At 68.8% G+C, this 57422-nt stretch carries 50 protein-coding genes and 2 tRNA genes (1 of these 52 running past the window's edge); 12 read left to right on the forward strand and 40 right to left on the reverse strand.

Annotated features, from left to right (window positions below; translation table 11 throughout):
• Window positions 1–41: 41 nt before the first annotated feature.
• The 34 genes from infB to prmB form a co-directional block, all read right to left on the reverse strand.
• Window positions 42–2642: a translation initiation factor IF-2 gene (gene infB, locus FXO19_RS03895; protein ID WP_149193712.1), complete on the reverse strand. Its 2601-nt coding sequence runs from the start codon at window positions 2640–2642 to the stop codon at window positions 42–44.
• Window positions 2643–2782: 140 nt separating this feature from the next.
• Complete coding sequence (nusA, locus tag FXO19_RS03900) at window positions 2783–4294, reverse strand: transcription termination factor NusA (RefSeq protein ID WP_149193713.1); 1512 nt, start codon at window positions 4292–4294, stop codon at window positions 2783–2785.
• 7 nt (window positions 4295–4301) lie between these two features.
• Entirely contained in the window at window positions 4302–4937 is a 636-nt protein-coding gene (rimP, locus tag FXO19_RS03905; protein ID WP_149193714.1) for a ribosome maturation factor RimP, read from the reverse strand.
• Between the two features lie 201 nt (window positions 4938–5138).
• Window positions 5139–5215, reverse strand: a tRNA-Met gene (locus tag FXO19_RS03910).
• 194 nt (window positions 5216–5409) lie between these two features.
• Window positions 5410–6885, reverse strand: a complete 1476-nt coding sequence (gene nuoN, locus FXO19_RS03915) for an NADH-quinone oxidoreductase subunit NuoN (protein ID WP_149193715.1) — start codon at window positions 6883–6885, stop codon at window positions 5410–5412.
• Between the two features lie 168 nt (window positions 6886–7053).
• Entirely contained in the window at window positions 7054–8565 is a 1512-nt protein-coding gene (locus tag FXO19_RS03920) for an NADH-quinone oxidoreductase subunit M (protein ID WP_149193716.1), read from the reverse strand.
• A 176-nt stretch (window positions 8566–8741) separates the two neighbouring features.
• Complete coding sequence (gene nuoL / locus FXO19_RS03925; protein ID WP_149193717.1) at window positions 8742–10856, reverse strand: NADH-quinone oxidoreductase subunit L; 2115 nt, start codon at window positions 10854–10856, stop codon at window positions 8742–8744.
• A gap of 425 nt (window positions 10857–11281) precedes the next feature.
• The gene (nuoK, locus tag FXO19_RS03930; protein ID WP_149193718.1) at window positions 11282–11605 is read right to left on the reverse strand and encodes an NADH-quinone oxidoreductase subunit NuoK; all 324 of its coding nucleotides are present in this window, start codon (window positions 11603–11605) and stop codon (window positions 11282–11284) included.
• Window positions 11602–12258: an NADH-quinone oxidoreductase subunit J gene (locus FXO19_RS03935; RefSeq protein ID WP_149193719.1), complete on the reverse strand. Its 657-nt coding sequence runs from the start codon at window positions 12256–12258 to the stop codon at window positions 11602–11604. The genes nuoK and FXO19_RS03935 overlap by 4 nt, the downstream gene beginning before the upstream one ends.
• A 3-nt stretch (window positions 12259–12261) precedes the next feature.
• Window positions 12262–12750: an NADH-quinone oxidoreductase subunit NuoI gene (nuoI, locus tag FXO19_RS03940; protein WP_149193720.1), complete on the reverse strand. Its 489-nt coding sequence runs from the start codon at window positions 12748–12750 to the stop codon at window positions 12262–12264.
• Entirely contained in the window at window positions 12747–13826 is a 1080-nt protein-coding gene (nuoH, locus tag FXO19_RS03945; protein ID WP_149193721.1) for an NADH-quinone oxidoreductase subunit NuoH, read from the reverse strand. The genes nuoI and nuoH overlap by 4 nt, the downstream gene beginning before the upstream one ends.
• Window positions 13823–16096 carry an NADH-quinone oxidoreductase subunit NuoG gene (gene nuoG, locus FXO19_RS03950; protein ID WP_149193722.1) on the reverse strand — a complete coding sequence of 758 codons (2274 nt, stop codon included), beginning with the start codon at window positions 16094–16096 and terminating at the stop codon, window positions 13823–13825. Before nuoG ends, nuoH begins: the two co-directional genes overlap by 4 nt.
• 124 nt (window positions 16097–16220) lie before the next feature.
• On the reverse strand, window positions 16221–17555 hold the full coding sequence (gene nuoF, locus FXO19_RS03955) for an NADH-quinone oxidoreductase subunit NuoF (protein ID WP_149193723.1): 1335 nt from the start codon (window positions 17553–17555) through the stop codon (window positions 16221–16223).
• A 202-nt stretch (window positions 17556–17757) separates the two neighbouring features.
• Complete coding sequence (gene nuoE / locus FXO19_RS03960; protein WP_149193724.1) at window positions 17758–18285, reverse strand: NADH-quinone oxidoreductase subunit NuoE; 528 nt, start codon at window positions 18283–18285, stop codon at window positions 17758–17760.
• 124 nt (window positions 18286–18409) lie between these two features.
• Complete coding sequence (locus FXO19_RS03965; protein WP_255516288.1) at window positions 18410–19639, reverse strand: NADH-quinone oxidoreductase subunit D; 1230 nt, start codon at window positions 19637–19639, stop codon at window positions 18410–18412.
• Window positions 19640–19725: 86 nt separating this feature from the next.
• Window positions 19726–20487: an NADH-quinone oxidoreductase subunit C gene (locus FXO19_RS03970; RefSeq protein ID WP_149193726.1), complete on the reverse strand. Its 762-nt coding sequence runs from the start codon at window positions 20485–20487 to the stop codon at window positions 19726–19728.
• Window positions 20484–21068, reverse strand: a complete 585-nt coding sequence (locus tag FXO19_RS03975; protein WP_149193727.1) for a NuoB/complex I 20 kDa subunit family protein — start codon at window positions 21066–21068, stop codon at window positions 20484–20486. The genes FXO19_RS03970 and FXO19_RS03975 overlap by 4 nt, the downstream gene beginning before the upstream one ends.
• The gene (locus FXO19_RS03980) at window positions 21059–21415 is read right to left on the reverse strand and encodes an NADH-quinone oxidoreductase subunit A (RefSeq protein WP_149193728.1); all 357 of its coding nucleotides are present in this window, start codon (window positions 21413–21415) and stop codon (window positions 21059–21061) included. Before FXO19_RS03980 ends, FXO19_RS03975 begins: the two co-directional genes overlap by 10 nt.
• A gap of 397 nt (window positions 21416–21812) precedes the next feature.
• A tRNA-Leu gene (locus FXO19_RS03985) sits at window positions 21813–21897 on the reverse strand.
• A gap of 47 nt (window positions 21898–21944) precedes the next feature.
• Entirely contained in the window at window positions 21945–22388 is a 444-nt protein-coding gene (gene secG / locus FXO19_RS03990; protein ID WP_149193729.1) for a preprotein translocase subunit SecG, read from the reverse strand.
• A gap of 15 nt (window positions 22389–22403) precedes the next feature.
• Entirely contained in the window at window positions 22404–23156 is a 753-nt protein-coding gene (gene tpiA / locus FXO19_RS03995) for a triose-phosphate isomerase (protein WP_149193730.1), read from the reverse strand.
• 234 nt (window positions 23157–23390) lie between these two features.
• Window positions 23391–24344 (reverse strand): isopenicillin N synthase family dioxygenase, encoded by a 954-nt coding sequence (locus FXO19_RS04000; protein ID WP_149193731.1) that lies wholly within the window; start codon window positions 24342–24344, stop codon window positions 23391–23393.
• A gap of 18 nt (window positions 24345–24362) precedes the next feature.
• Entirely contained in the window at window positions 24363–25754 is a 1392-nt protein-coding gene (gene glmM / locus FXO19_RS04005; protein WP_149193732.1) for a phosphoglucosamine mutase, read from the reverse strand.
• Between the two features lie 81 nt (window positions 25755–25835).
• Window positions 25836–26726 carry an acetyl-CoA carboxylase, carboxyltransferase subunit beta gene (gene accD / locus FXO19_RS04010; RefSeq protein WP_149193841.1) on the reverse strand — a complete coding sequence of 297 codons (891 nt, stop codon included), beginning with the start codon at window positions 26724–26726 and terminating at the stop codon, window positions 25836–25838.
• Between the two features lie 287 nt (window positions 26727–27013).
• Window positions 27014–27844, reverse strand: a complete 831-nt coding sequence (trpA, locus tag FXO19_RS04015) for a tryptophan synthase subunit alpha (protein WP_149193733.1) — start codon at window positions 27842–27844, stop codon at window positions 27014–27016.
• Window positions 27841–28077, reverse strand: a complete 237-nt coding sequence (locus tag FXO19_RS04020) for a hypothetical protein (RefSeq protein WP_149193734.1) — start codon at window positions 28075–28077, stop codon at window positions 27841–27843. Before FXO19_RS04020 ends, trpA begins: the two co-directional genes overlap by 4 nt.
• A 2-nt stretch (window positions 28078–28079) precedes the next feature.
• On the reverse strand, window positions 28080–29294 hold the full coding sequence (gene trpB, locus FXO19_RS04025; protein ID WP_149193735.1) for a tryptophan synthase subunit beta: 1215 nt from the start codon (window positions 29292–29294) through the stop codon (window positions 28080–28082).
• Window positions 29287–29961, reverse strand: a complete 675-nt coding sequence (locus FXO19_RS04030; protein WP_149193736.1) for a phosphoribosylanthranilate isomerase — start codon at window positions 29959–29961, stop codon at window positions 29287–29289. The genes trpB and FXO19_RS04030 overlap by 8 nt, the downstream gene beginning before the upstream one ends.
• Before the next feature lie 76 nt (window positions 29962–30037).
• Window positions 30038–30820 (reverse strand): tRNA pseudouridine(38-40) synthase TruA, encoded by a 783-nt coding sequence (truA, locus tag FXO19_RS04035; RefSeq protein WP_149193737.1) that lies wholly within the window; start codon window positions 30818–30820, stop codon window positions 30038–30040.
• A 197-nt stretch (window positions 30821–31017) separates the two neighbouring features.
• Window positions 31018–32901 carry a type IV pilus assembly protein FimV gene (locus FXO19_RS04040; RefSeq protein WP_149193738.1) on the reverse strand — a complete coding sequence of 628 codons (1884 nt, stop codon included), beginning with the start codon at window positions 32899–32901 and terminating at the stop codon, window positions 31018–31020.
• An 84-nt stretch (window positions 32902–32985) separates the two neighbouring features.
• The gene (locus FXO19_RS04045; protein WP_149193739.1) at window positions 32986–34020 is read right to left on the reverse strand and encodes an aspartate-semialdehyde dehydrogenase; all 1035 of its coding nucleotides are present in this window, start codon (window positions 34018–34020) and stop codon (window positions 32986–32988) included.
• A 197-nt stretch (window positions 34021–34217) separates the two neighbouring features.
• The gene (locus FXO19_RS04050; RefSeq protein ID WP_149193740.1) at window positions 34218–35219 is read right to left on the reverse strand and encodes a 2-hydroxyacid dehydrogenase; all 1002 of its coding nucleotides are present in this window, start codon (window positions 35217–35219) and stop codon (window positions 34218–34220) included.
• Window positions 35212–36336: a chorismate synthase gene (aroC, locus tag FXO19_RS04055; RefSeq protein ID WP_149193741.1), complete on the reverse strand. Its 1125-nt coding sequence runs from the start codon at window positions 36334–36336 to the stop codon at window positions 35212–35214. Before aroC ends, FXO19_RS04050 begins: the two co-directional genes overlap by 8 nt.
• 175 nt (window positions 36337–36511) lie before the next feature.
• Complete coding sequence (gene prmB / locus FXO19_RS04060; RefSeq protein WP_149193742.1) at window positions 36512–37477, reverse strand: 50S ribosomal protein L3 N(5)-glutamine methyltransferase; 966 nt, start codon at window positions 37475–37477, stop codon at window positions 36512–36514.
• Between the two features lie 122 nt (window positions 37478–37599).
• On the opposite strand from prmB, the gene FXO19_RS04065 reads away from it, so the two are divergent.
• The gene (locus FXO19_RS04065; RefSeq protein ID WP_149193842.1) at window positions 37600–38247 is read left to right on the forward strand and encodes an SCO family protein; all 648 of its coding nucleotides are present in this window, start codon (window positions 37600–37602) and stop codon (window positions 38245–38247) included.
• 357 nt (window positions 38248–38604) lie between these two features.
• Window positions 38605–39465 carry an archaetidylserine decarboxylase gene (gene asd / locus FXO19_RS04070; RefSeq protein WP_149193743.1) on the forward strand — a complete coding sequence of 287 codons (861 nt, stop codon included), beginning with the start codon at window positions 38605–38607 and terminating at the stop codon, window positions 39463–39465.
• A gap of 154 nt (window positions 39466–39619) precedes the next feature.
• Here the strand turns inward: asd and FXO19_RS04075 are convergent, their stop codons facing one another.
• Window positions 39620–41155, reverse strand: coding sequence for a transglycosylase SLT domain-containing protein (locus FXO19_RS04075; RefSeq protein WP_149193744.1), 1536 nt, complete (start codon window positions 41153–41155; stop codon window positions 39620–39622).
• 333 nt (window positions 41156–41488) lie between these two features.
• On the opposite strand from FXO19_RS04075, the gene FXO19_RS04080 reads away from it, so the two are divergent.
• The 3 genes from FXO19_RS04080 to greB are packed head-to-tail and all read left to right on the forward strand — an operon-like array spanning window position 41489 to window position 44071.
• Window positions 41489–43009, forward strand: a complete 1521-nt coding sequence (locus tag FXO19_RS04080) for a helicase HerA-like domain-containing protein (RefSeq protein WP_149193745.1) — start codon at window positions 41489–41491, stop codon at window positions 43007–43009.
• A gap of 50 nt (window positions 43010–43059) precedes the next feature.
• Window positions 43060–43533: a copper resistance protein NlpE gene (locus tag FXO19_RS04085; protein WP_149193746.1), complete on the forward strand. Its 474-nt coding sequence runs from the start codon at window positions 43060–43062 to the stop codon at window positions 43531–43533.
• Window positions 43534–43555: 22 nt separating this feature from the next.
• Window positions 43556–44071, forward strand: coding sequence for a transcription elongation factor GreB (gene greB / locus FXO19_RS04090; RefSeq protein WP_149193747.1), 516 nt, complete (start codon window positions 43556–43558; stop codon window positions 44069–44071).
• Here greB and FXO19_RS04095 read toward each other — a convergent pair.
• The 4 genes from FXO19_RS04095 to FXO19_RS04110 all read right to left on the reverse strand — a co-directional run bounded on the left by FXO19_RS04095 (window position 44068) and on the right by FXO19_RS04110 (window position 49788).
• Window positions 44068–44598, reverse strand: a complete 531-nt coding sequence (locus FXO19_RS04095) for a type 1 glutamine amidotransferase domain-containing protein (RefSeq protein WP_149193748.1) — start codon at window positions 44596–44598, stop codon at window positions 44068–44070. The two genes, greB and FXO19_RS04095, sit on opposite strands and share 4 nt — an antisense overlap.
• A 371-nt stretch (window positions 44599–44969) precedes the next feature.
• The gene (locus tag FXO19_RS04100; protein WP_149193749.1) at window positions 44970–45413 is read right to left on the reverse strand and encodes a hypothetical protein; all 444 of its coding nucleotides are present in this window, start codon (window positions 45411–45413) and stop codon (window positions 44970–44972) included.
• Window positions 45410–46765 carry a 30S ribosomal protein S12 methylthiotransferase RimO gene (gene rimO, locus FXO19_RS04105; protein WP_149193750.1) on the reverse strand — a complete coding sequence of 452 codons (1356 nt, stop codon included), beginning with the start codon at window positions 46763–46765 and terminating at the stop codon, window positions 45410–45412. The genes FXO19_RS04100 and rimO overlap by 4 nt, the downstream gene beginning before the upstream one ends.
• Before the next feature lie 164 nt (window positions 46766–46929).
• Entirely contained in the window at window positions 46930–49788 is a 2859-nt protein-coding gene (locus FXO19_RS04110) for a S8 family serine peptidase (protein ID WP_149193751.1), read from the reverse strand.
• A 251-nt stretch (window positions 49789–50039) separates the two neighbouring features.
• On the opposite strand from FXO19_RS04110, the gene FXO19_RS04115 reads away from it, so the two are divergent.
• The 6 genes from FXO19_RS04115 to FXO19_RS04135 all read left to right on the forward strand — a co-directional run bounded on the left by FXO19_RS04115 (window position 50040) and on the right by FXO19_RS04135 (window position 55208).
• Window positions 50040–51215, forward strand: coding sequence for a thiolase family protein (locus tag FXO19_RS04115; protein WP_149193752.1), 1176 nt, complete (start codon window positions 50040–50042; stop codon window positions 51213–51215).
• 125 nt (window positions 51216–51340) lie between these two features.
• Window positions 51341–51700 (forward strand): hypothetical protein, encoded by a 360-nt coding sequence (locus FXO19_RS04120; RefSeq protein WP_149193753.1) that lies wholly within the window; start codon window positions 51341–51343, stop codon window positions 51698–51700.
• Window positions 51701–51880: 180 nt separating this feature from the next.
• The gene (locus FXO19_RS19130) at window positions 51881–52267 is read left to right on the forward strand and encodes a hypothetical protein (protein ID WP_187775616.1); all 387 of its coding nucleotides are present in this window, start codon (window positions 51881–51883) and stop codon (window positions 52265–52267) included.
• A 121-nt stretch (window positions 52268–52388) separates the two neighbouring features.
• Window positions 52389–53996 carry a carboxyl transferase domain-containing protein gene (locus FXO19_RS04125; RefSeq protein WP_149193754.1) on the forward strand — a complete coding sequence of 536 codons (1608 nt, stop codon included), beginning with the start codon at window positions 52389–52391 and terminating at the stop codon, window positions 53994–53996.
• Window positions 53997–54285: 289 nt separating this feature from the next.
• Window positions 54286–54840 (forward strand): bactofilin family protein, encoded by a 555-nt coding sequence (locus FXO19_RS04130; protein ID WP_149193755.1) that lies wholly within the window; start codon window positions 54286–54288, stop codon window positions 54838–54840.
• Window positions 54837–55208 (forward strand): hypothetical protein, encoded by a 372-nt coding sequence (locus FXO19_RS04135; RefSeq protein ID WP_149193756.1) that lies wholly within the window; start codon window positions 54837–54839, stop codon window positions 55206–55208. The genes FXO19_RS04130 and FXO19_RS04135 overlap by 4 nt, the downstream gene beginning before the upstream one ends.
• Window positions 55209–55274: 66 nt before the next feature.
• On the opposite strand, the gene FXO19_RS04140 is transcribed toward FXO19_RS04135, so the two are convergent.
• Window positions 55275–57206 (reverse strand): FTR1 family protein, encoded by a 1932-nt coding sequence (locus FXO19_RS04140; RefSeq protein WP_223115412.1) that lies wholly within the window; start codon window positions 57204–57206, stop codon window positions 55275–55277.
• Window positions 57207–57334: 128 nt separating this feature from the next.
• On the opposite strand from FXO19_RS04140, the gene FXO19_RS04145 reads away from it, so the two are divergent.
• Window positions 57335–57422, forward strand: partial view of an enoyl-CoA hydratase-related protein gene (locus FXO19_RS04145; RefSeq protein WP_149193758.1) — the 5' end (the start) only. It continues 701 nt past the right edge of the window; the window shows 88 of its 789 coding nt (coding positions 1–88); it begins with the start codon at window positions 57335–57337; its stop codon lies off the right edge, out of view.

Below are 57422 nucleotides of genomic sequence, written 5' to 3' on the forward strand. Positions count from 1 at the left end.
CTTGCGAATCACGAATCACCAATCCCGAATCACGCGGACCCTTACAGGGTCCGCTGCACCTCGATCCGCTCGAAGCACTCGATCTTGTCGCCCGGCTTGACGTCGTTGTAGGCCTTCACGCCGATGCCGCACTCGGTGTTCACGCGCACCTCGTCGACGTTCTCCTTGAAGCGGCGCAGTGATTCCAGCTCGCCTTCGAAGATCACCGTGTCGTCGCGCAGCACGCGGATCGGCTTGCTGCGCTTGACCACGCCCTCGACCACCATGCAGCCGGCGACCGCGCCGAACTTGGAGCTGCGGAACACGTCGCGGACCTCGGCGGTGCCGATGATCTCCTCGCGGATCTCCATGCCGAGGATGCCGGAGGCCACCTGCTTCACCTGGTCGATCACGTCGTAGATGATCGAGAAGTAGCGTAGGTCGAGACCGTTGCTCTCGATCACCTTGCGCGCCGAAGCATCGGCACGGACGTTGAAGCCGATGATCGTCGCCTTGGCCGCGGCCGCGGAGTTGGCGTCGGATTCGGTGATGCCGCCGACGCCCGAGACGATGATGTTGATGCGGATCTGCTCGTTCGACAGCGCGGTCAGCGCCTGCCGCAGCGCCTCGGCGGAACCCTGTACGTCGGCCTTGATCACCAGGTTGAGCGACAGCTGCTGCTCGCTCTGGCCCATCTGCGCCATGATGTCTTCCATGCGGTTGCCCGCCGCCTGCACCAGGCGCGTCTCGCGACGCTTGCTTTCGCGCTGCTGCGCGACTTCCTTGGCCAGGCGCTCGTCGTCGACGACCACGAAGTCGTCGCCGGCATCCGGCACGCCCGACAGGCCCAGCACCTGCACCGGAATCGAGGGGCCGGCGCTGTCCACCGGCTTGCTGTTCTCGTCGAACAAGGCGCGCACGCGGCCGAACTGGATCCCGCAGACCAGGTAATCGCCCTTGTTCAGCTTGCCCTGCTGCACCAGCACGGTCGCCACCGGGCCGCGGCCCTTGTCGAGCGAGGACTCGATGACGGTGCCGACGGCGCGGCCTTCCGGCGGCGCACGGAGCTCGAGCACCTCGGACTGCAGCAGGATCGCGTCAAGCAGGTCATCGATGCCGTCGCCGGTCTTGGCCGAGAGCTCGACCATCTGGATGTCGCCACCGAAGTCCTCGGCCACGACGTCGTGCGTGAGCAGCTCGTTCTTGATCCGACCGGGATCGGCGTCGGATTTGTCGACCTTGTTGATCGCGACGATCAACGGCACGTTCGCGGCGCGCGCGTGCTGGATCGCCTCGATCGTCTGCGGCATGACGCCGTCGTCGGCCGCGACCACCAGCACCACGATGTCGGTGAGCTTGGCGCCGCGCGCGCGCATCGAGGTGAACGCGGCATGGCCGGGCGTATCCAGGAAGCTGACCACGCCCTTGTCGGTCTCGACGTGATAGGCGCCGATGTGCTGGGTGATGCCGCCGGCCTCGCCGGAAGCGACCTTGGTGCGGCGAATATGGTCGAGCAGCGAGGTCTTGCCGTGATCGACGTGACCCATGATGGTGACCACCGGCGGGCGTGCCTCGCCCTCGCCCTCGGCCGCGCCGACGTGTGCGATCAGTTCGCTCTCGGCGTCGTCGCTCTCGGCACGGACCGCCTTGTGGCCGAGCTCCTCGATCACCAGCACCGCGGTGTCGTGATCGATGGTCTGGGTGATGGTCGCCATGACGCCCATCTTGAACAGCGCCTTGACCACGTCGCCGCCCTTCATCGCCATCTTCTGCGCGAGCTCGGCCACGGTGATCGCGTCGCCGACCGGCACTTCGCGCACCACCGGCGCGGTCGGCCGCGCGAAGCCGTGCTGGCCGCCGCCGGTGCGTGCCTGTTCCACCTGGCGCCTAGACTTGGGCTTGCGCACGGTCGAACGGCGCGCGCGCTCGGAAGCGCTCAGGTGCAGCTGGCCGGCGAAGCGCGCGGCGGCGCCGTCGTCGTCCTCGACGCCGGCGACCATCACGTGCGAACCGCGATGGTGCTTCTGCTTGTGTCCGCTGCGGTCGTCGCGCGCGGCGGCCGGCTTCGGATGGCCGTGGCCATGGCCGGGCTTGCGTGCAGTGGTGGATTCTTCCTCGATCGGCGCGGCTGCGGCGGCGGCCGCCAGCTCGGCCTCCTTGCGCAGGCGTTCGGCCTCGGCCTCTTCCGCGCGCTTGCGCTGCTCGGCTTCCTCGGCGCGACGCTTGTCGGCCTCGGCCAGGCGCTGCTGCTCGGACAGGTTGCGCTGCCGCGACTCTTCCAGCTTGCGCAGGATCTCGGCGCGCTCGTCGTCGGCCGGCGTGCCGCTGTCGCCGCCCGCTTCCTCGGTCGGCTTGACCAGGGTGACTTTCTTGCGCACCAGGACGTCGACGGTGGTGCGGTTCTTGCCGCCACCGACCGTCAGCTCCTGCTTGCGGCTGCGGTTGAGCGTGATTTTCTTCGGCGCAAGGCTCTCGTCGGCAGCCTTGTCGGCCTTGCCGTGAGTCCGGCGCAGGAAGCCGAGAAGCTTGACCTTCTCGGTACTGGTCACGACCTGGTCAGGATCGCTGAACGGCATGCCGGCCTCGGCCAGCTGCTCCAGCAATTTCTCGACCGGCGTGTTCACCAGTGCGGCCAGCTTGCGAATCGTGGTTTGTTGCGACATTCGGGTTCCGGTTCCTTGGGCGTCGGCGAAGTCGCCGCGCTGTGGATTGAGCCAATTGTACCGTTTGCGGGCGGACGCTTCGGGCCGGGGGCCAGGAGGCGTCGTCGGCCTCCGGCGCTCAACCCGCGTTTAACGCCACCTCAGGCCTCCCGCTCGAGGCGGGCGATCTCCTCGGCGCGAGCGGCGAGGATCAAGGCGGCCGCGCGCTCCTCGTCGATCCCCTCGACGCCGAGCTCCATCAGTTCGTCGGTGCCCAGATCGGACAGGTCCTCGCTGCTGCGCACGCCGTGCGACGCCAGTGCATAGGCGGTGGTGTCGTCCATGCCTTCCAGCGCCAGCAGGTCCTCGGCCGGCGCGTTCTCGTCGAGCTCCTCCTCGACCGCGAGGGCGTCGTTGAGCAGGGCGTCGCGGGCGCGGGCGCGCAGTTCCTCGACGATATCCTCGTCGAAACCCTCCACCGCCAGCAGCTCGCCGACCGGCACGTAGGCGATCTCCTCGACCGTGCTGAAGCCTTCCGACACCAGGATGCCGGCGATTTCCTCGTCGACTTCGAGCTTCTCCTGGAACAGCTCGCGCGCGGCGATCTGCTCGGCCTCGGACTTCGCGGTCACCTGGTCCTGGGTCATCACGTTCAGCTGCCAACCGGTCATGCGGCTGGCCAGGCGCACGTTCTGGCCGCCCTTGCCGATCGCCTTGGCCAGCAGCTCCTCGGCCACCGCCAGGTCCATCGAGTGCTTCTCCTCGTCGACGATGATCGACTGCACTTCGGCCGGCGCCATCGCGTTGATAACGAACTGCGCGGGGTTGTCCGACCACAGCACGATATCGACGCGCTCGCCGTTGAGCTCGTTCGACACCGCCTGCACGCGCGAGCCGCGCATGCCGATGCAGGCGCCGATCGGATCGGTGCGGTTGTCGTAGGCCACCACCGCGATCTTGGCGCGATCGCCCGGGTCGCGCGCGCAGGCCTTGATCTCGACCAGGCCCTGGCCGACTTCCGGCACCTCGAGCTTGAACAGTTCCATCATGAATTCGGGCGCGGCACGGCTGATGAACAGCTGCGGGCCGCGCGGCTCGCTGCGCACGTCGTAGAGGTAGCCGCGGATGCGGTCGCCGGCGCGGACCACGTCGCGCGGGATCGCCTTGTCCTTGGGAATGAACGCTTCCGCGTTCCCGCCCAGGTCGACATAGACGCTGCCGCGTTCGACGCGCTTGACGATGCCGGTGACCAGCTCGCCCACGCGATCCTTCCAGGCGTCGACCACCTGCGCGCGCTCGGCCTCGCGCACGCGCTGCACGATCACCTGCTTGGCGGCCTGCGCGGCGATGCGTCCGAACTCGGCGTTCTCGATCGGCTCTTCGATGTAGTCGCCGACCTCCACGCCCTCGGCCTCGTCGACCGCATCCATCAGCCGGATCTGGCGATGCGGCGACTCCATCACCACGTCGTCGGCCACGACCTCCCAGCGGCGGAAGGTCTGGTAGCTGCCGTCCTTCGGGTCGATCGCGACGCGCGTGATCACGTCCTCGTCGTGGTAGCGCTTCTTGGCGGCGGTGGCCAATGCTGCCTCCATCGCCTCGAGGATCACCGATTCCGGGACGCCCTTCTCGTTGGCGACCGCGTCGACGACCATCAACAGTTCCTTGCTCATTTCTGGATCACTCCGAACTCGACGGCCCATCGGCCGTACGCTTGTTGGCTTGTGGTGGCTTCACCTGCTTGTCGGAACGCGAATCGCGCCCCGACGGCTTCTTCTGCTTGCCCGGGCGGGCGTCGCGACCGGAACGGTCTTTCGCCGGCGCGAGGCCGAGCGCAGACCAGTCCGGGACCAGCCGCGCCTTGTCGATGTTGTCGAACGCCACCGTCAACGGCTGGCCGTCGACCTCGAAGGCGATCGTGTCGCCCTCGACCCCGGCGATCCGGCCCTGCAGCCGGCGGCGCCCGTCCTGCGGCAGCCTCAGCCCGACCTTCGTGGTCTGTCCGGCGAAACGCGCGAACTGCTCCGGCGTGAACAGCGGCCGGTCGATGCCCGGCGACGACACCTCCAGGGTGTAGTGCCCGCTGATTGGATCTTCGACGTCCATCTGCGCCGACACCTCGCGGCTGACGGCCTCGCAATCCTCGATCGTCACGCCCTGCCCTTCAGCCTCGGGATCGGCGCCGGGCCGGTCGATGTACAGGCGCAGCACGGCGCTGCCCGGCGTCGGCAGGTACTCCGCGCCCAGCAATTCCAGCCCCAACGCTTCGACCGTCGGCGCCAGCAGTTCCACGATTGTCGTCGCTTTGTCCGCCATCTCTTCCCGTGAAGCGGCGATGCACCGGTGTGCAGATCCGCCAAGAACTCGTAAAACAAACAAGGGGCCCAACGGGCCCCTTGTCCGATACCACTGGATTTCGGCACCGGTACGCGAGCAGTACGCGTTCCGGCTCAGCCCGATTCGCGGCCGGGAAACAAAAAAGCCTCCAGGAGAGGCTTTTCGTCGACCGCGAAAAGCTGGTAGCGGGGGCAGGATTTGAACCTGCGACCTTCGGGTTATGAGCCCGACGAGCTGCCAGACTGCTCCACCCCGCAGCAGATTCGCAATTATGGGGAACCGGACGGTTCATTGCAAGCCCGGCCGCACTCCGATCCCGGTGCGGCTGTCCGCCGGATGAACCTCGCGACCGTGTCGGGCGCGGCCTCCGTGGTCGGGGCTGAAGCCCCTCCTACAGCAGCGTCGTTTCCCCTGTAGGAGGGGCTTCAGCCCCGACCCGGGAGGCAGATCGTCAGCCCGCGAACGCCTGCTGACACAGCGCCATCAGCGGGCTCCAGAACAGCCCCAGGACCAGCAGCGACAGCGCATTGATCGCGAACATCGTCCGCAGCCCCCCGCCCTGGCGCGCCTGCAGCGGCTCGCCGGCGGGCTCGTCGAAATACATCACCTTGATCACGCGCAGGTAGTAGAACGCGCCGATCACCGCGAACACGATGCCCACGATCGCCAGCCACATCAGGTCGCCTTCGAGCGCGGCGCGCAAGACCGCCAGCTTGGCCCAGAAGCCGAGGAACGGCGGCACGCCGGCCAGCGAGGCCATGATCACCAGCACCAGGCCGGCCATCCACGGGCTGCGCGCATTCAGGCCCTTGAAGTCGTCGATGCGGTCGGCCTCGAAACCCTTGCGCGACAGCATCACGATCGCGCCGAACGCCGCCGCCGACATGATCGCGTAGCTGATGGCATAGAACATCGCCGCGGCGAAACCGCCCTCGCCGCCGCCGGCCAATCCCAGGAACAGGAAGCCGATGTGCGAGATGGTGGAGTACGACAGCATCCGCTTGAGGTTGCTCTGCGCGATCGCGACGATGTTGCCGATCGCCAGCGACAAGGCCGCCAGCAGCGCCAGCAGCAGTTGCCACTGGTCCTGCATCGGCCCCAGGCCGACCTCGAACAGGCGGTAGGCCATGCCGAACGCCGCCAGCTTGGGCACCGAGCTGATGAAGACCGTGATCGCCGTCGGCGCACCGTGATAGGCGTCGGGCAGCCACATGTGGAACGGCGCCGCGCCGAACTTGAATGCGACGCCGGCCACCACGAACACCAGGCCGGTCAGCAGCAGCACGCGGTCGTCGCCGGACGCGGTCGACGCGGCCGCGCTGATCGCGTCCAGGTACAGCGTGCCGGTGGCGCCGTAGACCAGCGACAGGCCGTACAGCAGCAACCCGGAGGCCAGCGAGCCGAGCACGAAGTACTTCATGCCGGCTTCCGAAGCCAGCGGACCGTCGCGGTCGATCGCCACCAGCGCATACGAGCACAGCGCCAGCAGCTCCAGTCCCAGGTAGATCATGGTCAGGTTGCCGGCCGAGACCAGCAGCATCATCCCGACCACGGCGAACAGCACCAGGACCGCCACCTCGCCCTTGTACAGGCCGCGTTCGCGCAGGTACGACCAGCTGTAGCCCAGCGACATCGCCGACACCACCAGGATCACGAACTTCAGCATGTCGGCCGCGGCATCGCGGACGAACAGGCCCTCCATCACCACACCGCGCCCGCCGACGCCAGCGGCGACGAACCCCGCGGCAACCAGCAGCGTGACGATCGCCAACGTGTGGGTGAGGATGCGGCGGCGCTCGTCGAGGAACAGGTCGAGCATCAGCAGCGCGAACGCACCGAAGATCACCGTCAGCTCCGGCAACAGCGGCGCGAACTCGGCGAAGGTGCGAACGGGTGGCGTCATGGCGGTAGTTATCACGTCACGCATTCCTCAGCAATCGTACAGGGCGCTTTTCGCCGTGTCTCACACGAAACCAAGCCATCCATGGCGGCGCATTGCCGGCTCCGGATCGTCCCGCCCAGCCATCCCTGGCCGGGCGTTCGCAGGCGCAGCGAACGCCTGGATGGCGTCCGCTAAGCGCGCGCCCGCTCACCCTCAAATCTTGGTGGCGGACAGCAGTTCCGCCAGGTGCGCGATGGAAGGCTCCATCAGGTCGGTCAGCGGCTTCGGCCAAAGGCCGATCGCGAGCACGCCGGCGGCGAACACGCCCAGCACCAGTACCTCGCGGGCGTTGACGTCCTGCAGCGCGGCGACATGGGCATTGCCGACCTCGCCGTACAGCACGCGCTTGACCAGCCACAGGGTGTAGGCCGCGCCGATCACCAGGGTCATCGCCGCGACGAAGGCGATCAGCGGATGGCTCTGGAACGCCGCCAGGATCACCATGAACTCGCCGACGAAGCCCGAAGTGCCCGGCAGGCCGGCATTGGCCATGGCGAACAGCACCATGAACGCCGCGAACCAGGGCATCACGTTGGCGACGCCGCCGTAGTCGGCGATCTGGCGGCTGTGCATGCGGTCGTAGAGCACACCCACGCAGGAGAACATGGCGCCGGAGATGAAGCCGTGGCTGACCATCTGCACCATCGCGCCCTGCAGGCCCAGGCGCGCGGCGTCGGCGTTGCCGGTGTCGCGCATCAGCGCGAAGGCGATGAAGATGCCCAGGGTGACGAAACCCATGTGCGAGACCGACGAGTAGGCGATCAGCTTCTTCATGTCCGACTGCGCCAGCGCCACCAGGCCGACGTAGACCACCGCGATCAGCGACAGCGCGATCACCAGCCAGGCCCACTCGTGGCCGGCGTCGGGCACGATCGGCAGGCTGAAGCGCAGGAAGCCGTAGCCGCCGATCTTCAGCATGATCGCCGCCAGGATCACCGAGCCGCCGGTCGGTGCCTCGACGTGCGCGTCCGGCAGCCAGGTGTGCACCGGGAACATCGGCACCTTGACCGCGAACGCCGCCAGGAAGGCGAAGAACAGCCACATCTGTTCGGTGGCGGTCAGCGGCAGGGCGTACAGGTCGGGCAGCTGCCAGCTGCCGCCCTTCAGGTACAGGTAGATCAGCCCGACCAGCATGAAGATCGAGCCGAGGAAGGTGTAGAGGAAGAACTTCACCGATGCGTAGACGCGCCGCGGACCGCCCCAGACGCCGATGATGATGAACATCGGGATCAGCATGGCCTCGAAGAAGACGTAGAACAGCATCGCGTCGACCGCCGCGAACACGCCGACCATCGCCCCTTCCAGCACCAGGAATGCGGCGAGGTACTGGCTGACGCGCTTGTCGATCGAGCCCCAGGCGCCGATCAGTACCAGCGCCGTGGTCAGCGTGGTCAGCACGATCAGTGCCACCGAGATGCCGTCGGCGCCGAGGTGGTACTGGATGTCGTAGGCGGGAATCCATTCGCGCCGCTCGACGAACTGCATGCCGGTCGCGGCGAAGTCGAAACCGGTCAGCAGCGGAATACTGACGATGAACACCAGCAGCGCCACCGCCAGCGCCAGCCAGCGCGCCAGCTGCGGTCGCGCCTCGCCGCAGGCGAGCGTCAGGACGCCGCCGAGGATCGGGAGCCAGATCAGGAGGCTGAGAAGTGGCCAGCTATGCATGGAAACATCCGACACTTGAGGATCCCGCTGGTTGCCGCCTTCGTCCGTCATCCCCGCGCAGGCGGGGATCCAGCGACTTCAACCTGCTGAAAGCAAAGGCTCTGGATCCCCGCCTGCGCGGGGATGACGACCCGTTGATTCGTTGATTCTGGATTTCCACGTTCTTCCTTCCCCCGTCAGGTCCAGTAACGGATCAGCACGGCCAGCAGCGCGATCAGACCGATGATCATCGCGAAGGCATAGTGGTAGAGGAAGCCGGACTGGACCCGGCGCGCGAGGCCCGAGACGAGGTCGACCACGCGCGCGGCGCCGTTGACGATCAGGCCGTCGATCAGCTTCTCGTCGCCCTGCCGCGAAACCTTGCCGAGCAGCAGGCCGCCGCCGGCGAAACCGCCGATCCACAGGTCGTCCGCCCAGTACTTCTTCTCCAGCACCCGCGTGATCAGCGAGAACGGGAAGATGCCGCGCAACTTCGCCGGCAGGCCGGGCTTCCACCAGTACAGCACCGTCGCCAGCACGAAGCCGGCCAGCACCAGCCAGAACGCCGGTGCGACCAAGCCATGCAGGGCGAAGGCCACCGGGCCGTGCCACAGCTCGCTCCCGAGCGCGGCCACGGTATCGCGCGCCTCGGCCAGGTCGATCGCGCCGAGGAAGAACGGCGCCTGCGCTTGCTGGCCGCTCCAGTCGGTACCGAACAGCATCGGCCCGGCAGTGAAGAAGCCGATCGCGATCGACGGGATCGCCAGCAGCACCAGCGGCAGGGTCACGACCCACGGCGACTCGTGGGGTTCGTGCGGGCCATGGTGGTCGTGACCACCATGGGCGTTGTCGTCGAGCGGCTCGTGGCGCGTTTCCTGTCCATGCTCGTCATGGGCGGCGACCGGGTGCGACGGTGCCGCGTCGCGGAAGCGCTCGGCGCCGAAGAAGGTCAGGTACAGCAGGCGGAAGCTGTAGAAACTGGTGACGAACGCGCCCAGCAGCACAGCCCAGTAGCCGTAGGTGCCGATCCAGCCCATGCGTTCGGCGGCGTGCCCGGCCGCCTCGATGATCGTGTCCTTGGAATAGAACCCGCTCAGGAACGGCGTGCCGACCAGCGCCAGGGTGCCGATCACGCTGGTCCAGAAGGTGATCGGCATGTACTTGCGCAGGCCGCCCATCTTGCGCATGTCCTGCTCGTGGTGCATGCCGATGATCACCGAGCCTGCGGCCAGGAACAGCAGCGCCTTGAAGAAGGCGTGGGTCATCAGGTGGAAGACCGCGGCCGAGTACGCCGATACGCCGAGCGCGACGGTCATGTAGCCCAGCTGCGACAGCGTGGAATACGCGACCACGCGCTTGATGTCGTTCTGCACGATGCCGATCAGGCCGGTGAAGAACGCGGTGGTGGCGCCGATGAACAGCACGAACGCGAGCGCGGTGTCGCTGAGCTCGAACAGCGGCGACATGCGCGCGACCATGAAGATGCCGGCGGTGACCATGGTCGCGGCGTGGATCAGCGCCGAGATCGGGGTCGGGCCCTCCATCGAGTCCGGCAGCCAGACGTGCAGCGGCACCTGCGCCGACTTGCCCATGGCGCCGATGAACAGGCAGACGCAGATGAGGGTCGCCACCGACCAGGGCCGGCCGTCCAGGATCTCCACCACCTGGCCGCCGCCGATCTTGTCGCTGGCGTTGGCGAATACCGTGGCGTAGTCCAGCGTGCCGAACCAGTACAGCACCGCGGCGACGCCCAGCAGGAAGCCGAAGTCGCCGACGCGGTTGACCAGGAACGCCTTGAGGTTGGCGAAGATCGCGCTCGGCTTCTTGAACCAGAACCCGATCAGCAGGTACGAGACCAGCCCCACCGCCTCCCAGCCGAAGAACAGCTGCAGGAAGTTGTTGCTCATCACCAGCATCAGCATGCTGAAGGTGAACAGCGAGATGTAGCTGAAGAAGCGCTGGTAGCCGGGATCCTCGGCCATGTAGCCGATGGTGTAGACGTGCACCAGCAGCGAAACGAAGGTGACGACCAGCATCATCATCGCCGTGAGTCGGTCGATCATGAAGCCGACGTGGGCCGAATAGCTGCCCACCTCGAAGAAGGTGTAGACGTTCTCGTTGTACGGCGCCGCACCCTGCCCCGTCAGCTGCCACAGCACGTAGCCGGACAGCGCGCAGCTGACCGCCACGCCGAGGATGGTGACCGAGTGCGCGCCCGCACGCCCGACCTGGCGGCCGAACAGGCCGGCCACGATCGAGCCGAGCAGTGGTGCGAGCACGATGATCAGCAGGTGGGTTGTCGAGATCGCCATTTTTGTCAGTTATCCAGAAGCCGCGCCATCGAACATCTCAAGAAAACCTCCAAGCGCCATTTGAAAGCCCCTCTCCCTCCGGGAGAGGGGTTGGGGTGAGGGTACGGCGAAGTCGCGATGGTTCAGACCTCTGCCGCTTCGCCGTACCCTCATCCGGCGCTCCGCGCCACGTGCATTCGCCACATCCATGTGGCTCACCCTTCGGGCGGCTTTCGCCGTGCAAATCGGCAATCCTGCCGATTTGTCTCCCAAAGGGAGAAGGGGTGGGCTGCAGGCATCCGGAAGCATTCTTCCTTCTGCGCCGCGTCCCGATTGTCACCGCCGCCATCCATGGCGGTACTGCGTCTGCTCCGGATGGTCCGGCCCGGCCATCCATGGCCGGGCGTTCGCGAAGGCGCGAGCCAGTGGCTCGCAAGCGCCTTCGCTCACCCCTTCAAAGTATCGATGTCCGCGACATTGATCGTGCGCCGGTTGCGGAACAGCGTGACCAGGATCGCCAGGCCGATCGCCGCCTCGGCCGCGGCCACGGTCAGGATGAAGAACACGAACACCTGCCCGGTGGCGTCGCCGAAATGGCGCGAGAAGGCGATGAAATTGATGTTGACCGCAAGCAGCATCAGCTCGATCGACATCAGCAGCACGATCACGTTCTTGCGGTTGAGGAAGATGCCGGCGACGCTGATGCAGAACAGCGCGGCGCCGAGCGCGAGGTAGTGTCCGAGGGCCAGGCCCTCGCCGAAGAAACTCATGCCTTGCCCTCCCCGTCCGGGGCTTCGCCGTCGGCCGGCGGCGCCTGCGTCGTGCGTGGCGCCTCGGCCTGCATCTTCACCATGCGGAACCGATCCTTCGCCTGCACCCGCGACTGCGCACCCGGGCTCTGGTGCTTGGCGCCTTCGCGCCGGCGCAGGGTCAGCATCACTGCGGCGATCACCGCCACCGTGAGGATCAGCGCCGCGACCTCGAACGGCAGCAGGTAGTCGGTAAACAGGCGGTGCGCGACCCAGGCGGTGTTGGAGACGCCGGCCGCCTCCGCGACGTCCGGCGCGAACGGCGTGATGCGCGAACGGATGCCGATCAGCGCCAGCATCTCGGCCAGCATCACCACCGCCACCAGCAAACCGACCGGCAGGTAGCGCACGTAGCCTTCGCGCAACGGCGCCACGTCGATGTCGAGCATCATCACCACGAACAGGAACAGCACCATCACCGCGCCGACGTACACCAGGATCAACGCCACGCCGAGGAACTCGGCGCCGGCCAGGATCCAGGTGCAGGCGACGGTGAAGAAGGTCAGCACCAGGAACAGCGCGGCATGGACCGGATTACGGACGCTGATCACCGCCACCGCGGACATCACGGTGAGGACGGCGAACACCAGAAAGGCGAGCAGAGTGAGATCCATGGCTTACCTGTAGGCGGCGTCGGCGGCGCGGCGTTCGGCGATCTCCGCCTCCAGGCGGTCGCCGATCGCGAGCAGTTGCTGCTTGTTGACCACGTTCTCGCCGCGGTTCTCGAAGTGGTACTCGTGCACGTGGGTTTCGACGATCGAGTCGACCGGACAGGACTCCTCGCAGAACCCGCAGTAGATGCACTTGAACAGGTCGATGTCGTAGCGCGTGGTGCGGCGGCTGCCGTCGGCGCGCTGCTCGGAGTCGATGGTGATCGCCAGCGCCGGGCACACCGCCTCGCACAGCTTGCAGGCGATGCAGCGCTCCTCGCCGTTGGGATAGCGGCGCAGCGCGTGCAGGCCGCGGAAGCGTGGCGACTGGGGGGTCTTCTCCATCGGGTACATCAGCGTGTACTTGGGCCGCCACAGGTACTTGAAGGTCAGCCACAGGCCGCCGATCAGCTCGAGCAGCAGCAGGCTGCGGAACCAGGACACGACACGGTTCATCGCTGCACCCCCTCTAGCACGCCGTAGTACGCCATCAGCGCGACCACGCAGATCCAGAAGATGCTGATCGGGATGAACACCTTCCAGCCCAGGCGCATGATCTGGTCGTAGCGGTAGCGCGGGAACGAGGCGCGGAACCAGACATAGGTGCTGGCGAAGAAGAACACCTTGACGAACAGCCACCACCAGCCGTCGACCGACAGCAGCGGGATGCCCCAGCCATGGAACGGCGACAGCCAGCCGCCCATGAAGAAGATCGCGGCGAGGAAGCTGATCAGGATCATGTTGGCGTATTCGGCCAGGAAGAACAGCGCGAACGCCGATCCCGAGTACTCCACCATGTGCCCGGCGACGATTTCCGACTCGCCCTCGACCACGTCGAACGGCGCGCGATTGGTCTCGGCCACGCCCGACACGAAATAGACCACGAACAGCGGCAGCAGCGGCAGCCAGAACCAGCTCAGGAAGCCCATGTCGCCGGCCTGCGCCATCACGATGTCGCTGAGATTGAGGCTGCCGGCGGCGATCAGAACGCCGACCAGGGCGAAGCCCATCGCGATCTCGTAGCTGACCACCTGTGCGGCCGAGCGCATCGCGCCGAGGAAGGCGTACTTCGAATTGGACGCCCAGCCGGCGAGGATGATGCCGTACACGCCCAGCGAGGTCATCGCCAGCAGGTACAGCAATCCCGCGTTGGCGTTGGACAGCACCAGCTGCGCATCGAACGGCACCACCGCCCAGGCGGCGAACGCCGGCGCCAGCGTGATCAGCGGCGCCAGGATGTACAGCGCAGGCTGCGCCTTGGCCGGCTGGATGACTTCCTTGAACAGCAGCTTGAAGACGTCGGCGAACGCCTGGAACACGCCGAAGCCGACATACATCGGCCCGCGCCGGACGTGCATCCAGCCGATCAGCTTGCGCTCCCAGACCACGTAGAAGGCCACCGCCAGGATCACCGGCACCGCGATGGCGACGATCTTCAGCACGATCCAGACAATAGTGCCGAGCGGCCCAAGCGCCGTTAGCCAATCCTGCAGCGGACCGGTCAGCTGGGTCAGCAGTTCTGCGGTGGTCATGCCGGCACCACCTGTACGCGGCCGGCCGCCAGCGCGGCGGTCGCACCGTATCCGCTTTCGATCCATGCCGCGCCCTGCGCGACATTCTCGCTGACCGACACCTGCAAGGTCGCGGTGCCGGCGGTATTGGAGATCCTTGCCATGGCGCCTTCGGCGACTCCGATCGTGTTCGCGTCCTGCGGATGCAGGACGATGCGCGGCCCCAGGGTGAGCGGATGCGCCTGCAGCGCTGCGGCGCGACGCACGACGGCATCGCTGCGGTAGATGGCCGGCGATACGGCCAATTCCAGCCCGTTCGCTGCATCGTGGGAGCGACGGGAGTCGCGACTTCCGTCGCTCCCACCCATGGCCGGACCGTTGCGATCACCGGCTTCGTCATCGCGGGACTTCATGCCGGCGCGCAGCTCCGCCAGCTCGGTGAACTCGAAACCGAGCAACTGCAGCTGTCCGCCCAGCGCGCGCAGCACGCGCCAGCCGGAACGCGCCTCGCCCGGCAGCCGGCCGGCGGCAAACGCGCGCTGCGCGATCCCTTCGAGGTTGGTGAGGGTGGCGTCGATCTCGGGCAGCGCGCCGATCGGCAGGATCACGTCGGCCACCGCGCGCGTCGACGCGCAGGCGTAGTGGCTGAACGCCACCACCTGCGCGCCCTTCAGCGCCTTCAGCACCATGGCCTGGTCGGCGAAATCGAGGCCGGGCTCGATGCCGTACAGCACATAGGCCGAGCGCGGATCGGCGAGCATGGCCTGCGCGTCGCGCGAGGCCGGCAGCACGCCCTGGTGCACCAGTCCGAGCGCGTTCGCGCCCTGCGGGATACGGCACAGCGCGGCGCCGTGGCTCCGGGCGCAATCGCCGGCGGCGGCACGGATGGCGGCGGCATGCTCGCCGGATTCGGCAAGCGCGCCGACGATGACCACCGCGCGGTCGGCCTCCTTCAGCGCATCGTTCAGCTCGCCTGCGGCGAGCGCTGCGGCGATCCGCGACGGCGGCACGATGTGCTTGCCGGCGATGTCGAAGGTGAACTCGAAGTCGACCGGGTTGACCACGTGCACCTTCGCGCCCTGGCGCCAGGCCTGGCGCACGCGGTGATGCAGCAGCGGCACTTCATGGCGCAGGTTGGACCCGACGATGACCACGACGTCGGCCTTGGCGATGTCGGCCACCGGCATCGGGAAAGGTTCGGCGACGGCGCCGTCGGACGGGTCGCGCGCGGCGATGCGGTGATCGAGGTTGCCGGTTCCCAGGCCTTCGGCCAGGCGCGCCAGCAGCAGCCCTTCCTCGTTCGAGGTCGCCGGGTGCACCAGCACGCCGAGATCGTCGGCGGCATTGTCGCGCAGGATCTGCGCGACCTTCGCCAGCGCCTCGTCCCAGGTGGCCTCGCGCCAGTCGTCGCCGTCCTTCAGCAGCGGCTGCAGCGCGCGATCTTCCGCGGCCAGGCCCTGGTGCGAGTAGCGGTCACGATCGGACAGCCAGCACTCGTTCACGGCCTCGTTGTCGCGCGGCACCGAACGCAGCACCTCGCCGCGACGCACGTGCAGGAACAGGTTGCTGCCGAGCGGGTCGTGGTAGCCCAGCGATTCCTTGGCGATCAGCTCCCACGGCCGCGCGCGGAAGCGGAACACCTTGTTGGTCAGCGCGCCCACCGGGCAGACGTCGATGACGTTGCCCGACAGTTCGGTGGTCAACGGCTTGCCGTCGTAGGTGCCGATCTGCAGGTTCTCGCCGCGCTGCATGCCGCCCAGCTCGTAGGTGCCGGCGATCTCGCCAGTGAAGCGCACGCAGCGCGTGCACTGGATGCAGCGGGTCATCTCGGTCTCGACCAGCGGCCCCATGTCCTCGTCGGCGACCACGCGCTTGCGCTCGGAGAAGCGGCTGACCGAACGGCCGTAGCCGAGCGACAGGTCCTGCAGCTCGCATTCGCCGCCCTGGTCGCAGATCGGGCAGTCGAGCGGATGGTTGATCAGCAGGAATTCCATCACGTTGCGCTGCGAGGCCAGCGCCTTGTCGCTACGGGTGGACACCTTCATGCCGTCCATCACCGGCGTGGCGCAGGCCGGCGCCGGCTTGCCCATCTTCTCCACCTCGACCAGGCACATGCGACAGTTGGCCGCGATCGCCAGCTTGTCGTGGTAGCAGAAGCGCGGAATCGCGATCCCGGCCTTGTCCGCGGCCTGGATGATCATCGAGCCCTTGGGCGCGGCCAGCTCCACCCCGTCGATGAAGACGGTGACGTGGTCGGGCGGCAGGCTCGGATTGACCGGCTGGGCGCTCATGGGGTGGCTCCTGTCGGAGCCGTGATTGGTGATTGGTGATGGGTGATTCGCAAAAGCAGGTCCACAGGCGCGCTCCTGTTTTCACCAATCACGAATGACGAATCACGAATCACGTGCTTCATCCTCATGCCGCGGCCTCCAGCTGCTGATCGACGATCGAGCGCCCGTTGCGGATGAAGTACTCGAACTCGTCCCAGTAGTGGCGCAGGAAGCCCTGTACCGGCCAGGCCGCGGCCTCGCCGAAGGCGCAGATGGTGTGTCCCTCGATCTGGCCGGCGGCGGCCTTGAGCATGTGCAGGTCGTCGACGGTCGCGTGTCCTTCGACGATGCGGGTCAGCATGCGGTACATCCAGCCGGTGCCCTCGCGGCACGGGGTGCACTGGCCGCAGGACTCGGCGTAGTAGAAACGCGCGATGCGCTGGCAGGCGCGCACCATGCAGGTGGTGTCGTCCATCACGATCACCGCACCCGAGCCGAGGCCGGAGCCGGCCTTCTGGATGCTGTCGTAGTCCATCGTCAGGCCCATCATGGTCTCGCCCGGCAACACCGGCATCGACGAGCCCCCCGGGATCACGCCCTTGATCGTGCGGCCCGGGCGCATGCCGCCGGCCATCTCCAGCAATTCGGCGAACGGCGTGCCGAGGCGGATCTCGTAGTTGCCGGGGCGGGCCACGTGCCCGGAGACCGAGAAGATCTTCGGCCCGCCGTTGTTCGGCTTGCCGAGATTGAGGAACCACTCGGCGCCGTTGCGCACGATCGCCGGCACCGAGGCGAAGGTCTCGGTGTTGTTGATCGTGGTCGGCTTGCCGTACAGGCCGAAGTTGGCCGGGAACGGCGGCTTGTAGCGCGGCTGGCCCTTCTTGCCCTCCAGCGACTCCATCAACGCGGTTTCCTCGCCGCAGATGTAGGCGCCGGCGCCGAGCGCGTTGTACAGGTCGATGTCGATGCCGCTGCCGAGGATGTCCTTGCCGAGCCAGCCGTTGGCATACGCCTCGGCGGTGGCTTCCTCCAGGTGCTCGAAGGGCTCATGGTGGAACTCGCCGCGCAGATAGTTGTAGCCGACCGTGCTGCCGGTGGCATAGCAGGCGATCGCCATGCCCTCGATCACCGCATGCGGGTTGTAGCGCAGGATGTCGCGGTCCTTAGCGGTGCCGGGCTCGGACTCGTCGGAATTGCAGAGGATGTACTTCTGCATGCCCGAGTCCTTCGGCATGAAGCTCCACTTCAGGCCGGTGGGAAAACCCGCGCCGCCGCGGCCGCGCAGGCCGGACTGTTTGACCATCTCGATCACATCGGTCGGCGCGATCTTCTCTTCCAGGATCCTGCGCAGCGCGCTGTAGCCGCCGGTCTTGAGGTAGTTCTCATACGACCACGGCTTGTCGAAATGCAGCGTGGTGTAGACAGCCTGGTGCTCCTTCGGCGCGGGGCCGACGGGACCGGAACCCTGGGAATGCGTCATCGCGCGCCCTCACCTGTAGGAGCGGCTTCAGCCGCGACCGCGCCAGGCAGTCCCGTCGGTGGCGACCATGGTGAACGCGCCGCCGCGCGTTGCGAAGGGAAACAACGGCAGAGAACATCTGTCGTTAAGATTTGCGCGCAGTCGCGGCTGAAGCCGCTCCTACAGTTGCTCATGCGGGTACCGGCTCGACGATGGGTGGCGGTCATTTCAGCGCCTCCAGCAACTCGTCCACCTTCTCCGGCGTGAGCTTCTCGTGGTAGTGGCCGTTGATCACGACGACGGGTGCGCCGCAGCAGGCGGCGACGCACTCCTCCTCGCGCTTGAGGTAGACGCGGCCGTCGGCGGTGGACTCGCCCAGCTTGCAGCCGAGTTTCTTCTCGGCATGCGCGACCAGGCCTTCGGCGCCGTTGAGCCAGCAGCTGATGTTGGTGCAGAACGCGACGTTGTTGCGGCCGACCTTCTGCGTCTCGAACATCGAATAGAACGTGGCGACCTCATAGGCCCAGACCGGTGGGATGCCCAGGTACTTGGCGACGGCGGCGATCAGCTCGTCGCTCAGCCAGCCGCCGTTCTGGTCCTGCGCCGCCTGCAGGCCCTGCAGCACCGCCGAGCGCTTGCGGTCCGGCGGAAACTTGGTCAGCCAGTGGTCGATATGGGCGCGCGTGTCGTCGTTCAACGCGACCATCGGGTCGACGTTGCGCGCGTTCTCGAAATTGCCGGTTGCTCTCATGAGTGCGGTGATTCGTGATTCGTGATTCGTGATTGGAAAAGGCGGGGCGCGGGACCGGATCCGCCGTCGGGCACGCGGCCACGCTCTTGCGAATCACCAATCACCAATCCCGAATCACGGCCCCTCATCGATCGATCTCCCCGAACACGATGTCGTAGGTGCCGATCATCGCCACCACGTCGGCCAGCATGTGGCCCTTCACCACCGCGTCCATCGACGACAGGTGGGCGAAGCCGGGGGCGCGCAGGTGTACGCGGAACGGCTTATTGGCGCCGTCGGAGACCAGGTAGCAGCCGAACTCGCCCTTGGGCGCCTCCACTGCGCAGTAGGTCTCGCCCGCAGGCACGCAATAGCCTTCGGTAAACAGCTTGAAGTGGTGGATCAACGCTTCCATGTCGTCCTTCATCTCCTCGCGGGAGGGGGGCGACACCTTGTAGTTGTCGATCATCACCGGGCCGGGGTTGACCTTCAGCCAGGCCACGCACTGCTCGATGATGCGCACCGACTGGCGCATCTCGGCCACGCGCACCAGGTAGCGGTCGTAGCAGTCGCCCTCGACCCCCACCGGGATGTCGAAGTCGACTTCGGCGTACTTGGCGTAGGGCTGCTTCTTGCGCAAGTCCCAGGCCACGCCCGAGCCGCGCAGCATCGGGCCGGTCATGCCCCAGGCCAGCGCCTTCTCGGGCGGCACCACGCCGATGCCGACCGTGCGCTGCTTCCAGATGCGGTTGTCGGTGAGCAGGGTCTCGTACTCGTCGATGCGCGCCGGGAAGTCCTTGGCGAAGGCTTCCAGGTAGTCCAGCATCGAGCCCTCGCGCCAGGCGTTGAAGCGCTTGAGCTTGGCGCCCTTGCGCCACGGCGACTCGCGGTACCGCGACATGCGCTCCGGCAGGTCGCGGTAGACGCCGCCCGGACGGTAGTACGTCGCATGCATGCGCGCACCGCTGACCGCCTCGTAGACGTCCATCAGCTCCTCGCGCTCGCGGAACGCGTACAGGAACACCGCCATCGCGCCGAGGTCGAGCGCGTTCGAGCCGATCCACATCAGGTGGTTGAGGATGCGGGTCACTTCGTCGAACAACGTGCGGATCCACTGCGCCCGCTCCGGCGCCTCGATCCCCATCAGGGTCTCGATCGCGCGCACGTAGGCGTGCTCGTTGCACATCATCGACACGTAGTCGAGCCGGTCCATGTAGCCGATCGACTGGTTGAACGGCTTCGACTCGGCCAGCTTCTCGGTGCCACGGTGCAGCAGGCCGATGTGCGGGTCGGCGCGCATCACGGTCTCGCCGTCCATCTCCAGGATCAGGCGCAGCACCCCGTGCGCGGCCGGATGCTGCGGGCCGAAGTTCATCGTGTAGTTGCGGATCTCCTGTCGGAGCACCGCGGCGTTGCTGGCGCTGGGCTCGACCGGCGGATGCGCCGGAACGCTCACGTCGCTCATTTCGCGTCCCCCGTCCTGCGCGCCACCTGCTCGCCGGTGGCGGTGGCGTAGCGCGCATCGTCGCGGATCACCCGCGGCACCAGCACGCGCGGCTCGACCGAGGTCACCGGCTCGTAGATCACACGCTTCTTCTCCGCGTCGTAGCGCACCTCGACATTGCCGATCAGCGGGAAGTCCTTGCGGAACGGATGGCCGATGAAGCCGTAGTCGGTGAGGATCCGGCGCAGGTCGGGATGGCCCTGGAAGATGATGCCGAGCAGGTCGAACGTTTCGCGCTCGAACCAGTCGGCCACCGGCCAGATATCGGTCAGCGAGGCGACGATCGGCAGCGCGTCGTCGGGGGCGAAGCAGGTCACGCGCAGGCGCTGGTTGTGCTGCACCGACAGCAGCTGCGCCACCGCCGCGAAGCGCTTGGCCGGCGGCGCGATCGCGCCCTCGCCGTCCGGCTGCTGCAGCTGCCGGCTCGGCGTCTGCCCGAAGCCGAATCGCCCCGGGCCGCGGCCCTCGACGCCGCGGCTGAAGCCTTCGGAGGACACGTCGGTGTCCCACTCGTCGCTGCCGTAGCTCAGGTAGTCGACGCCGCAGACGTCGATCAGCTGCTCGAAGCCGAACTCGTCGCGCAGCGCCAGGCAGCCGTCGTGCCAGGCGGCGGCGTCGAACACGATGCCGACCTCGCCGCGCGGCTCGCTCACCGAGACCTCCGCGCCGTCGAAACGCGCGCGCAGGCGATCCGCGAAAACGTTCACCTTGTCGCTCATTCGCGCAGCCCCGTGCGGTTCTCGCCGAAGTTGGTGGCGCGGCGGATCTTGCGCTGCAGCTGCAGGATGCCGTAGACCAGCGCTTCGGCGGTCGGCGGGCAGCCCGGCACGTAGATGTCGACCGGCACGATGCGGTCGCAGCCGCGCACCACCGCGTACGAGTAGTGGTAGTAGCCGCCGCCGTTGGCGCAGCTGCCCATCGAGATCACCCACTTCGGGTCGGGCATCTGGTCGTAGACCTTGCGCAGCGCCGGGGCCATCTTGTTGACCAGGGTGCCGGCGACGATCATCACGTCGGACTGGCGCGGCGACGGGCGGAACACCACGCCATAGCGGTCCAGGTCCAGGCGCGCGGCGCCGGCGTGCATCATCTCCACCGCGCAGCAGGCCAGGCCGAACGTCATCGGCCACATCGAGCCGGTGCGCGCCCAGTTGAGCAGGATGTCGGAACTGGTGGTGACGAAGCCGCGCTCGAGCAGGGGGTTCTCGCCCTGCGGGCGCAGGATGTCGTCGAGCTGCCCCTCCGGCAGCGGATTGCTGGCGAAGTCGGCAGCCTTCTGGATCGTCTGGATCACTCCCATTCCAGTGCTCCCTTTTTCCAGACGTAGATGAAGCCGAGCAGCAGCATGCCGGCGAAGATGCCCATCTCGACCAGGCCGACCACGCCGAGGTCGCGGAACACGGTGGCCCACGGCACGATGAAGATGATCTCCAGGTCGAAGATGATGAACTGGATCGCGATCAGGTAATAACGCACGTCGAACTGCATGCGCGCGTCCTCGAACGCGGCGAAGCCGCACTCGTACGGCGCCAGCTTCTCCGCCGACGGACGCTTGGGTCCGAGCAGGTTGCCGATGATCAGCAGGGCGATGCCGATGCCGGTGGCAACGATCAGGAACAGCAGGGTCGGCAGGTATTCGGCCAGCACGCGTTGTTCTCTCGGCTACTTGCCGCACTCGGCGGCCGTTGCTCGACGCTTTCGCGCCAGCCGCGCCACATTGACTGCGTCGCGGCGTTGAAGACTCCGGACCTTCGACAGAAGGTCCGCACGGACTTGCACCATCCCTGGCATCTCGACGCGGCATGCACTCCGCCCCGGTCGCCCGGGACCGCGCTCGAACCCGTGAATTGTAGCGGTTCGTGAACTCGCGAGTAAACGATTACGCGGCCATCGCATCCCGTCCACATCGAATCGTTCGTCTGGCGTGAAGCCCACGGCGCCGGGAATCGCGCACGCGTCCGTCACGCAGGTCGCGGACAGCAAAAACCCCGCTCGAAAGCGGGGTCTTCATCGCTTCGCGCAACAGGCTGCGCGAAGCCGGATATGGTGCCCAAGAGGGGACTCGAACCCCTACGACTCTCGTCGCTACCACCTCAAGGTAGTGCGTCTACCAATTCCGCCACCTGGGCAATGGTGCCGCCCGACATCGCGGACGGCGGACAGCGCATTGTAAAGGCTATTGCTCTTCGTCTTCCTGCGCCGGCGCAGGCTCCTGCGCCTGCTGCTGCCCGACAGCCTCGGCGGGCGCCTCGGGGAGCTCCGGCGCGGCGGGTACCGCCGCATCCGGCGCCTGTCCGGGCGCCGCCGGCACCGACCCGGCGTCCGCCGCCGGCGCCTGCGGAATCGACATCACGCCGAGGTCCTGCTGCACCTGCTGCGGTGCGGCCTGCTGCGTCGCATACCACGCCATGAACAGGGTGACGGCGAAGAACCCGATCGCCAGCCACTTGGTGGCCTTGGTCAGGAAGCTCGACGAGCCGCGGGCGCCGAAGACGGTGGCGGAGGCGCCGCCGCCGAAGCCGGAACCAGCCGCCGCGCCGGAACCGCGCTGCATGAGGATCAGCGCGACCATGGCGATCGCGATCAGGACGAACAGGACGTTGAGAACGAGCAACAGCATGCGGATCGGATCCGGTCAGGGCGCCGCAGCGGCGATGATGGCGAGGAAATCTTCGGCGACCAGCGAGGCGCTGCCGATCAGCCCGCCATCCACGTCCGGCTGCGAAAACAGCGCGGGAGCATTGTCTGGTTTGCAACTGCCCCCGTATAGGACGGGCAGCAAGCCGGCGATTGTAGCATCGTGGCGCGCCGCCTCGCCACGGATGAAGGCATGGACCGCCTGGGCCTGCTCCGGGGTCGCGGTACGGCCGGTGCCGATGGCCCAGACCGGCTCGTAGGCCACCACCGCGCCCTCCAGGGCCCGATCCCCGGCCGCCTCGAACACCGGCGCCAGTTGGGCCGCGATCACCGCCTCGGTGCTGCCGGCCTCGCGTTCATCCAGGGTTTCCCCGACGCACAGCACCGGCACCAGGCCGGCCTGCCGGGCCGCGGCGAACTTGCGCGCGACCAGCGCGCTGTCCTCGCCGTGGTACTGGCGGCGCTCCGAATGGCCCACCAGGACGTGGCGAATCCCGACATCGGCCAGCATCGCCGCCGACACCTCCCCGGTGTAGGCGCCCTTCGCATGCGCGCTGACGTCCTGGGCGCCGAAACCGAGGCCGCGCCCGGCATAGGCCGCGGTCAACTCGCCCAGGTAGGGGAACGGCGGCATCACCACGCACTCCACGCCGGCCGGTGCATCGGTGGCGGCCAGCGCATCCAGCAGCGCCCGCGCGAACGCGCGGTCGCCGTGCATCTTCCAGTTCCCGGCCACGATCCGTGGGCGCATCTGCGATGCTCCTTCAAGTATGGAAACGCGATTCTAGCGGCAGCGGTGGCGGCGCGCTCCCGCGGATCGGCCGCGAGATCACGCCGGCCGCTCATCCGTAGGAGCGCGCCATGCGCGCGATGCCGCGGGCATTTCGCCGCCCGCAAGTCCCGGTGACCGGCGCGTTTGCCGGTCCAGAATCGCGGCATCCGCCGGTCCTGCCGGCACCCGCGATATCGCGCCCATGGGGCGCTCCTACTTCAGTTTGATCTCCCGCAGGCGTTCTTCCAGGTAGCCCTGCGCGGTGATCGGCTCGGGGTAGCGGCTCGGGTTGTCCGCGGTCACCGTCGCCGGCAGCACGTCGATCACGAAGTCCGGATTCGGATGCAGGAAGAAAGGCGTGGAATAACGCGGCTTGCGCGCCTCCTCACCCCGCGGATTGACCACGCGATGGGTGGTGGAGGGATACACGTGGTTGGTCAGGCGCTGCAGCATGTCGCCGATGTTGACCACGATGACGTCCTCCTCGGCGGTGAACGGCACCCACTCGCCCTTGCGCGACTTCACTTCCAGGCCGGCCGCGCTGGCGCCCACCAGCAGGGTGATCAGGTTGATGTCCTCGTGCGCGCCGGCACGCTCGTTGGGGATGTCGTCGGTGGTGATCGGCGGATAGTGGATCGGGCGCAGGATCGAGTTGCCGAAGTCGGTCTTGTCGGCGAACCAGTCCTCCGGCAGGCCGATGTGCAGCGCCAGTGCCGCCAGCACGCGCGCGCCGAGCCGGTCGAGCGCCTGGTACAGGCCGTAGCCGTGCTCGCGGAACCCTTCGACCTCGGTCGGCCACAGGTTCGGCGGCATCACCTCGCGGTACTTCGAATCGTCGGGGATCTCGCGGCCGATGTGCCAGAACTCCTTGAGGTCGAAGTGCTGGGCGCCCTTGGCCGTTTCCACGCCGAACGGGGTATAGCCGCGCGCGCCGCCGCTGCCCGGCACGTGGTAGCGCATCTTGACGTCGTCAGGCAGGGCGAAGAATTCGACGAAGATGCGGTAGGCCGCGTCGATGTCCGACTGTGGGATGCCGTGGCCGCCGATGCCGGCGAAGCCCCATTCGCGGTAGGCGGCACCGAGTTCGGCGACGAAGGCGTCGCGGTCACGGCTGCTGGTGGGTTCGCTGAAACGGCGGATGTCCAGGGTGGGAATGCGCGAAGCCATGAATCTCTCCGTAATCGATCAGCCCGCCGCCGCGCGCACCGCGTCGGCCAGGCCATCCAGGGTCTGCTGCATCAGCGCGGCATCGTCGGCTTCCACCGTCACCCGCACCACCGGCTCGGTGCCGGACGGGCGCAGGAAGGCACGCCCCCTGCCCTCCACCGCGGCCTGCGCCCGCGCCAGTGCGGCCTGCACCGCGGGCGCCTCGGCCGGCCGGGCGCCGTCGCCGTAGCGCACGTTCGCAGTCCGCTGCGGCAGCTTGCGCAGGCCTTCCAGCGCCTGCTGCAGGGAGATCCCGCGGCGCTTGAGCACTTCCAGCACCTGCAGTGCGCTGACGATGCCGTCGCCGGTGCTGGCGCGGTCCAGGCACAGCAGGTGACCCGAGGTCTCGCCGCCGAGCATGCCGCCGTGCTGCAGCAGCGCCTGGTGCACGTAGCGATCGCCGACCTTGGCGCGAATGAAGCCGATCCCGCGCGCGGCCATCGCCTGCTCGAAACCGTAGTTGGTCATCAGCGTACCGACCACCGGGCCGCGCAGGCGCCCGCTGGCTTGCCAGTCGCTCGCCAGCACGTACAGCAGGTCGTCGCCGTCGGCGATGCGACCGTCGTCGGCCACGAACAGCACCCGGTCGCCGTCGCCGTCGAAGGCGATGCCGAGCTTGGCGCCGGTCGCCCGCACCTGTTCGGCCAGGGCCTGCGGGTGGGTGGAGCCGACCCCGTCGTTGATGTTCACGCCGTTGGGCTCGATGCCGATCGCGTCGACGCGCGCGCCCAGTTCGCGCAGCACCAGCGGACCGATCTGGTAGGTAGCGCCATTGGCGCAGTCCATGGCGATGCGCATGCCGCCGAGATCGAAGCCGCGCGGCAGCGAGCCCTTGCAGGCCTCCAGGTAGCGGCCGACGGCGTCGCGGGTGCGCACCGCCTTGCCGAGCTTGTCCGACGGCACGGTCCGGAGCGGCTGCTCGAGCGCCGCTTCGATCGCCGCCTCGGTGGCGTCGTCGAGCTTCTCGCCGCCGGCGGAGAAGAACTTGATGCCGTTGTCGTGGTGCGGATTGTGCGAGGCGGAGATGACGATGCCGCCGTCGGCGCGCAGCGAGCGGGTCAGGTGCGCCACCGCCGGGGTCGGCATCGGCCCCATCAGCTCGACGTCGACGCCGGCCGCGACCAGCCCGGCTTCCAGCGCCGCCTCGAACATGTAGTTGGAAATGCGGGTGTCCTTGCCGATCACCACGAAAGGCTTGCGCCAGGCCGCATCGTCGCCGCGCAGCACGTGACCATAGGCATTGCCCAGGCGCAGCACGAAGTCGGCCGAGATCGGCGCCACGCCGACGCGGCCGCGGATGCCGTCGGTGCCGAAGTAGCGCCGCGTTGCGGCGCTACCGTCATTGGTGATTGGTGATTGGTGATTGGTCATGCGTACTGTTCCGGAAGGTGGCGCATAGGCTGCTGGAGGCTGGCTTTTCGAATCACGAATCACCAATCACCAATCACGGCCTCACGCCACCACCTCCACGTCTTCCTCCGGCCGCGGCTGGCGCATCATCAGCGCCAGCAGGCGGGCGATGCGTTCGCGCAGTTCGCGGCGGTCGCAGATCTGGTCGATGGCACCGTGTTCGAGCAGAAATTCGCTGCGCTGGAAGCCCTCCGGCAGGGTTTCGCGCACGGTTTGCTCGATCACCCGCGGGCCGGCGAAGCCGATCAGCGCTTCCGGCTCGGCCAGGTTGATGTCGCCGAGCATCGCGAACGAAGCCGAGACGCCGCCGGTCGTGGGGTGCGTCATCACCGAGACGTACGGCAGCCCGGCGGCGCGCAGCCGGCCGAGCGCGGCCGAGGTCTTGGCCATCTGCAGCAGCGAGAACAGGCTTTCCTGCATGCGCGCGCCGCCGCTGGCGGAGAAGCACACGAACGGGCTGCCCAGCTCCAGCGCGCGCTCGGCGCCGCGGGCGAAGCGCTCGCCGACCACCGAGCCCATCGAGCCGCCCATGAAGGCGAAGTCGAACGCGCAGGCGACGATCGGCCTGCCCTTGAGCGCGCCTTGCATCGCCACCAGGGCATCGCGTTCACCGGTCACCTTCTGCGCGGCCTTGATGCGATCGGCGTATTTCTTCTGGTCCTTGAAGCGCAGCACGTCGGTCGGGCCGAGTTCGGCGGCGATCTCCTCGCCGCTGTCGCGGTCCAGGAAGCCGCGCAGCCGCGCACGGGCGCGGATCGGTCGATGGAAGCTGCACTTGGGGCAGACCTCCAGGTTCTCCTCCAGCTCCGGCCGGTACAGGATCGCGCCGCAGCGCTCGCACTTCTCCCACAGCCCCTCGGGCACGCTGCGCTTGCGCGGTGCACCACTCTCGGTGCGGATGCTCGCGGGCATCAGTTTCTTCAGCCAGCTCAATTCGGTCACCTTCTCTTGTCCGGAACGGCCGCCGTATGCGGACCTGGGGCGGCGCGCCGGCGCGTGTTGCGGGCAAGTCTAGCGCGGGCCGGCCCGGCACGCCCGCTGCCCGCACTGGGAGCGACGGAAGTCGCGACGCTCTGTCGGTGGCAGCCGTCGCGACTTCCGTCGCTCCCACAAAAACCGGAGGCTTGCGCCTGCATCGCTTGACCGTGGGCACCCGACCGAGCCTTCACGCCGATCCGGAGCCGCAGAGGAGAGGCTCGGGCCGGAGCTCGAAAGCCTCGCTAGCCTGCAGTGCCCGTATTGGCGTGCGGGCGGTCGAGCGCGGCGCGCAGCGGCGCCAGGAATGCCGCGGCGCGGGACGCGGCTTCGGCTGCGTCGGGAGCATCCGCCAGCGATGCCACCAGGGCGCTGCCCACCACCACGCCGTCCGCATCCACGGCCATGGCCGCGGCGCCGGCGGCGTCGCGGATGCCGAAGCCGGCAACCACCGGCACCTCGGTCCGCGCACGGATTCCGCGCAGGCGTTCGCCGGCGGCGGCGGTATCGAGCCGCTCCGAAGCCCCGGTCACGCCGGCGAAGCTGACGTAGTACAGGTATCCGCTGGCATCGGCGCATAGCCGTTGCAGGCGGTGTTCATCGGTCGTGGGCGAGGCCAGCAGGATCAGGGCGATCCCATACGCGGCGAACGCGTCGCGGAACTCGCCGGCCTCCTCCGGCGGCAAGTCGACCAGCAGCACACCGTCGACGCCGGCCGCGGCCGCCTCCCCGGCGAACCGCTCCGCGCCACGGATCTCGATCGGGTTGAGATACCCCATCAGCACCACCGGGATGTCCGCGTCGCGCTCGCGAAACATCCTCACCGCCTCGAGCACGAACGACATGCCCGCACCTCGAGCGAGGGCACGTTCGGAGCTGCGCTGGATGGTCGGGCCATCGGCCATCGGGTCGGAGAACGGCACGCCGAGTTCGATCACGTCGGCGCCGGCCCGGACCAGCGCATGCATCACCGGCACGGTCGCCTCCAGCGAGGGATCGCCGGCGGTGACGAACGGAATCAGGGCCTTGCGGCGCTGTGCCGCCAGCAGCGCGAAACGTCGATCGATTCGATTCATGTCGTTCCTGTCCGGGAGCCGCCGGGCACGGTCCGCTCGCCGCTCGCGAACAGGCGCTCCGGCAGTTCCGCCAGCGCCTCGTCCGGCGCTTCCACGTCGAACATGTCGATGCAGCAGCCGCAGCCCAGATTGTCGGAAAGATGGACGAGCCGCGTTTCCCAGCGATCCAGCCAGGCATCGAGGATGATCTGGTCGTCGGGTTCCGCCGCCAGCGTCGCGCGCCGCATCGCCATCCTCAGACCTCCACGCCTTCGCGCGCGGCGATGGTATGCACGTCCTTGTCGCCGCGGCCGGACAGGTTGCACAACACCAGCGCGTCCTTCGGCAGCTCGCGGGCGAGCTTGATCGCCTGCGCGATTGCATGGCTGGACTCGAGCGCGGCAAGGATGCCCTCGGTCTTCGCCAGCAGGTGGAACGCGGACAGCGCCTCGTCGTCGCTGATGCCGACGTACTCGGCACGGCCACTGTCCTTCAGAAACGCGTGCTCGGGCCCCACGCCCGGATAGTCCAGCCCGGCGGACACGGAGTGCGTCTCGGTGATCTGGCCATCGTCGTCGCAGAGCACGTAGGTGCGGTTGCCGTGCAGCACCCCGGTACGGCCGGCGGCCAGCGACGCGGCATGGCGGCCGCTGGCGATGCCCTCGCCGGCCGCCTCCGCGCCGACGACGCGTACATCGGCATCGTTGAGGAAGGCATGGAACAGGCCAATGGCGTTGCTGCCACCGCCGACGCAGGCGGTGACCGCGTCGGGCAGGCAGCCGTATTCGGCCAGCATCTGCGCGCGCGCCTCGCGACCGACCACGGCGTTGAAGTCGCGCACCATGCGCGGATACGGATCCGGCCCGGCCACGGTGCCGATGATGTAGAACGTGTCGCGCACATGGGTCACCCAGTCGCGCATCGCTTCGTTCAACGCGTCCTTCAGCGTCGCCGAACCGGAGGTGACCGGCACCACTTCCGCGCCGAGCAGCTTCATCCGGTAGACGTTGATCTTCTGCCGCTCGATATCGGTGGCGCCCATGTACACCACGCACTCGAGCCCCAGCCGCGCGGCCACGGTGGCGCTGGCGACGCCGTGCTGGCCGGCGCCGGTCTCGGCGATGATCCGCGTCTTGCCCATGCGGCTGGCGAGCAACGCCTGGCCGATGGTGTTGTTGATCTTGTGCGCACCGGTGTGGTTCAGGTCTTCGCGCTTGAGCAGGATGCGCGCGCCGCCGGCCTCCTCACTCAGGCGCTCGGCGTGGTAGATCGGGCTGGGGCGGCCGACATAGTGCGCCAGGTCGCGCTCGAACGCCGCGACGAACGCCGGATCGACGCGCGCCGCATCATAGGCGGCGGCCAGCTCCTGCAGCGGCCCGATCAGGGTCTCGGCGACGAAACGTCCGCCGAAGCGACCGAAATGCCCGCCGGCGTCGGGCCAGGCGTGATAGTCGATGGTGTGCTCAGTCATCGGAATTCCTTTCCGACAGGTCGGCGCAGTCGGCGCGGCGGACCTCCTGCACGAAGCGGCGCATGCGCTCGCCGTCCTTGATGCCCGGCGCGCTTTCGATGCCGCTGCAGGTATCCACGCCCCAGGGCAGCGTTCCCAGCGCGGCTTCGAACACGTTGCCCGGTTCGAGGCCGCCGGCGAGAAAGAACGGCAAGTCCAGGCCCGGCGGGATCCGCTTCCAGTCGAAGGTGCTGCCGCTGCCGGGCTCGGCGTCGCCGCCGTGACTGTCGAACAGGAACCCGGACGCGCCCGGGAACTTGAGCCGGAGTCCGGTCGCATCGAGCGCCATGGCTCCGCCCATCGGCACCGCCTTGAGGTAGGGCGTCCCGAAACTGCGACAGAAGGCGTCGTCCTCCTCGCCGTGGAACTGCAGCAGCGAGGGACGCACCTGGCGCGCGACTTCGCGAACCGAATTGCCGTCGTTGTTGCGGAACACCGCGACCGCGTTGACCAGCGGCGCGAGCGCATTGCGCATGGCACGCGCTTCCTCCGGCTCCACCCGGCGCGGACTGCCGGCGGCGAAGATGAAGCCGACCGCGTCGACGCCGAGTTCGCCGGCCAGGCGCACGTCGCCGGCACGGGTCATGCCGCAGAACTTGATGCGGGTGCGAAACAGGATGCGGTTCATCGACGGCAGGTGGCGGATGGATAGCGGGACAGCGTAGCTTTTTCCGCGCGTGCGTGCGCATGCATCCATGCGCCGCTCATAGTGTCACCTCTTCCGGAAGACCGCATTCAGGCGGATACAGCGGGCCCAGGAACAGCAGCCCCGTCGCCGGCGCGGTCGCCCCGGCCAGGGTGCGGTCGCGCGCCGCCAGCAGTTCGGCGATCCATGCGCCGGGGCGCTCGCCCGCCCCAACCTCGAGCAGCGAGCCGACGATGTTGCGAACCATGTGGTGCAGGAAGGCGTTGGCCTGCAGCTCCACCGCGAGTTCTTCGCCGATGCGCTCGACCGCAATTCGCTGCAGCTCGCGGCGCGCGTGCGGCGCCTGGCAGTGCACGGTGCGGAAGCTGGAGAAGTCGTGCTCGCCCACCAGCGCCTGCGCGGCGCGATGCATCGCCTGTGCGTCCAGCGGCTGCCGGCACCAGGCCAGGTACTGGCGCTCGAGCGCCGCACGCACCGGACGGTTGACGATGCGGTAGCGATAGCGCCGCGCGCGCGCCGAGAAGCGGGCGTGGAAGTCGTCGCCGACCGGCACGCACCAGCGCACCGCCACCGCCGGCGGCAACCGCGAGGTCGCGCCCAGCATCCAGCCACGCGGCTCGCGGCGTGCCTGGCTGTCGAAGTGCACCACCTGGCAGCGCGCGTGGACACCGGCGTCGGTGCGTCCGGCGCAGACGGTGGCGACCGGCGCATCGGCGACCTCCGACAGCGCACGCTCGAGCGCGGCCTGCACGGTCGCCGGCCCGACCGTACCCGGCTGGCTCAGGCGCTGCCAGCCGGAGAAGTCGCCGCCGTCGTATTCGACGCCCAGGGCGTAGCGCATTGCGGAGTCCGAAGCGTGGGAAGAGGCGGGAAATGTTAGAGCGGTTTCGGCGCAAGCGTTGGCGAGATCCCTTCTCCCGCTTGCGGGCCGGCGGCCCGACACGAGCGAACGCCCCATGCGCGACGCGCATGGGCCGGGCGCGGAGCGAGAGCCTGCCCCCGAGTGCTTTGGTCGGGGACGCCCGAAGAGCAGCGGCTTCAGCCGATCTCGCGCAGCAGCTGCTCCGCTTCGCCGCGTTCGCCGTCGCTGCCGCTGGCGACGACTTCCTGCAACAGGCTGCGGGCAGTGTCGACATCGCCGAGTTCGACGTAGGCGCGGGCGAGTTCGATGCGCTCCTGCCCCGCCTCGAGCTCCGTCACCGACGCTGCGGTCGCGTCCGGATCCAGCTGCCCTGCCGGCTCCAGGCGCTCGGCAGGCACGCCGGATGCGTCGGTCATGTCTCGAGTTCCGGCGGTCGGCACGGGGCCGTAGTCGAAGCGCGGTTCCGGCGCGGGCGCGGCGGGCGGCACCGCCGGTGGCGATTCCGGTGCTCCGGCGTCGCCGCCATGCCAGGTCGGCGCCGTGGCGGCGGCTTGCTTGCCGGTCTTGCGTGGTTTCGCTCCCGCTCGCGCGCCGGCGCTCGACACCGCCGCCGGCGCGCCGGCGCGGAAGCTGCGCGCGGGCACGGGCTTTTCGCGCCGCGACCAGAACCACGCCAACAGTGCGGCCAGCAGCAACGCGACGCCGAGTCCGAGCCACAGCCAGGTCCCGCCGCCGGTCTCGGCCGCGGGAACGCCGGCCGCGGCCGGCGTCTCGCCGGTCTGGGCCGTGGACGTCGCCGGTTGCCGGTTGGATTCGGCCAGGCGCTGCTGCGCGGCGGCCAGTTCGCTGTCCTTGAGCGTGATCAGCTGCTGCTGTTGCTGCTGCAGCTGCTCGAGCTCGGCGATCCGCGTTTTCAGCTCCTCGACCTCGGCGTCGCGCGCGGCCAGTGTTTCCCGGGTTTCCTGCATGTCCTGTCGAAGCATCTCGCCCTCGCCGCCGGCGGTGATGCCGGACGTTGTTCCCGCCTGCTGGCCGCCACCGGAGGATGGCGGCGCGATCTCCAGGCGCGCCTCGGCGGTGCGTGCCGCCCCGCCGCTTTCCGTCGCCCGCGCATCGCCCGCGCTGTCCGAGGCAGCCGCGACGGCGGTCTCCGGCTGCGGTGTCGGCGCCGACAGCTCGCGCCAGCGCGCCACCTGTGCGCGCACCTCGGCCGTCGCCTCGGCGGCCGAGACGCGGGTGAGCTCGTCGCGCGGCGGAATCCGCAGGACCGCGCCCTGCCGGACCAGGTTGACGTTGCCGGCGATGAACGCCTCGGGATTGGCGCGCAGCAGCGCCAGCATCATCTGGTTCAGGCTGACGTCGTCGTCCGGGGCGATCCGCTGCACGATCTGGCTCAGGGTATCCCCGGCCTGCACCGGGCCGTACTCACCGGGGACCGACATTGCGGTGGCGGCGGGGGCCGGTGCCGGGGGCCGCGGTGCCGGCGTAGGCGCGACCGCATCGTCGACCGCCGTTTCGGGCTCGGCGGCCGCTTCGGTGGCCGCGGCGGCATCCGACGGCACCTCGGCGATCGCGGTGGCGTCCGGCTGCGGCGGCCGCACGATCGTGCCCGCGGGCGCCGCTTCCGGGGCGCGCACCGGCGGCTGCGCGGGCGCGGCCATGGTCTCGGGCGTATCGACCAGGGCCGAGTATTCGCGCACCAATCGCCCCTGCCCCCAGTCGACCTCGACCAGGAAGGTCAGCAGCGCCTGCTCGACCGGCCCGGCGCTGGTGACGCGAACCACGGGACGGCCGCCGGCGTCGAGCGCGACCGTGAACTGCAGGTCCGAAACCACGCCTTGCGGCGGTTCCAGCCCGATCCTGGCGAAGGTCTCGGGCGACGCCAGGCGCGCCTGCAGCTGCCGCAGTTCCGCCGGATCACTGGAGATGATCGGGATCTCGGCCAGGAACGGCTCGCCGTACTGCGAACGCACCTGGATCTGGCCGAGCCCGAGCGCGAACGCCGGACCGGCCAACAGCACCAGTGCCAGCACCCACGCGATTCGCCACTTCGACAGCATGCATCTCCCCTCTTCGGGCTACGACTCTAGCCGGCCGGACCGTCGATTCGCAATGGACGCGGCCGGGAACGCCGTGACGCCCGCCTACTCCGCGTCCGCCGCCGCCGCCACCAGCTCGGCGATCTGTACCGCGTTCAGGGCCGCGCCCTTGCGGATGTTGTCGGAGACGATCCACAGGTTCAGTCCGCGCGGGTGCGAGAGATCCTCGCGGATGCGGCCGACGTAGACCGCATCCTTGCCGGACGCGTGCGTCACCGGCGTCGGGTAGCCGCCGGCACGGCGCTCGTCGACCACCTCCACGCCCGGCGCCGAGGCCAGCAGCGCACGGGCATCGACCGCCGTGAGCTTGGTTTTGGTCTCGATGTGCACCGCCTCGGAATGGCCGTAGAACACCGGCACGCGCACCGCGGTCGGGTTCACCTGGATGCTGTCGTCGCCGAGGATCTTGCGGGTCTCCCAGACCAGCTTCATTTCCTCCCTGGTGAAGCCGTTGTCCATGAACTCGTCGATCTGCGGGATCAGGTTGAAGGCGATCTGCACCGGAAACAGCTGCGGATCGGCGTCCTGGAAGTTCAGCATGGCGCCGGTCTGGCGCCCCAGTTCCTCCATCGCCGCGCGGCCGGCGCCGGAGACGGACTGGTAGGTGGCGACGTTGATGCGTTCGATCCCCACCTTGCGGTGGATCGGCGCCAGCGCCACCAGCATCTGCATGGTCGAGCAGTTGGGATTGGCGATGATCCCGCGCGGCCGCGCCTTCGCCGCCTCCGGGTTCACCTCGCTGACCACCAGCGGCACGTCGTCGTCGTAGCGGAACGCGGAACTGTTGTCGATGACCACGGCGCCCGCGGCGGCGAACTTCGGCGCGTATTCCTTCGACACGCTGCCACCGGCCGAGAACAGTGCGATTTCGACGCCCGTCGGATCGAACGTGGCCAGGTCCTGCACGAGGATGTCGTCGCCGCGGTATTCGACGGTGCCGCCGGCCGAGCGTTCGCTGGCCAGCGCGACCAGTTCGCCGACCGGGAACTTCCGTTCAGCCAGGATCGACAGCATGGTCTCGCCGACCGCGCCGGTGGCGCCGACGACCGCGACCTTGAAACGTCTGGGGGGATTGTTCATGGATATGGTTCTCGATGATTCATGGGATGAATGTTTCGTAGGAGCAGCCCATGGCCGCGAAGCCGTGGGTGGCTCCGGTTGCCGTGGCGGCGATTCCCGCCGTCTGCAGCCGCGTCGGCATCGCGCGCATGGCGCGCTCCTACAGGGACACGGCGCCGCAGCTGGATTCCGGGAGTCCGCACATCATGCGGGACTCCCTACCGTTTCAGCAGCTCCGCATTCACCGGCGCCGATGGCCTGCCGGCGTCCGGGCCGCATCCGAGCGCGGCGATCAGGTTGTCGACCGCGAGCGCCACCATCGCCCGTCGCGTGGCGGGGCTGGCGCTGGCGATGTGCGGGGTGAGTACCACGTTGCGCAACGCCAGCAGTTCCGGCCGTACCGCGGGCTCGCCCTCGTAGACGTCGAGCCCGGCCGCCGCCAGGCGGCCGTGCGCGAGCGCGTCGGCGAGCGCCGGCTCGTCGACGATGCCGCCGCGGGCGAGGTTCACCAGGGTCGCGGTCGGCTTCATCTTCGCCAGCGCGGCGGCGTCGATGACGTGGTGCGTTTGCGCCGTGTACGGCAGCACCAGCATCAGGTGGTCGACCTGCGACAGCAGCTCGTTGAAGCCGACGTACCGCGCCCTGCTGCAGTCGTTCTCGGTCTCCACCGGCAGCCGCTTGCGATTGTGGTACAGCACGCGCATGCCGAAGCCGGCGGCGCGACGGGCGATGCCCTGCCCGATCCGGCCCATGCCGAGGATGCCGAGGGTGCTGCCGTGCAGGTCGGCACCGAGCATGCGGTCGAACGACCACCGGTCCCAGTGGCCCTCGCGCAGCCAGCGTTCGGCCTCGGTGATGCGGCGCGCGGTGGCCATCAGCAGCGCGAAGCCGAAGTCGGCGGTGGTCTCGGTCAGCACGTCGGGCGTGTTGGTGACCAGCACCCCGGCGGCGGTGAGCGCGGGCAGGTCGAGGTTGTCGTAGCCGACGGCGACGTTGGCAATCGCGCGCAGCCGCGCGGCGGCGGCGATTTCCTCCGCGCCGATCTGTTCGCTCAAGGTCACCAGCGCACCGTCGACTTCGCGCAGGTGCTCCGCGACCGCGGCGGGCGGGTAGCGATCCTCGACCGACGTGCGCATCACGTCGAAATGCGCGTCCAGGCGCGCGGTGACGTCCTCGAACAGCGGGCGCGCCAGCCACACCCGCAGACGCGGCTCAGCCATCGCCGGCGCCCCCGGGCGATTCTGTCTGGACGCCGGCCGGGATCCGCGGCGCCACCTCGCCGACGTCGCCGCACTGCGCGCGATGGCGCAGCGCCTGGTCCATCAGCACCAAGGCCAGCATCGCCTCGCAGATCGGCGTGGCGCGGATGCCGACGCAGGGGTCGTGGCGGCCGGTGGTCACGACGTCCACCGCGTCGCCGTCGATGTCGAGCCCGCGCCCGGGCAGGCGCAGGCTCGAGGTCGGCTTGAATGCGACCGAGGCGACGATCCGCTGCCCGGTGGAAATCCCGCCCAGGATGCCGCCGGCATGGTTCGACAGGAACCCGTCGGCGCTCATCTCGTCGCGGTGCACGGTGCCGCGCTGGGCGACGCTGGCGAAGCCGTCGCCGATCTCCACGCCCTTGACCGCGTTGATCGACATCATCGCCGCGGCCAGTTCTGCGTCGAGCTTGCCGTAGACCGGCTCGCCCCAGCCGGGCGGCACGCCATCGGCGACCACGTTGACCCGCGCGCCGACCGAATCGCCGGACTTGCGCAGCGCGTCCATGTAGGTTTCCAGTTCCGGCACCTGCGCCGCGTCCGGCCAGAAGAACGGGTTGTCCTCGACCGCCGACCAGTCGTGCGCGGACGGGACGATCCCACCGATCTGCGCCAGATGCCCGCGCACGACGACGCCGTGACGCTCGCGCAGCCAGCGCTTGGCGATGACCGCCGCGGCCACGCGCATCGTGGTCTCGCGCGCCGACGAGCGCCCGCCGCCGCGCGGATCGCGGACGCCGTACTTCTGCCAATAGGTGTAGTCGGCGTGGCCGGGACGGAACTGCCGCGCGATGCGGTCGTAGTCCTTGCTCCGGGCGTCGGTGTTCCTGACCAGCAGCGCGACGGGCGTGCCGGTGGTGCTGCCCTGGTACACGCCCGACAGGATCTCCACGGTGTCGCTCTCGTGCCGCGCCGAGGTGTGGCGGGTGCGGCCGGTGGCGCGTCGCGCCAGGTCTGCGGAGAAATCCTCCGCGGCGATCGCGATTCCGGGCGGGCAGCCGTCGATCACGCAGCCGATCGCCGGACCGTGCGATTCGCCGAAGGTGGTGACGCGGAACAGCTGTCCGAAGGTGTTCAAGGGCGGCGCCCCCGGGTCTCCGTCCGTTCGGGACTGCACCAGGAATCCTCCCCCCTTTGAAAAAGGGGGGCTGAGGGGATTTGCTTTTGTCCGGCGAGAGCGGAGAGCAACAGCAAATCCCCCCTGCCCCCCTTTTGCAAAGGGGGGGAAGGCGGGCGGCTGATGGGAGACGGGCTCAAAACAGGCTTCCTGCGCCGGCGGCGGCCGGCGTCGCCGGGGCCGCGCCTTTGCGGGCGGCGACCAGTTCGGCGATGCGGGCGTTGTGCTTCATCAGGTCGTGGCACTCGACCACGAACACGCCCATCTGCCCGACCTTGAACTCCACCCACACCAGCGGCAGGTCCGGCAGCAGCGCGGTCAGCGCGCGCTCGGACTCGCCCACCTCGCAGATCAGCAATCCGTGCTCGTGCAGGTGCAGCGGCGCGTCGCGCAGGATCGTCAGCACCAGGTCGAGGCCGTCGTCGCCGGCGCGCAGGCCCATCTCCGGTTCGTACGAATACTCCGGCGGCAGCGCATCGGTCTCGTCGTTGGTGACGTAAGGCGGATTGCTGACGATCAGGTCGTAGTGCTCGCCCTGCAGCGCGGAGAACAGGTCGGACTTCAGGAAACGCACGTTGTGCGCCTGCAGCCGCGCCTCGTTCTCGGCCGCCAGTGCCAGCGCGTCGTCGCTCAGGTCGGTGCCGTCGACGTGCCAGTCCGGGTTGTAGTGCGCCATGGCGATGGCAATGCAGCCCGAGCCGGTGCACAGATCGAGCGCGCGCCGCACCTCGCGGCCGCCGAGCCACGGCTCGAAACCGCCCTCGATCAGCTCGGCAATCGGCGAACGCGGCACCAGCGCGCGGCGATCGGACTTGAAACTGAGCCCCGCGAACCAGGCTTCGCCGGTGAGGTAGGCGGCCGGCACGCGCTCCTCGATCCGGCGCAGGAACAAGCCCAGCACCTCCTCCTTCTCCGCCAGCGTCACCCGCGACTGCCCGTACGCCGGCGGCAGGTCGTGCGGCAGGTGCAGGGCGTGCAGGGTCAGCTGGGTGGCTTCGTCGAGCGCATTATCGTAGCTGTGGCCGAACGTCAGCGCGGCCGCGTTGAAACGGCTGGCGCCGTAGCGGATCAGGTCGATGATCGTCTGCAGTTCGTCGGTCATGGCGCGCGCGGGCCCGTGGCGGCCGGGGAATTGTCGTGTAGGGGAGCGGCTGCCCGGGCAGCCCGTCCGGGAAGTATATCGGCCACGCGGGTATCATGGTCGAACTTCAAGTGGAACCTGAGATGTTCAACCGCGCCACGCTCATCGTTCTGGTCGTCGCCCTCGCCGGCGGCCTCGGCCTGCTGGCCGCGCAGCGGCTGACCTCCGAAACCGTTCCTGCCTTGCCGGAGACGCAGGCGGTCACGCTGTTCCCGCAGCCACGTGCACTGCCGGCGTTCGCGCTGCAGCAGTCCGACGGCACGCAGCTGGTGCCGGGCGAACTGCACGGCCACTGGACCATCGTGTTCATCGGTTTCACCTTCTGCCCGGACGTCTGTCCGATGACGCTCGCCGAACTGTCGCGGGCGCAGAAGCAGTGGGAGGACATTCCCGACAGCGTGCGGCCACGGGTATTGTTCGTCTCCGTCGATCCCGAGCGCGACACACCCGACCGCGTCGGCGAGTATGCCGCCGCCTTCCACCGCGACACCCTGGCCGCCACCGCCGACGTCCCGGCGCTGGAAGAGTTCGCCCGTTCGCTGTCGCTGGTGTTCATGAAGGCACCGCCGCCGCCCGGCGCGCCGGATGACGGCTACACCATCGACCATTCCGCGGCGATGGCAGTGCTCGACCCGCAAGGCCGCATGGCCGGCGTGATCCAGCCGCCGCTGGATCCGGCCGCGATCGCCGCCGACCTGCGCACGCTGACCGCGGCGCACCGCAACGATTGACGACTCCGTCGACGCCGTCCCTTCTCTCCGACGGGAGAAGATGGCGAAGCGCCGGATGAGGCGCTTTTTTGCCCTCGGCACCCCCTCGTCCGTTCTGGCACTTCCTCCGTAAGCGGGGGAAAAGAATTCTCCACTCAGGATTGTGCTAAAGAGGCAGAACGCCTGCAGGGATTACGATCAGCGGATCGGCCGGAGCTGCAGCATCAACCCGAAGAGATCGAGTTCCGGGGCAGCGATCCCGCACTCGTATCCTTGCTGGCGACAGCACCTTTTGCCGGCTCCGGCTTCCCCCTCACCCCCTCCCTCTCCCCCGCAAGCGGGGAGAGGGAGATAAAAAAAGCGCTCACTACATCGCCCATGCACGCCGTCACCTCCCTCACCTACGTCCTGCCGCACCGCCTGCTGTCGTCACTGGCGCGCCGGCTGGCCTATTCGCGCCACCCGCGGCTCAAGCAATGGCTGATCGATACGGTGGTGCGCCGTTTCGGCGTCGACCTCGACGAAGCCGCCGAACCGGATCCGCGCGCCTACGCCAGCTTCAACGCCTTCTTCACCCGGGCGCTGCGGCCCGGCGCGCGCATCGCCGATCCCGACCCGCGGGCGCTGCTCATGCCCGCCGACGGACGCGTCAGCCAATGCGGGACGATCGGCCACCCGGATGAGCGCGGACGCATCTTCCAGGCCAAGGGGCGCTCGTTCACGGCGGCCGAACTGCTCGGTGCCGCGGACGATGCCGAGCCGTTCGACGGTGGCGTGTTCGCCACCGTCTACCTGTCGCCGAAGGACTACCACCGCGTGCACATGCCCTGGACCGGCACCCTGCGCGAGACCGTGCACATGCCCGGACGGCTGTTCAGCGTCGGCCCGGCCGCGGTGCGCGAGGTGCCGCGCCTGTTCGCCCGCAATGAGCGCCTGGTGTGCCACTTCGACACCGACTTCGGACCGATGGCGGTGGCGATGGTCGGCGCGCTGCTGGTTTCCGGTGTGGAGACGGTGTGGAGCGGCGAGGAAATCCCGCGCTACGGCGATCGCGTCACCCGCAAGGATTATCGCGGCAGGGGCATCGTGATCGAGCGCTTCGCCGAGATGGCGCGCTTCAACTACGGCTCCACGGTGATCGTGCTGTTGCCGCCGGGCGTGGCGGAGCTGTCCCCGGACCTGGCGCCCGAGTCACCGGTCCTGCTGGGCCAACGCCTGGCGACCCGCACGATTCCGTAGGAGCGCGCCGTGCGCGCGATACCGCGGGTGCCGGCAGGATCCGGTGGATGCCGCGATTCCGGACCGGCAGGCGCGCCGCGACGATCACCGAAATTCGCGGGCGCCGGACCCACCCGCGGTATCGCGCGCATGGCGCGCTCCTACGGCAGGTCGGTCACCTGCCACACCCTTGCAAGTTCAGGCGCTGCCCCTGTCGCAGCGCGTAGGTCGGCGCCTTGAGGTTATTGGCGTTGGCCAGCGCACGCAGATTGCAGCCGTAGCGTTCGGCGATCCGGCCCAGGGTATCGCCGCGGGCGACCCGGTGCTCGCGCGGCGATGGCGCGGCGGACGATGCGACCGGAGCGACCACGGCGGCGGCGGTCGCGGGCACGGACTGCACCGGCACCGAAGAGCCCACGACTGCACCGCCCGGATCGCTGCGTACCAGCTCGTGGGCCAGTTCGGCGCGGGCGCCGCGGGTGCACCAGCGGTTGTACAGGCCGACCACGCGGGTCGTGGCCCGGAGCTCGGTCCCGGCCGGAATCCAGTCTTCCGCCTGGTAGCGGGGATTGAGGTTGCGCAGCATCCGCATATAGCCGTAGCGGCTGCCACTGCTGCCCAGGCAGATGGTCAATTCGTAGATGGACGCCGGCTTCTGCAGCGTCAGCGTGGCGGGTCGCGCGTCGACCTTGGGAAACTCCAGGCCGTACTTCTTCGGGTGCAGGAACAGCCAGGCGGCGGCGATCACCATCGGCACGTAGTCGCGCGTCTCCGGTGGGAACTGGCTGTAGACCGACTCATCCCAGAAGCTGCGCCCGCCGCTGGCGTTGTGGATCCGCAGCGCCCGGCCCTCGCCGCCGTTGTAGGCGGCCAGCGCCAGTTCGATGTTGCGGTTGAGCTCGGCCATGCGCTCGTTGAGATAAGCCGCGCTGGCCTGCGCCGAGGCGTAGGGATCGTAGCGGGTGTCGAAACCGGTGGCGTCCGGCCCGAGGCCGAAACGACGGCCGGTGGCGTACATGAACTGCATCGGGCCGGCAGCGCCGGCGCGCGAGGTCGAGTGCACGCGCCCGGTCGATTCCTTGGCCAGGATGCCGAACAGCAGCGCCTCCGGCAGGGCCGAACGCTCGTAGTGCGGCCACATCAGGTCGCGCATGTACTGGTAGTTCTCGTGGCTGACGATCAGCGAATGGCGCATGTCGGTCAGCCAGCGGCGGATGGCTTCCTGCACCGCGGGGTTGTACTGCACCATCTCGACGAAGCGGCGGCCGTCGCTGAGCAGCGCCGCGGCGCGCGCGGCCTCGGGCACGTCGCCGGCGGCACCGGCGGCCATCCCGTCCGGATCGGTATCGAAGGGATCGATCTCCTCCTCTTCCTCGACCGCCGCGGCGGCGTCGGCGTCGGCCTTGAGCAGGCGTTTGAACGTGGTGACGAAGCCGGCCGGGTCGCAGCCGCGCAGCTCGCCGCATTCGACCACCACGTCTTCCATGTCCTCCAGCGCCGCATCGCCGGCCTGCACCGCCTCCGGCTCGTTGTTGCGCACCCGCACCATCGCCTCGCGGTAGCGCGCCTCGGCCTGGTCCATGCGCTGCTGCAGCGCCCCGGCCGCGCGCTCGTTGCGGGATTGCGCAGCGGCGTCGGGCAGGTGCAGGACGATCAGCAAGGCGGCCGTGGTCGGGACCAGGCGGAGAAAGGCACGGCGGGCAGCGGGCATGTGATCGCAGGCGAAGAATGGAACGGCAGGTTAGCGGTCGCCCGGCGGCGCTGGCAAATCCCGACAGGCGCGCAGACCGTGGCAGCGATGGGCGTCGCGACCAGATGGTTGGCAGGCAGGGCCTGCTGATCGTTCGCTGGTGTCTGGCCGCCGTGTCGCGACTTCCGTCGCTCCCACACAGACAGCCCCATACGGGCGCTCCCACACCAAAGGCGGCACCGCTTCCACCTGCTCCACAAGCCGGCTAGACCGCGGCTCCCGGGGGTGATCGCCCGGCGCGGCCCGCCACCGGGATCGCATAGAATCCGGGCACCCTTTCCGCTCGGATGCGCCATGGACCCCATTCTCGTCGGCAAGTCGGTCACCACGCCCGACAGCGGCAACGTTCATCTGCTGCCGAAGTACGGCAACCGCCACGGCCTGGTGGCCGGCGCCACCGGTACCGGCAAGACGGTCTCGCTGATGACGCTGGCGGAGGGTTTTTCGCGCATCGGGGTGCCAGTGTTCCTGGCCGACGTGAAGGGCGACGTCGCCGGCCTCGCCGTCCCCGGCGCCGACAGCGAAGGCGTGCGCAAGCGGATCGAGACCATCGGCATCGCCGACTACCGCAGCGAAGGCAGTCCGACGATCTTCTGGGACCTGTACGGCAAGCTCGGGCATCCGGTGCGCACCACCGTCAGCGAAATGGGCCCGACCCTGCTCTCGCGGATCCTCGAGCTCAACGACACCCAGGGCGGCGTGCTCGACATCACCTTCAAGCTCGCCGACGACCGCGGCCTGCTGCTGCTCGACCTCGACGACCTGCGCGCCCTGCTCGCCCTGGTGGCCGAGGAGCGCAAGGCGGTCTCGACCGAATACGGCCTGGTCAGCGCGCAGTCGATCGGCGCGATCCAGCGTGCGCTGCTGCGGCTGGAGCAGGAGGGCGGCGCGCAGTTCTTCGGCGAACCGGCGCTGGAGCTCGCCGACCTGATGCGCACCACGCCGGACGGTCGCGGCGTGATCGGCATCCTCGCCGCCGACCAGCTGATCCTCAAGCCGCGGCTGTATTCGAGCTTCCTGCTGTGGCTGCTGTCGGAACTGTTCGAGGCGCTGCCGGAAGTGGGCGACCTGGTGAAGCCGAAGCTGGTGTTCGTGTTCGACGAGGCCCACCTGCTGTTCAAGGACGTGCCGGCGGCGCTGCGCCAGCGCATCGAACAGGTGGTGCGGATCATCCGCTCCAAGGGCGTGGGCGTGTATTTCTGCTCGCAGTTCCCGGACGACGTGCCCGACGAGATCCTCGGCCAGCTCGGCAACCGCGTGCAGCATGCGCTGCGCGCCTTCACCCCGCGCGACCAGAAGGCGGTCAAGACCGCGGCGCAGACCTTCGTCGCCAACCCGGCCCTGGACGTGGCACAGACGATCTCCCAGCTCGGAACCGGCGAGGCGCTGGTCTCCATGCTGCAGGACACGCCGTCCGGCAAGGGCGTGCCGATGCCGGTCGAACGCACGCTGATCGCGCCGCCGCGCTGTCGCATGGGCGCGATCACCGACGCCGAGCGCGCCCAGGTCCGTGCCGGCAGCGCGCTCGGCCCGAAGTACGACACCACCGTGAATCGCGAATCGGCCGCCGAACGGCTGGCGCAGCGCGCCGAGGCGATGAGCGAACAGGCGCAGGCGCCGAAGGCCAAGGATACGGCCGGCAATGGCGAACGCGGCATCGGGCAGACGATGAAGGACGCGATGTTCGGCACCGGCCGTCGCCAGGGCATGATCGAGACCATGGGCAAGCAGGCCGCGCGCACGGTCGGCAGCCAGATCGGGCGGCAGATCCTGCGCGGGGTGCTGGGCGGCATCTTCGGCGGAAAGTCGCGCTAGACTTTCAGGCAGGTTGCCCACTGCAATCCTGCCTACAAGGAGCGAGCACGATGCCTACGTCGCTGAAAGCGCTGCTACCCGTCCTGCTGGTCGTCGCCCTGCTTGGGTGCAAGCCTGAAGCGGCAACCGCACCGGCAACCGAGGCTGCGGCCATCGATGCACCTGCACCCGAAGCCGCCAGGACCGATGCTCCCGCTTCCAGCGATCCCGCGGCGTTGGCAGGAACGTTCACGGGCACCCTGCCCTGCGCCGACTGCCCCGGCATCGACACCACCCTGGCGTTGCGCGGCGACGGCAGCGCCGCCCTGACCGAGGTCTACCAGGAACGCGGTGGCGAGGCCGAGCCCGCAGCCGGCACCTGGACCGTGGAGGAGGCCGGCACCCGCCTGCGCTTCGATCCCGAAGACAAGGCCAGCGCCGACAGGCTCTATGCGATCACGTCCGGCGACGAGCTGACCCAGCTCGACATGGAAGGCAACCCGATCGAGAGCAGCCTCAACTACAGTCTCACGCGCGAACCCTGACCTTACGAATTCCGGTTGCCCCCTGAGCCGCTGGCGCCCGCCACCCGAGAAAAGCACCGCGCTGATCACACGCGAGGGGCACGCGCGCCTGAAGGCCGAGCTGGACGACCTGTGGCGGGTCCGGCGGCCCGAAGTGGTGCGCGCACTGGCCGCGGCGGCCGCGGAGGGCGACCGTTCCGAGAACGCCGAGTACACCTACCGCAAGAAGCAGCTGGGCGAGATCGACCGCCGCGTGCGCTACCTGTCGAAGCGGCTGGAATCGCTGCGGATCGTTGACGACGTACCTTCCGATCCCGATGCGGTGTTCTTCGGCGCCTGGGTCGAGGTGGAGGACGCGGCGAATGGGCAATGTCACCGCTACCGGATCGTCGGCCCCGACGAGACCGACGCCCGCAAGGGCTGGATCAGCATCGATTCGCCGCTGGCCCGGGCAATGCTGAACAAGCGCGTCGGCGACGAGTTCGAAGTGGCGCTGCCGGCCGGCACGGAACACATGGCGGTCGTCGCGATCGAATATCCGCCGCGGCCGGAGGCTTAGGACACCGCGTCGATCACCGCCTGGGTGAAGGCGGGAATGTCATCGGGCTTGCGGCTGGTGATGACATGGCCGTCGGTGACGACCTCCGCATCTTTCCAGCGTGCACCGGCGTTCTCCAGATCGGTGCGCAGCGATGGCCAGGACGTGACCTCCCGCCCCTTCGCCGCGCCGGCTTCGGCCAGCATCCAGGGGCCGTGGCAGATCGCGGCCAGCGGTTTGCCGGCCTGGTCGAAGGCGCGGACGAAATCGACCGCCTTCGGCTCGCGCCGCAGGTTGTCCGGGTTGATCACCCCGCCCGGCAGCACCAGCGCGTCATAGTCTTCGGGCCTGGCCTGCGACAGCGCCAGATCGACCGGGACCGTGTCGCCCCAGTCCTTCTCCTTCCAGCCGCGGATCTCGCCGGCTTGCGGCGCGATCACGTCCACCGTGAATCCGGCTTCCTTGAGCTTGGCGCGTGGCTCCATCAGCTCCGACTGCTCGAAACCGTTGGTGGCGAGGACGGCGATGCGCTTGCTGTCGGCGGGCATGGCGGGACTCCTGCTGCGGTGGAAGCCCGCAGGCTAGGGCGCGCCCGGTGGCGGGGTCGTGAATCACGGGACCTTGACGTCGGTCGGCGGTCCCCGCTCGCGGAGTCGCGACTGCCGCCGCTCATGCAGGTGGCGATGCCGGCGACGCAAACGGAGCCAGGCCGTATCGACGTCCACTCCACCTATCTCCTGCAGGAGGGGCTACAGCCCCGACCCGCCGAAGATCACGGCAAGGCGACAAGCGGTGCGGCGTCGGTCGGAAGACTGCATGCCCGGGGGCTTTTCCGCATCCCGCTCGTTTCCCGGGGTCGGGGCCGAAGCCCCTCCTACAAACGAGGACAACCGGCACGGAAAACGAACGTCGATATGCCCTAGCGCTCGCGCGCGTCCGAATCGGATGCCGCGTCCACCCGCTCCAGTTCGTACAGCCCGCCGCCGGCGATCACCGAGAAATAACCGCTGTCGATGCGAAACCCCTGACGAGGGAAAAACGTCCCCGGCGCCACCCGGCACAGCACGAACTCTTCCGACCACCCGCACCGCAAACCGCGGCTCTCGCCCACGCCGGGGAACAGGCCCGCCATCTGGTCGGGACTGGCCACGTCCAGGCGCTTGGGCTGGCCGGCGAACCAGGCTCGCCAGCCGTCGCCCTCCCGGGTCACGCGCAATCCGGCGCGATGGTCGCCATCGCCGGACACCACGTCCTCTCCAACCGGACGATAGTTCCCGCTCAGGCCATCGGGATCCTGTGCTGCAGCCACGCCCGCGCACAGCAGCGCCGCCGGCAGCAGGCACGCCACCGCACGTCGCATCACGCCGCCACCTCGCCGTACAGGTCGTGCTCGTCGCTACCCATGATCCGCACCTCGGCGAAGTCGCCGGCGCGCAGGCCGTGCGCGGCGCCGTCCTGGATCTGCACCAGGCCATCGATCTCCGGCGCGTCCGCCTGCGAGCGCGCGATCGCCAGTTCGCCGTCGATCGTGTCGACCAGGCAGCGCTGCACGCTGCCGACCTTCGCCTCCAGGCGCTCGGCCGAGATCCGTGCCTGGCGCTCCATGAAGCGCGCCAGCCGCACCTGCTTCACGTCCTCGTCGACCGGATCGGGCAGCGCGTTCGCCGCGGCGCCTTCCACCGGGGAATAGGCGAACGCGCCGACGCGGTCGAGCTGCGCCTCGTCCAGGAAGTCCAGCAGTTCCTCGAATTCGGCGTCGGTCTCGCCGGGGAATCCGACGATGAAGGTCGAGCGGATCGTGAGTTCCGGACAGATCGCGCGCCAGCCGCGGATGCGCTCGAGCGTGCGCTCCACCGCCCCGGGCCGCTTCATCAGTTTCAGGATCCGCGGGCTGGCGTGCTGGAACGGGATGTCCAGGTACGGCAGCAACTTGCCTTCGGCCATCAGCGGGATGATCCGGTCGACGTGCGGATACGGGTAGACGTAGTGCAACCGCGTCCAGACGCCCAGCTCGGCGAGCCCCTCGCACAGCGCCTGCATCCGCGTCTGGTAGCGGCCGCCGCGCCAGTCGCGCTCGGCATAGCGCAGGTCGACGCCGTAGGCCGAGGTGTCCTGCGAGATCACCAGCAACTCGCGCACGCCGCCGCGCACCAGGCGTTCGGCCTCGCGCAACACCTCGTCGACCGGGCGCGAGACCAGGTCGCCGCGCATCGACGGAATGATGCAGAAGCTGCAGCGGTGATTGCAGCCCTCGGAGATCTTCAGGTAGGCGTAGTGCTTCGGCGTCAGCTTGATGCCGATGTCGTCGGCCGCGCGCCGCGGCACCAGGTCGACGAACGGGTCGTGCGCCTGCGGCACCGCGGTGTGCACCGCGCGCATCACGCTGGCGTAGTCCTGCGGACCGCTGATCGACAGCACGCCCGGATGCGCCTGGCGGATCACCTCCTCGCGCTTGCCCAGGCAGCCAGTGACGATGACCTTGCCGTTCTCGGCCATCGCCTCGCCGATCGCCTCCAGCGACTCGTCCACCGCCGCGTCGATGAAACCGCAGGTATTGACCACCACCACGTCGGCGGCGTCGTAGCTGGGCACGATCTCGTAGCCCTCCACCTTCAGCTGGGTCAGGATGCGCTCGGAATCGACCAGCGCCTTCGGGCAGCCGAGGCTGACGAAGCCGACCCGGGGGCTGGTGGGCTTGTGGGGAACGGCGGACATGTGCGGACCGGAGTGAAGCGGGCGGCGATTATAGCGTTCGCGCAGAAACGGCCCGGATCCGGGCCGTTTCGCTCATCGAGCGTACATCTCCACGCACTGAATGCGCCCGGACCCGCCGCAATAGTGGACCGCTCCGGCGTCGCCCCCGGAGCGGCCACCCGCGCTCAGAACCCCAGCGCGTAGCGCAGCGAGACCATCCGTGCGTCGCCGCGGGGGCCGAAGCGCTGGTCATAGCCGAACGTCATCACCGCGTTGCGGCCGACCCACGCATCCAGCCCTAGGCCGAACAGGCCGCCGGACCGTCCCGGCTGCAGGCCCGCCAGCGGCGACCAGGCGTCGGCGCCGACGAAGCTGGCGTCGATGTCCAGGCCGCTGGCGCCGAGCGTGTGCTGCCACTCGGCGTAGCCGCGCAGGGTCAGCGCCGACCAGCCGCGCTCGGCGCGCACGCCGGCGATCGCCTGGCTGCGGCTCGAGGTCCACGCATCGGCGCGCAGGCCGAAGCCGTCGCCGCCGAGTTCCGAGAAGCCGTCGCTGTCGATCCGCGTGTACTCGGCGCCCACGTACGGCGTCAGGTGCGCGTCGCGGTCGCCGAAGCGATAGCCGCTTTCCAGGTTGGCGGTCAGGTAGTCACCGGCATAGGCGCTGAACACGCCCATCGACTGCCGCCCGGTGAACAGCTGCCGTTCCAGGCGCCGATCGAAGCGGCCGAAGCCGACCTGGCCCAGGGTGTAGGCATTGCCGTGCAGGCTGCCGGCATACAGCTGGGTCTGGGTCTGGCGATCGCGGCCGCGGTCACGGCTGCCGTCGCGGCGGCTGTCGGCCCGGGTCTCGCCGAAGGCGAAGCCGGCGATGCCGTTGCCGCCGAAGCGGTAGTCGCGGCCGATCATCCAGCCGTCGACGGAGAAGTCGCTGCCGGAATATCCGCCCTGTCCGCCGCCGCCGAGTTCGCGCTTCCACGCGCCCGCGGCCTGCGGCTGCAGGCGGCTGTCGTCGAAGTGCGAGGACAACGCACGCCGGCTCATGTCGATCGCGTCGAAGGTCGTCGACGAGGCCACCGCATGCAGTTCGCCGGACAGGCTGGACAGCGACGCCGCCGCGGTCGCCTCGTCGGCAATGCGCTGGAAGTCGCCGGCAACCTGGATGAAGCCGTCGGCGATCACCCCTTCGCCGGCTTCGCGCTGCCCGTCGATCTGCCGGAACGCGTTCTCCACCCGCTGCGCCGACGCCAGCGACGCGGCACCGATATTGCCGAACGCGGCCACGGCCGCGCTCACGTCGAGGCGGGTGACGTCCAGCCAGACGACACCACCGGTGTAGTCGTAGCGGATCGTACCTTCGAAGAACAGACTGTCGTCGTAGGTGTAGCCGTCGAAACGGCCATCGAGCGTCCCGTCGGCGCGCAGCACGTGCTCCCGGTTCTGCCTGACGTAGCCGTCGACCGCGCCGGCAACGTGCACGGTACCGCCCTCGAGGGTGGCGTCGCCGCCGACCTCGAGTGCACCGGTGCCGAGCACCACCGCGAGTTCCGCATCGGCGCCGTGGGTGTAGTCGCCGCCGATGGTGAGCGCGGTGGTGCCATCGCCGGCGTCGAGCAGCAGCCTGCCCTGGTTGCCGACGTTGCCGGCGACGTGGCCATCGCCGCTCAGGATGCCACCGGCGCGGATGGAAACCTCGGAGTTGCCGAGCGAACCGCTCAGGCGCAGCGTGCCGCCGTCGACCAGGGTGGCGCCGCGGTAGGCGTTCGCGCCCGACAATTCGAGGATGCCGCTGCCGCGCTTGGTCAGGCCAGCCGCGCCGACGATGTCGTTCGACCAGACGGAAGTCACGCCGTCGAAGTCCGCCGTCACCCGCCCCCAGTCGAAACGCGCAGGCCCCTGCACGGCCCGGCCCACGTCCAGCAGCCCGTAGCCGAAGAGTTCGTCCACGCCCGAGGCGCCGATGTCCTGCGCGGTGCCCAGGAGGGTCTGCCGCACCAGGTCGTTGTCGAACCAGGGGAACGCTTCCCACACCAGCGCGGCGGCGCCCGAGACCTGCGGCGCGGCAAAGGAGGTGCCCGCCCAGCGCCAGTATTCGGGATCGTCCGGCGGATCGTCGGTTCCGGTCGTGACCACGGTGCCCGGCGCCGCCAGGCAGTAGTTCATGGCGATGCCGCAGGCGTTCGGATAGACGTCGCCGTCGATGTCATCCAATTGATTCGGGTTCTCGGGATCGATCGCCGTCACGGCGATCCAGCCTCGTTCCAGATCCGCCGCAGGGGTGCTGCCGTTCGGTCCGGACTGGCTCGGCAGCGCGGCCATGTCGGTTGGATCGCCCTCTCCGAGATTGCCGGTGGCGAATACCACCAGCCCGTCGTTGCCGATGATGAAGTCGCGATACTCGTCGGCGATCGGCGCGGTCGCGGCCGGGTCGTCCCAGTAGAGACCGCCCCAAGAGTTGTTCATGATGCGCACGTCGCGGTCGATCATGTCCTGGTGGATGGGCTCCAGCCCAAGCGCACCGTCGACCTCGTTGCCCTGTCCGCTGCCGTCGTCGTCCGGCGGCTCGTCATTGATGATCCGCGCCGAGACGATTTCCGCGCCCTGCGCGATGCCGCCGGGCCACTGCCCGAACGGCTGGCCGGCGATGATCTGGGCGACCGCGGTGCCGTGGCCGTCGACGTCGTCGATGGACAGGTCATTGTCGGAATCGACGTAGACCAGGTTGTCCACCACGCGCCCTGCCAACGCCGGGTGATCGGGATTGACGCCAGTGTCGAGCACACCGATGCGGACACCCTCACCGGTGAATCCGGCTTCGATGGCGGCATCGGCATTGGTCACCGTCAGGTGATCGCTGTAGGCCGGGTTCGGCGGTTCGACCACCGTCGGTGGCGGCGGGCCGGGCGGCGGGCTGGGCGGCGGCGTGTCGGGACGGTTGTTGCTACCGCCGCCGCCGCACGCCGTCAACGCAAGCCCGATCGCGCCGGCCAGCAGCGAAAGCCGGAACGACGGCGCCGTTGCGGCGCCCGAGATCTTCTCCTTCATGGGTGCGTCTCCCTCTTCGACGACTCGTATTGCACGTCCTGCCCCCGGGAGGCATCTCACCGCCCCGAACCCGACTGGACACCTTGGACCATCTATACCCGCAAACACCCGTAGCCGCCACCACGAAACCGTGACGCATCGCCGGCAACCACACAAAGTCGAATGAATGGGCTGCGCGTTTGCCGCACCAGGGCGACGGCGCGATAATTCCGCCTTTCCCGGGGAACCCCCCGTCCCTGCCGGAGCAATGCATGAGCGACATCGTCATCGTCGGCGCCAAGCGCACCGCCATCGGTTCCTTCCTCGGCCAGTTCACCGGCGTGCCGACGCCGACGCTCGGCGCCGCCGCGATCCGCGGCGCGCTAGAACAGGCCGGCGTCGCCCCCGACCAGGTCGACGAGGTGATCATGGGCTGCGTGCTGCCAGCCGGGCTGGGCCAGGCGCCGGCGCGTCAGGCGTCGCTCGCGGCGGGCATCCCCGACGCCGTCGGCTGCACCACCATCAACAAGGTCTGCGGCTCGGGCATGAAGGCGATCATGTTCGCGCACGACCTGATCCGCGCCGGCTCCTCCACCGTCGCCGTCGCCGGCGGCATGGAGTCGATGACCAACGCCCCGCACCTGCTCAACGGCGCGCGCACCGGCATCCGCTACGGCAGCGCCGAGTTCCTCGATCACATGGCATGGGACGGCCTCACCAATCCCTACGACGGCAAGGCGATGGGCGTGTTCGGCGACGCCACCTGCGAGAAGTATGGCTTCGACCGCGAGGCGCTCGACGCGTTCTCGGCCGAGAGCGTGAAGCGCGCGCAGGCGGCGACCGCGGACGGCGCCTTCCGCGGCGAGATCGTTCCGGTCACGGTCAAGACCCGCAAGGGCGAGACCGTGGTCGAGACCGACGAGGAGCCGGGCCGGATCGACATCGCCAAGATCGCGACGCTGCGCCCGGCATTCGGCAAGGAAGGCCGCCTGACCGCGGCCTCGTCCTCGAAGATCTCAGATGGCGCCGCCGCCACCGTGCTGATGTCCGCCGACGAGGCCGGCCGCCGCGGCCTGGCGCCGCTGGCGCGCATCGTCGCGCATGCCGGCCATGCACAGGCGCCGGAATGGTTCACCACTGCGCCGGTGGCGGCGATCGGCAGCGTGCTCGAACGCGCCGGCTGGTCGGTCGACGAAGTCGACCTGTTCGAGGTCAACGAGGCGTTCGCCTGCGTGGCGATGGCGCCGATGAAAGATCTCGGAATTCCCCACCACAAGCTGAATGTCAACGGCGGTGCCTGTGCACTCGGACACCCCATCGGCGCCAGCGGTGCCCGCTTGCTGGTGACACTGATAAATGCCCTGCGGACGCGGGGTTACCGGCGCGGTGTCGCTTCGTTGTGCATCGGCGGCGGCGAAGCCACAGCGGTCGCAGTCGAGGTGGCGTGAAGGAGTTAACGGCATTTTTACGCAAGGAATCAAACACATACTTGACACCCATCACCGGCTTGTCATGATGTGCCCCGGCGCGCAGCATCGCGCGTTCTGACTCACCACACGACGAGGAAATCAACATGTCCATCAACAAGGCTCTGCTTGCCCTGGCTATGGGTTTCGCCCTGGCCGCTTGCTCGAACCAGGATACCGCGCAGGACGCAGCTGCCGACGCCGCTGACGCCGCTGCCGAGGCCCAGGCCCAGGCCGATGCTGCTTACGGCGACGAGGCCGCGCAGGCCGCTGCCGACACCGCCGACATGGCCGCCGACACCGCCACCGACGCCGCCGCCGACGCTTCCGCCGCCACCGGCGACGCGGCCGATGCCGCTGCCGACGCTGCCCAGGACGCCGCTGACGTGGCCGAGGACGCTGCCGATGTCGCCGACGAGGCTCAGGACGCGGCCGAAGCCAACGCCGAAGAAGATCCGGTGCAGTAAAGCATTCGCCGCAAGCCGAATGGCTTGACGCGAATTGCAGTATCAGGAAAGCCGCCGGAAGTCCGGCGGCTTTCCTTTTGCAGTCATAGGCATGGCAATGGCGCCGCCGCCATGCACACCCCCTTCACCGACACAGGGCAAGACTGCCCGCGCTTCCGGCCCTCTCGAAGGAAAACCACCATGGACAGCAAGCTCCTGATCCTCGCCGCCGCCGTCGTGCTCAGCCTGGGCGCCTGCCGGGACGACACCGCAAACGCCCAGCAGGAGGCCGACGAGGCCGCCGCGGCCGCAGAAGACGCGCGCCAGTCCGCTTCCGAGGCGCTCGACTCCGCCGGTGCCGCCGCCCGCGAAGGCTACGATGCCGCCGCAGCCGGCGCGCGCGAAGCCACCGCCGACTCGCGCGAAGCGATGCATCGCGCCGGCGACGCCACCGAAGCCACGGCGCGCGAAGCCGCCGCCGATGCCTCCGAGGCCGCGGCCGAGGCCGCGCGTGCCAGTTCCGACGCCATGGATCGCGCCGCCGAACGCGCCGACACCGCCGCCGAGGACGCGCGCGACGACCAGTAACCGGCCAGTCACGCCATCGCGCCATCGAAGGCCCGCCGTTGTGCGGGCCTTCTTCTTTTGCGCAAGCCGCAGCCCGGCCGCGGCGGTTATCCTGTCGGGCCCGCCGTCCGGATGCCCGCGCATGCCCGCACTGAGTTCGAGCCTGGACCCGCGTTCGCAGGATTTTCTCGACAACGCCGACTACCACCGGGCGCTGGTAGCCGAACTCGACCGCCGCCTGGCCCGCGCCGCGGAAGGCGGCGGCGAGAAGGCACGCGAAAAGCACAGCGCCCGCGGCAAGTTGCTGCCGCGCGAACGCATCACCGCGCTGCTCGACACCGGTTCGCCGTTCCTGGAAATCGCGCCGCTGGCCGCCGAGGACATGTACGACGGCTCCGCGCCCGCGGCCGGCCTGGTCAGTGGCATCGGCCGGGTCATGGGCCAGGAGGTGGTGATCGTCGCCAACGACGCCACCGTCAAGGGCGGCACCTACTTCCCGATGACGGTGAAGAAGCATCTGCGCGCGCAGGAGATCGCGCGCGCGAACCGCCTGCCCTGCCTCTACCTGGTCGACTCCGGCGGCGCCTTTCTGCCGCTGCAGGACGAGGTGTTCCCCGATCGCGAGCATTTCGGCCGCATCTTCTACAACCAGGCGCGGATGAGCGCCGAGAACATTCCACAGGTCGCGGTGGTGATGGGCAGCTGCACCGCCGGCGGCGCCTACGTGCCGGCGATGTGCGACGAATCGGTGATCGTGAAGGAACAGGGCACGATCTTCCTCGGCGGGCCGCCGCTGGTGAAGGCCGCCACCGGCGAAGTGGTCGACGCCGAGGCGCTCGGCGGCGCCGACGTGCATACCAGCGTCTCGGGCGTGGCCGACCATTTCGCCGAGGACGATCGCCATGCGCTGCAGATCGCGCGCGACATCGTCGGCGGCTTCAACCGCCGCAAGCACCTGCAGGTGGCGCTGCGCGAGGCGCGCGAGCCGCGTTACCCGGCCGAGGAGCTCTACGGCATCGTGCCGAAGGACACGCGGCGCCCGTTCGACATCCGCGAGGTGATCGCGCGCATCGTCGACGGCAGCGAGCTGCAGGAGTTCAAGGCCCGCTACGGCAAGAGCCTGGTGACCGGCTTCGCCCACATCCACGGCTATCCGGTCGGCATCATCGCCAACAACGGCATCCTGTTCGCCGAGAGCGCACTCAAGGGCGCGCACTTCATCGAGCTGTGCAACCAGCGTGGCATCCCACTGGTGTTCCTGCAGAACATCACCGGCTTCATGGTCGGCAGGAAGTACGAGAACGCCGGCATCGCCAAGAACGGGGCGAAGATGGTCACCGCGGTGGCGTGCTCGTCGGTGCCCAAGTTCACCGTGGTCATCGGCGGCAGCTTCGGCGCCGGCAACTACGCGATGTGCGGCAGGGCCTACGGCGCGCGCTTCCTGTGGATGTGGCCGAACGCGCGCATCAGCGTGATGGGCGGCGAGCAGGCCGCCAGCGTGCTGGCGACGGTGAAGCGCGACGGCATCGAGGCCAGGGGCGGCCAGTGGAGTCCCGAGGAGGAGGAAGCCTTCAAGGCGCCGATCCGCGACCAGTACGAGACCCAGGGCAGCCCCTGGTATGCCACCGCGCGCCTGTGGGACGACGGCATCATCGATCCGGCCGATACCCGGCGGGTGCTGGGACTGGCGATCTCTGCCTCGCTCAATGCGCCGGTCGAGCCGGCGCGGTTCGGCGTGTTCCGGATGTAACCGGCATGATGTAACCACCCCGTCACCGGATCGTCAGCGGCCGGCGCCAGACTCGGGCCGGAGGCCGGAATCCCCCCCGACCCCGTGTGGAGGCGGCGTGGACACTTCGAACCGGCTGGATGAACAAGCCGTCGTAACACCCCGCTCGATCTCGGATTCGGTGAGGGCGGTCACATCGCGACGTGGCGACCTGCGTGCTAGTCTCGCGGCTGCGACCCTGTCGTTCCTGCGCGGCTGCCCGCCTGCGGCCGATACGCCTGTCCCTGTTCGTCCATGAGGAATTTTTGTGATGGCCATCTTCAACCAGCCCAGCCCCGCCAAGAAGGACGCTGCTCCCTCCTTCGCCCCGGAATCTGCCGTCTCGCCGGCCCGTGACCAGCAGCCCGCCGTCGCCGATTTCAATCCGACCCAGAACGCCCCGCCGCGGCGCCCGGTCACCAGCGAGGTCAAGGAGTCGCTGATCGCGTCCAACCTGACCATCGAAGGCAAGATCGAGGGCACCGGCCATGTCCGCATCGCCGGCCGGTTCAAGGGCGACGTCAATGTGCAGGGCGACCTGACCATCGAGAAGGGCGCCAAGCTCAACGGCGGCGTGCGCGCCGAGAAGGTGATCGTCTCCGGTGATCTGGAGGGCAACATCGATTCGGCTTCGCGGGTCGAACTGCTCGACACCGCGGTCATGAACGGCGACCTCAAGGCCGGCTCGCTGACGGTGGCGGCAGGTTCGAAGATCCGCGGCCACATCGAATGCGGCTGGGAGAACAAGGACGCGAGCCACAAGGTCAACGGCAACGGCAAGGTGGAAGCCAAGGCCGACAAGGCGGATCTCGAACTCGCTTCATGAGCAGCGGCCGGCCGGGTGCGGCGGGCGCCACACGCGCCTGCCCGCACTGCAAGACGACGATCCTGCAGAGCGCCAGCATCTGCCCGTCGTGCCGCCACTATCTGCGCTTCGATGCGACGGCGCCCGGGGCCGTCGCGTCGACCACCGCGCTGCAGGTCGAAGGCACGATCCGCCACCCCGCCGAGGGCGGCGCCTGGGAGTACTCGGTGGTGCTGATCATCCGCGACGACGAGGGCAACGAGATCAACCGCCAGGTCGTCGGCGTCGGCGCCATGCACTCGGGCCAGGAGCGCAGCTTCAGCCTGGCGGTCGAGGTGTTCCCGACCAGCGACATGCGCAGGCCGGTCAAGCGCAGCACGAAACACTGAGGAGCAGGAACGAGGAGCGCGTGGGTACGTACTGCCTTGACTCGTTCCTCGTTTCTCGGACCGCAGCTACTGGCCGGGCGCCGCGGGACGCTCCGACGCAAGCATCGCGCGACGGTTGTACCAGACCCCCAGCGCGACGGCGGCCACGATGAACAGTTGCGCTAGGATGCCCTGCAGGGTCGGATAGATCCCCAGCAGCGCGATCCGCGGGAACTCGATCACCGACACCGGCAACCAGCCGGCTTCCTGCAGCGCCGCGATGCCCTTGCCGGCCAGCATCACCGCCAGCACCGAGATCAGCACCGAGCTGATCGCGAAGAACTGCGTGATCGGCAGCTTGCGCGAGTACCGCAGCATGGCCCAGGCCATGGCGGCCAGCACCACCGCGGCCGCTCCGCCGCCGGCCAGGATCGCCGCGCCATTGCCCTGGCTCCACAGCGCCGCATAGAACAGCACGGTCTCGAACACCTCGCGGTACACCACCACGAACGACAGCAGGAACAGGAACCACGCCGAGCGCTTGGACAATGCGTGCGAGAGCTTTTCCCGGATGTACCGCTGCCAGGCACCCGCCTGGCTCTTGCCGTGCATCCAGATGCCCACGAACAGCAACACGATGGCCGCGAACAGGGCCGCGACGCCCTCGGTGATTTCGCGACTGGCCCCGCTGATGCCGACCAGGTAGGTCGCGACGCCCCAGGTGAAGACACCTGCCACCAGCGCACCCACCCAACCGCCATGTACGTACGGCATCACCTCGGTGCGATTGGCCTTGCGCAGGAAGGCGATCATGGCGATCACGATCAGCAGCGCTTCCAGCCCTTCGCGCAGCAGGATGGTGAAGGCGCCGACGAAGGCCGACACATTGCTGGCCATGTCCGGTGACAGCGCGGCCTCCGCCTCGTCGAACAGGCCATCCACCACCTCGACCTGCTCCCGCACCTCGTCGACCCCGGCCGCCCGGCCGACGCGCGACCGCAGCTCGGCCATCGCGACCTCGATCCGGGTCATCAACCCGGCATCGCGTGCGGCAAGCACCGGCTCGACCGGTTCGAATCCGTCCAGGTAGGCGGACAACATCAGGTCCCGGGCGACGCGCTGGTCGCCGGCCTCGTAAGCCGCCACGCCTTCGGCCAGGCGCTGGCGGGCAACGGCCAGCGAACCTTCCGGCTTCGGCTCGACCGCCTGCGGCTGCCGGCGCAGGTAGGCCATGATGGCCGCGGCATCGTCTTCACCCACCTGCTGGGCCAGCGCGGCCGACGTCAGCTGGCTCAACGCGGCCAGGTCGGGAATCGCCTGCCGCAGTGAGTCGTCCCCGGCCCAGCGTCGTTCGCCTTCGGCCGCCAGCTCTTCCGGATACGCGTACTGGCCGATGTAGAACGACAGCGCCCAGCGGTCTTCCGCCGGCAGGTGCGCATAACTGACCATGCCGGTGCCTTCCAGGCCCTGCTCGATCACCTGGTACAGCGCGAAGACGCTGCGCTCCCGGGCACGCTCGCGATCGGTGAAATCGATCGGCGCGGGATCCAGGCCGGCGCCGGCGGGACCGTCGCCCGCACCGTTGGCGCCATGACAGCTGGCGCACTGCTGCTGGTACAGGCCGGCGGCCTGGGCCACGTCCGGGGCGGCCGCGGGCGCCAGCGGCATCGGATAGGCCAGCAACAGTTGCGCCGCGAGTCCGCGTGCCAGCTCGGCCACCGCTTCCGGCGGTTGCTTGGCATCGATGGCGGCCTGCAGCTCTTCCGCGCCCTGCAGCAACTGCGGCTGCGCCTCCGACGGCGACAGGGCGGTCATGCGTTCGCGCACCGAGGCGGCGAACTCGATCATTTCCGCGTATTCCGCCTCGCTGATCACCTGCCCGTCCTGGACGGCGACGGAATAATCGACCGCGATGTAGTCGAGCAAGCGCCAGACCGTCTGTGCGCCAGGATCGGCGTGTGCCGACAAGGCGAAAGACAGCAGCAGGGACAGGGCCAGGCAGCGCAGGGCATTCAGCATGAAAGGCATCACGGGGAGCAACGAAGCAGGCATCTTACGCCAAATGAGAATTGGTCGCATTGCCAGAACATGCGGTCGCCGCGACGGCTATCATCATGACCACCGCAGTGCGAGGAAGCCCGCGAACGATGGATCACGCATTACTGAACCTGCGCGCAGGCCCGGTCGCGCGCCTGCGCCTGAACCGCCCCGCCGTCCACAACGCCTTCGATGCCG

The organism is Luteimonas suaedae, assembly GCF_008312895.1.
Taxonomy (GTDB): Bacteria; Pseudomonadota; Gammaproteobacteria; order Xanthomonadales; family Xanthomonadaceae; genus Luteimonas; species Luteimonas suaedae.

Excerpts from the sequence above, each read along its gene's own strand:
- nuoI (WP_149193720.1), bottom strand. The coding sequence starts at position 12,750 with ATGAACCGTGTCGTGTCCTGGTTCCGCAGCCTGCTGCTGCTCGAGCTG.
- FXO19_RS03935 (WP_149193719.1), bottom strand. The coding sequence starts at position 12,258 with ATGGATCTCACTCTGCTCGCCTTTCTGGTGTTCGCCGTCCTCACCGTG.
- nuoK (WP_149193718.1), bottom strand. The coding sequence starts at position 11,605 with ATGAGTTTCTTCGGCGAGGGCCTGGCCCTCGGACACTACCTCGCGCTC.
- FXO19_RS04140 (WP_223115412.1), bottom strand. The coding sequence starts at position 57,206 with ATGCTGAATGCCCTGCGCTGCCTGGCCCTGTCCCTGCTGCTGTCTTTC.
- FXO19_RS19130 (WP_187775616.1), top strand. The coding sequence starts at position 51,881 with ATGGACAGCAAGCTCCTGATCCTCGCCGCCGCCGTCGTGCTCAGCCTG.
- nuoN (WP_149193715.1), bottom strand. The coding sequence starts at position 6,885 with ATGCGTGACGTGATAACTACCGCCATGACGCCACCCGTTCGCACCTTC.
- FXO19_RS04050 (WP_149193740.1), bottom strand. The coding sequence starts at position 35,219 with ATGGCTGAGCCGCGTCTGCGGGTGTGGCTGGCGCGCCCGCTGTTCGAG.
- trpB (WP_149193735.1), bottom strand. The coding sequence starts at position 29,294 with ATGACTGAGCACACCATCGACTATCACGCCTGGCCCGACGCCGGCGGG.
- nuoF (WP_149193723.1), bottom strand. The coding sequence starts at position 17,555 with ATGACGCATTCCCAGGGTTCCGGTCCCGTCGGCCCCGCGCCGAAGGAG.
- FXO19_RS03975 (WP_149193727.1), bottom strand. The coding sequence starts at position 21,068 with ATGGGAGTGATCCAGACGATCCAGAAGGCTGCCGACTTCGCCAGCAAT.
- FXO19_RS04085 (WP_149193746.1), top strand. The coding sequence starts at position 43,060 with ATGCCTACGTCGCTGAAAGCGCTGCTACCCGTCCTGCTGGTCGTCGCC.
- truA (WP_149193737.1), bottom strand. The coding sequence starts at position 30,820 with ATGCGCTACGCCCTGGGCGTCGAATACGACGGCGGCGACTTCTCCGGC.
- FXO19_RS04040 (WP_149193738.1), bottom strand. The coding sequence starts at position 32,901 with ATGCTGTCGAAGTGGCGAATCGCGTGGGTGCTGGCACTGGTGCTGTTG.
- FXO19_RS04080 (WP_149193745.1), top strand. The coding sequence starts at position 41,489 with ATGGACCCCATTCTCGTCGGCAAGTCGGTCACCACGCCCGACAGCGGC.
- FXO19_RS04095 (WP_149193748.1), bottom strand. The coding sequence starts at position 44,598 with ATGCCCGCCGACAGCAAGCGCATCGCCGTCCTCGCCACCAACGGTTTC.
- FXO19_RS04065 (WP_149193842.1), top strand. The coding sequence starts at position 37,600 with ATGTTCAACCGCGCCACGCTCATCGTTCTGGTCGTCGCCCTCGCCGGC.
- FXO19_RS03965 (WP_255516288.1), bottom strand. The coding sequence starts at position 19,639 with ATGAACTTCGGCCCGCAGCATCCGGCCGCGCACGGGGTGCTGCGCCTG.
- infB (WP_149193712.1), bottom strand. The coding sequence starts at position 2,642 with ATGTCGCAACAAACCACGATTCGCAAGCTGGCCGCACTGGTGAACACG.
- FXO19_RS03920 (WP_149193716.1), bottom strand. The coding sequence starts at position 8,565 with ATGCATAGCTGGCCACTTCTCAGCCTCCTGATCTGGCTCCCGATCCTC.
- prmB (WP_149193742.1), bottom strand. The coding sequence starts at position 37,477 with ATGACCGACGAACTGCAGACGATCATCGACCTGATCCGCTACGGCGCC.
- FXO19_RS04045 (WP_149193739.1), bottom strand. The coding sequence starts at position 34,020 with ATGAACAATCCCCCCAGACGTTTCAAGGTCGCGGTCGTCGGCGCCACC.
- FXO19_RS04115 (WP_149193752.1), top strand. The coding sequence starts at position 50,040 with ATGAGCGACATCGTCATCGTCGGCGCCAAGCGCACCGCCATCGGTTCC.
- nuoE (WP_149193724.1), bottom strand. The coding sequence starts at position 18,285 with ATGAGAGCAACCGGCAATTTCGAGAACGCGCGCAACGTCGACCCGATG.
- FXO19_RS04030 (WP_149193736.1), bottom strand. The coding sequence starts at position 29,961 with ATGAACCGCATCCTGTTTCGCACCCGCATCAAGTTCTGCGGCATGACC.
- FXO19_RS04130 (WP_149193755.1), top strand. The coding sequence starts at position 54,286 with ATGGCCATCTTCAACCAGCCCAGCCCCGCCAAGAAGGACGCTGCTCCC.
- FXO19_RS04020 (WP_149193734.1), bottom strand. The coding sequence starts at position 28,077 with ATGGCGATGCGGCGCGCGACGCTGGCGGCGGAACCCGACGACCAGATC.
- secG (WP_149193729.1), bottom strand. The coding sequence starts at position 22,388 with ATGCTGTTGCTCGTTCTCAACGTCCTGTTCGTCCTGATCGCGATCGCC.
- FXO19_RS04075 (WP_149193744.1), bottom strand. The coding sequence starts at position 41,155 with ATGCCCGCTGCCCGCCGTGCCTTTCTCCGCCTGGTCCCGACCACGGCC.
- rimO (WP_149193750.1), bottom strand. The coding sequence starts at position 46,765 with ATGTCCGCCGTTCCCCACAAGCCCACCAGCCCCCGGGTCGGCTTCGTC.
- nuoH (WP_149193721.1), bottom strand. The coding sequence starts at position 13,826 with ATGACCACCGCAGAACTGCTGACCCAGCTGACCGGTCCGCTGCAGGAT.
- tpiA (WP_149193730.1), bottom strand. The coding sequence starts at position 23,156 with ATGCGCCCACGGATCGTGGCCGGGAACTGGAAGATGCACGGCGACCGC.
- FXO19_RS04110 (WP_149193751.1), bottom strand. The coding sequence starts at position 49,788 with ATGAAGGAGAAGATCTCGGGCGCCGCAACGGCGCCGTCGTTCCGGCTT.
- glmM (WP_149193732.1), bottom strand. The coding sequence starts at position 25,754 with ATGACCAATCACCAATCACCAATCACCAATGACGGTAGCGCCGCAACG.
- FXO19_RS04125 (WP_149193754.1), top strand. The coding sequence starts at position 52,389 with ATGCCCGCACTGAGTTCGAGCCTGGACCCGCGTTCGCAGGATTTTCTC.
- FXO19_RS04120 (WP_149193753.1), top strand. The coding sequence starts at position 51,341 with ATGTCCATCAACAAGGCTCTGCTTGCCCTGGCTATGGGTTTCGCCCTG.
- trpA (WP_149193733.1), bottom strand. The coding sequence starts at position 27,844 with ATGAATCGAATCGATCGACGTTTCGCGCTGCTGGCGGCACAGCGCCGC.
- asd (WP_149193743.1), top strand. The coding sequence starts at position 38,605 with ATGCACGCCGTCACCTCCCTCACCTACGTCCTGCCGCACCGCCTGCTG.
- rimP (WP_149193714.1), bottom strand. The coding sequence starts at position 4,937 with ATGGCGGACAAAGCGACGACAATCGTGGAACTGCTGGCGCCGACGGTC.
- nuoG (WP_149193722.1), bottom strand. The coding sequence starts at position 16,096 with ATGAGCGCCCAGCCGGTCAATCCGAGCCTGCCGCCCGACCACGTCACC.
- FXO19_RS04000 (WP_149193731.1), bottom strand. The coding sequence starts at position 24,344 with ATGGCTTCGCGCATTCCCACCCTGGACATCCGCCGTTTCAGCGAACCC.
- nuoL (WP_149193717.1), bottom strand. The coding sequence starts at position 10,856 with ATGGCGATCTCGACAACCCACCTGCTGATCATCGTGCTCGCACCACTG.
- FXO19_RS04135 (WP_149193756.1), top strand. The coding sequence starts at position 54,837 with ATGAGCAGCGGCCGGCCGGGTGCGGCGGGCGCCACACGCGCCTGCCCG.
- FXO19_RS03970 (WP_149193726.1), bottom strand. The coding sequence starts at position 20,487 with ATGAGCGACAAGGTGAACGTTTTCGCGGATCGCCTGCGCGCGCGTTTC.
- nusA (WP_149193713.1), bottom strand. The coding sequence starts at position 4,294 with ATGAGCAAGGAACTGTTGATGGTCGTCGACGCGGTCGCCAACGAGAAG.